Annotated in this window: 53 protein-coding genes, 2 tRNA genes and 1 other RNA gene (1 of these 56 cut by a window edge); 24 read left to right on the top strand and 32 right to left on the bottom strand. The window is 70.3% G+C overall.

What is annotated here, in order from left to right; genetic code table 11:
* Positions 1–345: the 3' portion of a VOC family protein gene (locus tag ABZT18_RS23495; protein WP_354994633.1), read on the top strand. 168 nt of this gene lie to the left of the window's left edge; 345 of the gene's 513 nt are visible here — the last part of the coding sequence; its start codon lies off the left edge, out of view; the stop codon is at positions 343–345.
* 65 nt (positions 346–410) lie between these two features.
* Here ABZT18_RS23495 and ABZT18_RS23490 read toward each other — a convergent pair whose 3' ends face one another.
* Positions 411–1,055 (bottom strand): class I SAM-dependent methyltransferase, encoded by a 645-nt coding sequence (locus ABZT18_RS23490; protein ID WP_354994634.1) that lies wholly within the window; start codon positions 1,053–1,055, stop codon positions 411–413.
* A 154-nt stretch (positions 1,056–1,209) separates the two neighbouring features.
* Here ABZT18_RS23490 and ABZT18_RS23485 point away from each other — a divergent pair, with 154 nt between their 5' ends.
* Positions 1,210–3,795 (top strand): AAA family ATPase, encoded by a 2,586-nt coding sequence (locus tag ABZT18_RS23485; RefSeq protein WP_354994635.1) that lies wholly within the window; start codon positions 1,210–1,212, stop codon positions 3,793–3,795.
* Positions 3,796–3,871: 76 nt separating this feature from the next.
* On the top strand, positions 3,872–4,696 hold the full coding sequence (locus ABZT18_RS23480) for a class I SAM-dependent methyltransferase (protein ID WP_354994636.1): 825 nt from the start codon (positions 3,872–3,874) through the stop codon (positions 4,694–4,696).
* Between the two features lie 6 nt (positions 4,697–4,702).
* On the opposite strand, the gene ABZT18_RS23475 is transcribed toward ABZT18_RS23480, so the two are convergent.
* Positions 4,703–5,176 (bottom strand): hypothetical protein, encoded by a 474-nt coding sequence (locus ABZT18_RS23475; protein ID WP_354994637.1) that lies wholly within the window; start codon positions 5,174–5,176, stop codon positions 4,703–4,705.
* A 151-nt stretch (positions 5,177–5,327) separates the two neighbouring features.
* Here ABZT18_RS23475 and ABZT18_RS23470 point away from each other — a divergent pair, with 151 nt between their 5' ends.
* A complete protein-coding gene (locus tag ABZT18_RS23470; RefSeq protein WP_354994638.1) occupies positions 5,328–6,617 on the top strand; it encodes an MFS transporter in 1,290 nt (429 codons plus the stop codon).
* 322 nt (positions 6,618–6,939) lie between these two features.
* On the opposite strand, the gene ABZT18_RS23465 is transcribed toward ABZT18_RS23470, so the two are convergent.
* Entirely contained in the window at positions 6,940–8,646 is a 1,707-nt protein-coding gene (locus ABZT18_RS23465; protein WP_354994639.1) for a bifunctional metallophosphatase/5'-nucleotidase, read from the bottom strand.
* A 282-nt stretch (positions 8,647–8,928) separates the two neighbouring features.
* On the opposite strand from ABZT18_RS23465, the gene ABZT18_RS23460 reads away from it, so the two are divergent.
* Complete coding sequence (locus ABZT18_RS23460) at positions 8,929–9,723, top strand: alpha/beta fold hydrolase (RefSeq protein WP_354994640.1); 795 nt, start codon at positions 8,929–8,931, stop codon at positions 9,721–9,723.
* Between the two features lie 75 nt (positions 9,724–9,798).
* Here ABZT18_RS23460 and ABZT18_RS23455 read toward each other — a convergent pair whose 3' ends face one another.
* Positions 9,799–10,578, bottom strand: coding sequence for a phosphodiesterase (locus ABZT18_RS23455; RefSeq protein ID WP_354994641.1), 780 nt, complete (start codon positions 10,576–10,578; stop codon positions 9,799–9,801).
* Positions 10,579–10,779: 201 nt separating this feature from the next.
* On the opposite strand from ABZT18_RS23455, the gene ABZT18_RS23450 reads away from it, so the two are divergent.
* A complete protein-coding gene (locus ABZT18_RS23450) occupies positions 10,780–12,189 on the top strand; it encodes a sensor domain-containing diguanylate cyclase (RefSeq protein ID WP_354994642.1) in 1,410 nt (469 codons plus the stop codon).
* Positions 12,190–12,346: 157 nt separating this feature from the next.
* Here the strand turns inward: ABZT18_RS23450 and ABZT18_RS23445 are convergent, their stop codons facing one another.
* Both ABZT18_RS23445 and ABZT18_RS23440 read right to left on the bottom strand, forming a co-directional pair.
* Positions 12,347–13,408, bottom strand: a complete 1,062-nt coding sequence (locus ABZT18_RS23445; protein ID WP_354994643.1) for an aspartate-semialdehyde dehydrogenase — start codon at positions 13,406–13,408, stop codon at positions 12,347–12,349.
* A gap of 5 nt (positions 13,409–13,413) precedes the next feature.
* Positions 13,414–14,679: an aspartate kinase gene (locus tag ABZT18_RS23440; RefSeq protein WP_354994644.1), complete on the bottom strand. Its 1,266-nt coding sequence runs from the start codon at positions 14,677–14,679 to the stop codon at positions 13,414–13,416.
* A gap of 258 nt (positions 14,680–14,937) precedes the next feature.
* Here ABZT18_RS23440 and ABZT18_RS23435 point away from each other — a divergent pair, with 258 nt between their 5' ends.
* Together ABZT18_RS23435 and ABZT18_RS23430 are read left to right on the top strand one after the other, a co-directional pair.
* A complete protein-coding gene (locus tag ABZT18_RS23435) occupies positions 14,938–15,726 on the top strand; it encodes a hypothetical protein (protein WP_354994645.1) in 789 nt (262 codons plus the stop codon).
* 83 nt (positions 15,727–15,809) lie between these two features.
* Positions 15,810–16,349 carry a nitroreductase family protein gene (locus ABZT18_RS23430; protein ID WP_354994646.1) on the top strand — a complete coding sequence of 180 codons (540 nt, stop codon included), beginning with the start codon at positions 15,810–15,812 and terminating at the stop codon, positions 16,347–16,349.
* 5 nt (positions 16,350–16,354) lie between these two features.
* Here the strand turns inward: ABZT18_RS23430 and ABZT18_RS23425 are convergent, their stop codons facing one another.
* Positions 16,355–17,341 carry a DUF5937 family protein gene (locus ABZT18_RS23425; protein ID WP_354994647.1) on the bottom strand — a complete coding sequence of 329 codons (987 nt, stop codon included), beginning with the start codon at positions 17,339–17,341 and terminating at the stop codon, positions 16,355–16,357.
* 77 nt (positions 17,342–17,418) lie between these two features.
* On the opposite strand from ABZT18_RS23425, the gene ABZT18_RS23420 reads away from it, so the two are divergent.
* Both ABZT18_RS23420 and leuA read left to right on the top strand, forming a co-directional pair.
* A complete protein-coding gene (locus ABZT18_RS23420) occupies positions 17,419–18,690 on the top strand; it encodes an MFS transporter (protein ID WP_354994648.1) in 1,272 nt (423 codons plus the stop codon).
* 237 nt (positions 18,691–18,927) lie between these two features.
* On the top strand, positions 18,928–20,679 hold the full coding sequence (leuA, locus tag ABZT18_RS23415) for a 2-isopropylmalate synthase (RefSeq protein ID WP_354994649.1): 1,752 nt from the start codon (positions 18,928–18,930) through the stop codon (positions 20,677–20,679).
* A 29-nt stretch (positions 20,680–20,708) separates the two neighbouring features.
* Here the strand turns inward: leuA and ABZT18_RS23410 are convergent, their stop codons facing one another.
* Positions 20,709–22,202 carry an MFS transporter gene (locus ABZT18_RS23410; protein WP_354994650.1) on the bottom strand — a complete coding sequence of 498 codons (1,494 nt, stop codon included), beginning with the start codon at positions 22,200–22,202 and terminating at the stop codon, positions 20,709–20,711.
* A 107-nt stretch (positions 22,203–22,309) separates the two neighbouring features.
* Here ABZT18_RS23410 and ABZT18_RS23405 point away from each other — a divergent pair, with 107 nt between their 5' ends.
* Positions 22,310–22,951, top strand: a complete 642-nt coding sequence (locus ABZT18_RS23405) for an HNH endonuclease family protein (RefSeq protein WP_354994651.1) — start codon at positions 22,310–22,312, stop codon at positions 22,949–22,951.
* Entirely contained in the window at positions 22,948–23,340 is a 393-nt protein-coding gene (locus ABZT18_RS23400; RefSeq protein WP_354994652.1) for a hypothetical protein, read from the top strand. The genes ABZT18_RS23405 and ABZT18_RS23400 overlap by 4 nt, the downstream gene beginning before the upstream one ends.
* Positions 23,341–23,404: 64 nt before the next feature.
* Here ABZT18_RS23400 and ABZT18_RS23395 read toward each other — a convergent pair whose 3' ends face one another.
* From ABZT18_RS23395 to ABZT18_RS23360, 8 genes are all read right to left on the bottom strand, one after another.
* Positions 23,405–24,505 carry an oligopeptide/dipeptide ABC transporter ATP-binding protein gene (locus ABZT18_RS23395; protein ID WP_354994653.1) on the bottom strand — a complete coding sequence of 367 codons (1,101 nt, stop codon included), beginning with the start codon at positions 24,503–24,505 and terminating at the stop codon, positions 23,405–23,407.
* Complete coding sequence (locus ABZT18_RS23390) at positions 24,502–25,488, bottom strand: ABC transporter ATP-binding protein (protein WP_354994654.1); 987 nt, start codon at positions 25,486–25,488, stop codon at positions 24,502–24,504. The genes ABZT18_RS23395 and ABZT18_RS23390 overlap by 4 nt, the downstream gene beginning before the upstream one ends.
* 112 nt (positions 25,489–25,600) lie before the next feature.
* Complete coding sequence (locus ABZT18_RS23385) at positions 25,601–26,560, bottom strand: ABC transporter permease (protein ID WP_354994699.1); 960 nt, start codon at positions 26,558–26,560, stop codon at positions 25,601–25,603.
* Between the two features lie 65 nt (positions 26,561–26,625).
* Complete coding sequence (locus tag ABZT18_RS23380) at positions 26,626–27,633, bottom strand: ABC transporter permease (RefSeq protein ID WP_354994655.1); 1,008 nt, start codon at positions 27,631–27,633, stop codon at positions 26,626–26,628.
* 98 nt (positions 27,634–27,731) lie between these two features.
* Positions 27,732–29,405: an ABC transporter substrate-binding protein gene (locus ABZT18_RS23375; RefSeq protein ID WP_354994656.1), complete on the bottom strand. Its 1,674-nt coding sequence runs from the start codon at positions 29,403–29,405 to the stop codon at positions 27,732–27,734.
* 243 nt (positions 29,406–29,648) lie between these two features.
* A complete protein-coding gene (gene recR, locus ABZT18_RS23370) occupies positions 29,649–30,242 on the bottom strand; it encodes a recombination mediator RecR (RefSeq protein ID WP_354994657.1) in 594 nt (197 codons plus the stop codon).
* Positions 30,243–30,250: 8 nt separating this feature from the next.
* The gene (locus tag ABZT18_RS23365) at positions 30,251–30,559 is read right to left on the bottom strand and encodes a YbaB/EbfC family nucleoid-associated protein (RefSeq protein WP_030489880.1); all 309 of its coding nucleotides are present in this window, start codon (positions 30,557–30,559) and stop codon (positions 30,251–30,253) included.
* Between the two features lie 143 nt (positions 30,560–30,702).
* Positions 30,703–31,959 (bottom strand): hypothetical protein, encoded by a 1,257-nt coding sequence (locus ABZT18_RS23360; protein ID WP_354994658.1) that lies wholly within the window; start codon positions 31,957–31,959, stop codon positions 30,703–30,705.
* Between the two features lie 133 nt (positions 31,960–32,092).
* Here ABZT18_RS23360 and ABZT18_RS23355 point away from each other — a divergent pair, with 133 nt between their 5' ends.
* Complete coding sequence (locus ABZT18_RS23355) at positions 32,093–32,833, top strand: DUF998 domain-containing protein (RefSeq protein ID WP_354994659.1); 741 nt, start codon at positions 32,093–32,095, stop codon at positions 32,831–32,833.
* Here the strand turns inward: ABZT18_RS23355 and ABZT18_RS23350 are convergent.
* Together ABZT18_RS23350 and ffs are read right to left on the bottom strand one after the other, a co-directional pair.
* On the bottom strand, positions 32,730–35,537 hold the full coding sequence (locus ABZT18_RS23350; protein ID WP_354994660.1) for a DNA polymerase III subunit gamma and tau: 2,808 nt from the start codon (positions 35,535–35,537) through the stop codon (positions 32,730–32,732). The two genes, ABZT18_RS23355 and ABZT18_RS23350, sit on opposite strands and share 104 nt — an antisense overlap.
* A 196-nt stretch (positions 35,538–35,733) precedes the next feature.
* An RNA gene (ffs, locus tag ABZT18_RS23345) (signal recognition particle sRNA small type) lies at positions 35,734–35,823 on the bottom strand.
* An 82-nt stretch (positions 35,824–35,905) separates the two neighbouring features.
* Here ffs and ABZT18_RS23340 point away from each other — a divergent pair.
* Positions 35,906–35,990: transfer RNA gene (locus tag ABZT18_RS23340), tRNA-Ser, on the top strand.
* 85 nt (positions 35,991–36,075) lie between these two features.
* Here ABZT18_RS23340 and ABZT18_RS23335 read toward each other — a convergent pair.
* From ABZT18_RS23335 to ABZT18_RS23300, 8 genes are all read right to left on the bottom strand, one after another.
* Positions 36,076–36,201: a hypothetical protein gene (locus ABZT18_RS23335; RefSeq protein ID WP_354994661.1), complete on the bottom strand. Its 126-nt coding sequence runs from the start codon at positions 36,199–36,201 to the stop codon at positions 36,076–36,078.
* Positions 36,202–36,361: 160 nt separating this feature from the next.
* Positions 36,362–36,832 (bottom strand): NUDIX hydrolase, encoded by a 471-nt coding sequence (locus tag ABZT18_RS23330; protein ID WP_354994700.1) that lies wholly within the window; start codon positions 36,830–36,832, stop codon positions 36,362–36,364.
* 82 nt (positions 36,833–36,914) lie between these two features.
* The gene (locus ABZT18_RS23325) at positions 36,915–38,333 is read right to left on the bottom strand and encodes a hypothetical protein (protein WP_354994662.1); all 1,419 of its coding nucleotides are present in this window, start codon (positions 38,331–38,333) and stop codon (positions 36,915–36,917) included.
* A gap of 735 nt (positions 38,334–39,068) precedes the next feature.
* The gene (locus ABZT18_RS23320) at positions 39,069–39,731 is read right to left on the bottom strand and encodes a pentapeptide repeat-containing protein (RefSeq protein ID WP_354994663.1); all 663 of its coding nucleotides are present in this window, start codon (positions 39,729–39,731) and stop codon (positions 39,069–39,071) included.
* Positions 39,724–40,434 carry a hypothetical protein gene (locus tag ABZT18_RS23315; protein WP_354994664.1) on the bottom strand — a complete coding sequence of 237 codons (711 nt, stop codon included), beginning with the start codon at positions 40,432–40,434 and terminating at the stop codon, positions 39,724–39,726. Before ABZT18_RS23315 ends, ABZT18_RS23320 begins: the two co-directional genes overlap by 8 nt.
* A 9-nt stretch (positions 40,435–40,443) precedes the next feature.
* Entirely contained in the window at positions 40,444–41,145 is a 702-nt protein-coding gene (locus tag ABZT18_RS23310; protein WP_354994665.1) for a WXG100 family type VII secretion target, read from the bottom strand.
* Complete coding sequence (locus ABZT18_RS23305; RefSeq protein WP_354994666.1) at positions 41,142–41,468, bottom strand: type VII secretion target; 327 nt, start codon at positions 41,466–41,468, stop codon at positions 41,142–41,144. The genes ABZT18_RS23310 and ABZT18_RS23305 overlap by 4 nt, the downstream gene beginning before the upstream one ends.
* A 5-nt stretch (positions 41,469–41,473) precedes the next feature.
* Positions 41,474–41,911 (bottom strand): YbaB/EbfC family nucleoid-associated protein, encoded by a 438-nt coding sequence (locus ABZT18_RS23300; RefSeq protein ID WP_354994667.1) that lies wholly within the window; start codon positions 41,909–41,911, stop codon positions 41,474–41,476.
* Positions 41,912–42,027: 116 nt separating this feature from the next.
* Here ABZT18_RS23300 and ABZT18_RS23295 point away from each other — a divergent pair, with 116 nt between their 5' ends.
* Both ABZT18_RS23295 and ABZT18_RS23290 read left to right on the top strand, forming a co-directional pair.
* The gene (locus ABZT18_RS23295; RefSeq protein WP_354994668.1) at positions 42,028–42,864 is read left to right on the top strand and encodes a class I SAM-dependent methyltransferase; all 837 of its coding nucleotides are present in this window, start codon (positions 42,028–42,030) and stop codon (positions 42,862–42,864) included.
* Positions 42,865–43,046: 182 nt separating this feature from the next.
* Positions 43,047–43,241 carry a DUF397 domain-containing protein gene (locus ABZT18_RS23290; protein ID WP_354994701.1) on the top strand — a complete coding sequence of 65 codons (195 nt, stop codon included), beginning with the start codon at positions 43,047–43,049 and terminating at the stop codon, positions 43,239–43,241.
* A gap of 134 nt (positions 43,242–43,375) precedes the next feature.
* On the opposite strand, the gene ABZT18_RS23285 is transcribed toward ABZT18_RS23290, so the two are convergent.
* Positions 43,376–44,056 carry a DUF1349 domain-containing protein gene (locus ABZT18_RS23285; protein ID WP_355252500.1) on the bottom strand — a complete coding sequence of 227 codons (681 nt, stop codon included), beginning with the start codon at positions 44,054–44,056 and terminating at the stop codon, positions 43,376–43,378.
* A gap of 201 nt (positions 44,057–44,257) precedes the next feature.
* Between ABZT18_RS23285 and ABZT18_RS23280 the strand changes: the two genes are divergently transcribed.
* Both ABZT18_RS23280 and ABZT18_RS23275 read left to right on the top strand, forming a co-directional pair.
* Positions 44,258–44,812 (top strand): hypothetical protein, encoded by a 555-nt coding sequence (locus ABZT18_RS23280; RefSeq protein WP_354994670.1) that lies wholly within the window; start codon positions 44,258–44,260, stop codon positions 44,810–44,812.
* Positions 44,813–44,904: 92 nt separating this feature from the next.
* Positions 44,905–45,399: a hypothetical protein gene (locus tag ABZT18_RS23275; RefSeq protein ID WP_354994702.1), complete on the top strand. Its 495-nt coding sequence runs from the start codon at positions 44,905–44,907 to the stop codon at positions 45,397–45,399.
* 14 nt (positions 45,400–45,413) lie between these two features.
* Here ABZT18_RS23275 and ABZT18_RS23270 read toward each other — a convergent pair whose 3' ends face one another.
* Together ABZT18_RS23270 and ABZT18_RS23265 are read right to left on the bottom strand one after the other, a co-directional pair.
* Entirely contained in the window at positions 45,414–46,976 is a 1,563-nt protein-coding gene (locus ABZT18_RS23270; RefSeq protein ID WP_354994671.1) for an alpha/beta hydrolase, read from the bottom strand.
* A gap of 41 nt (positions 46,977–47,017) precedes the next feature.
* Positions 47,018–48,178, bottom strand: coding sequence for a serine hydrolase domain-containing protein (locus tag ABZT18_RS23265; protein WP_354994672.1), 1,161 nt, complete (start codon positions 48,176–48,178; stop codon positions 47,018–47,020).
* 110 nt (positions 48,179–48,288) lie between these two features.
* Between ABZT18_RS23265 and ABZT18_RS23260 the strand changes: the two genes are divergently transcribed.
* A complete protein-coding gene (locus ABZT18_RS23260) occupies positions 48,289–49,509 on the top strand; it encodes a sensor domain-containing protein (RefSeq protein ID WP_354994673.1) in 1,221 nt (406 codons plus the stop codon).
* Positions 49,497–50,144 (top strand): response regulator transcription factor, encoded by a 648-nt coding sequence (locus ABZT18_RS23255; RefSeq protein WP_354994674.1) that lies wholly within the window; start codon positions 49,497–49,499, stop codon positions 50,142–50,144. Before ABZT18_RS23260 ends, ABZT18_RS23255 begins: the two co-directional genes overlap by 13 nt.
* A 53-nt stretch (positions 50,145–50,197) precedes the next feature.
* Here ABZT18_RS23255 and ABZT18_RS23250 read toward each other — a convergent pair whose 3' ends face one another.
* Complete coding sequence (locus ABZT18_RS23250) at positions 50,198–51,811, bottom strand: carboxylesterase family protein (protein WP_354994675.1); 1,614 nt, start codon at positions 51,809–51,811, stop codon at positions 50,198–50,200.
* A 182-nt stretch (positions 51,812–51,993) separates the two neighbouring features.
* Between ABZT18_RS23250 and ABZT18_RS23245 the strand changes: the two genes are divergently transcribed.
* Positions 51,994–52,929, top strand: a complete 936-nt coding sequence (locus ABZT18_RS23245) for a TetR/AcrR family transcriptional regulator C-terminal domain-containing protein (protein WP_354994676.1) — start codon at positions 51,994–51,996, stop codon at positions 52,927–52,929.
* Positions 52,930–52,945: 16 nt separating this feature from the next.
* Here ABZT18_RS23245 and ABZT18_RS23240 read toward each other — a convergent pair whose 3' ends face one another.
* On the bottom strand, positions 52,946–53,578 hold the full coding sequence (locus ABZT18_RS23240) for a TetR/AcrR family transcriptional regulator (RefSeq protein WP_354994677.1): 633 nt from the start codon (positions 53,576–53,578) through the stop codon (positions 52,946–52,948).
* 124 nt (positions 53,579–53,702) lie between these two features.
* Between ABZT18_RS23240 and ABZT18_RS23235 the strand changes: the two genes are divergently transcribed.
* Together ABZT18_RS23235 and ABZT18_RS23230 are read left to right on the top strand one after the other, a co-directional pair.
* Complete coding sequence (locus ABZT18_RS23235) at positions 53,703–54,620, top strand: TIGR03620 family F420-dependent LLM class oxidoreductase (protein WP_354994678.1); 918 nt, start codon at positions 53,703–53,705, stop codon at positions 54,618–54,620.
* Positions 54,621–54,679: 59 nt separating this feature from the next.
* A complete protein-coding gene (locus tag ABZT18_RS23230; RefSeq protein WP_354994679.1) occupies positions 54,680–55,429 on the top strand; it encodes an SDR family oxidoreductase in 750 nt (249 codons plus the stop codon).
* Positions 55,430–55,487: 58 nt separating this feature from the next.
* Here ABZT18_RS23230 and ABZT18_RS23225 read toward each other — a convergent pair.
* Positions 55,488–55,574 (bottom strand) — tRNA-Ser (locus tag ABZT18_RS23225).
* 75 nt (positions 55,575–55,649) lie between these two features.
* Between ABZT18_RS23225 and deoD the strand changes: the two genes are divergently transcribed.
* Positions 55,650–56,386, top strand: a 737-nt coding sequence (gene deoD, locus ABZT18_RS23220; RefSeq protein ID WP_355252497.1) for a purine-nucleoside phosphorylase, incomplete at its 3' end; no start/stop codon positions are given.

Genomic DNA, 56,386 nt, shown 5'->3' with positions numbered 1-56,386 from the left:
TTCACTATGCCCGGCCCCGACGGTGTCCCCGCGCTGGTTCATCTTCGCCGCTGGCGATACCAGGACATCCTGGTGCGCAGGGGAGTCGCGCCGGTTGGCGGTGAGTGGACCATCAGCTTCATGGCGATCGCCGAGCAGTTGGATGCGGTCGCCGAGCGCGCTCGGAGGCATGGCGGCGGCGACGTTGACGGACCAGCCGCAACGCCGTGGAACACTCGCGACCTGCGGCTGACCGACCCGGACGGGTACACGGTCGTCTTCACCGCCCGCCGCCCTGAAGGAGAGCGTGACGAACGCTTCAACGCGATGATGGAGCAGGAGGCCCGCCGCCAGCTCGGTGGCTGAAGACGGTGCCCGATCCGCCGGAGGCCACGGCTGCGGGGTCGACCAGATCATGGTGTCGAGGTCAGCTAGGGCCGTCTGCGTGCGAAGAGAAACGCCCCATGCCTGCTCTCATCCGGGCGGTGCAGCATCTGGGCCTCGACGGTGAACCCGGCGTCGTTGAGCCAGGCTGCGACCCGGTCGGGCGGGCGGCGGTGCACGTACACGTTCATCGGGTGACCGCCGTAGCCCTGCGTCTTCAACCGATGCTCGTCGCCGACGTGAAAGGCGAGCAGCACGATGCCATGGGGACGCAGTACCCGGTGGAAATGTGCCAGGACCGTGGGCACCTCGTCGTCGGGAATGTGGATGAGTGAGAACCAGGCCAGAATGCCGGCAACGGAGGAGTCGGCGAGGTCGAGATCCGTCATGGAGCCCACCTCGAACCGCAGTCCGGGATGGTCGCGCCGGGCGATGTCGATCATTGCGGGCGACAGATCGACACCGATGACGTCGACACCGAGGCCCTGGAGGTACGCGGTGATCCGTCCCGGTCCGCAACCGATGTCGGCGACGGGTCCGCCGCCGCTGCTCCGGGCCAGTTCGGCGAACAACGCCAGGACTGCCCGTTCGTACGGCGCATCAGAGAGTGCCTCACGCAGCAGGTCGGCGTAGCTCTCCGCCACCGTGTCGTAGGACGCCCGGGTGTCGGCGAGCCAGCCGTCAGCGCTCATCCCGGGCACAGTAGTGCAGTGATCAGCAGTGCGCCGGCCCGGCAGGAGTGACGCCTCGGCCGACGGGAGACCAGCACTTCTGGCAGCCAAAACGTGCGGATGCCGCCGTCGCGGCTGATGTTTGAGCGGCACCCGCTGACTAGCATCGACCTCGATGGAGCTGCTGGAGCGCGCGGACGCGCTCGCCACCCTGGACGGGCTGCTGGCCTCCCCCGGCGGTGCGATCGCGCTCGTCGCGGGTGAGGCGGGTGCCGGCAAGTCCGCCCTGGTCGGCGCGTTCGCCGCGACGACCAGGGCCAGGGTGCTCTGGGGCAGCTGCGACCCGTTGCTGACACCTCGGGCGCTCGGCCCGCTGCACGACGTCGCCCGCCAGGTGGGCGGGGTGCTCGCGGACCGACTGACCGCGCTGCACGCGGTGGCGGAGGCCGAACGGCGGGGTGCCGTGTTCGACGCGCTCCTCGACGAGCTGACCGATCTCCGGCCGGGCCGCCGGACGGTGCTGGTGGTGGAGGACGCGCACTGGGCGGACGGGGCAACCCTGGACCTGATCGCGTACCTGGGGAGGCGGCTGGCCCGTCGCCCGGCGCTGCTCGTGCTGACCCTGCGCGACGACGAGGTCGGGGCGGAGCATCCGCTGCACGCCGTACTCGCGGGCCTGCCCCGTCCGCTGGTCCGCCGCCTGCCGCTGCCGGCGCTGTCGACCGACGCGGTTGCGGCGCTGGCCCGCGCCGCCGGCCGCGCCCCGGACGGGTTGTACCAGGCCACCGGCGGCAACCCGTTGCTGGTCACCGAGGTGCTGGCCGCAGCCGGCTCGGGCGTGCCGCCGACCGTACGCGATCTGGTGCTGGCTCGGCTGGCCGCGCTGCCGGCGCCGGCCCGGGAGGTCGCGGCCCTGGTTTCGGTGGTCCCGTCCCGGGTCGAGCCGTACCTGCTGAACGATCACCCGCCGGCCGCCGTGCAGGAATGCCTGGACCGGGGCGTGCTGGTGTCGGTCGGCAACGCGGTGGCGTTCCGGCACGAGCTGCTGGGTCGGGCGGTACGCGAGTCGCTGTCCCCGGTGCGTCGGGTGGCGCTGCATGCCGCCGTACTGGCCCGGCTCACGCCACGCGCGGACGTGGACGCCGCCCGACTGGTGCACCACGCGCATCATGCCGACGATCCGGAGGCCGTGCTGCGCTGGGCGCCCGTGGCGGCCGAGCGGGCCAGCCGGGCGGGCGCCCACCGGCAGGCTGCGGACCACTACGCCGTCGCGCTCCCACACGCCGCTGACCTGCCCACACCACGCCGGGCGGAGCTGCTGGAGGCGTACGCGACGGCGGCGTACCTGGCCGGGCGGGCCGCGCAGGCGCTGGACGCCCGCTCGGACGCGCTGGTCCTGCGGGAGGCCGAGGGCGACCCGCTGCGGATCGGCGAGAACCTGCGCTGGGTGTCCCGGCTGTGCTGGTGGACCGGGGACAGCCCGGCAGCGCGGGCGGCGGGCACCCGAGCGGTCCAGGTGCTGGAGTCCACGCTTCCCGGCAGGCAGTTGGCGATGGCCTACAGCAACATGTCGCAGCTGCTCATGCTCGCCGACGACAACCTCCGGGCCATCGACTGGGGTGACCGGGCCCGGGAGCTGGCCCGCCGGCTCGGTGACGTGGAGACCGAGGCGCACGCCCTGGTCAACGTCGGCTCGGCGCGCCTCCAGGGCGGGGACGTCGCCGGCCTCATCGAGCTGGAAGGCGGGTACGGGCTGGCCGTCGCACACCACCTCGACGATCACGCGGCGCGCGCGCTGGTCAACATGGCCACCATGGCGGTGGAGTGGCATCGGGTCTCGCCGGCCGCCGAGGCCCTGGACCGGGCGCTACGGTTCACCACCAGCCGGGACCTCGACGGGTACGCCCGGCACCTGCTGGGCTACCGGGCCCGACTGCGGTTGGCCACCGGAGACTGGCCCGGCGCGCGCTCCGACGCCGAACGGGCCTTGGCTGGCACCGCGCAGCCCGGCGGGAGCCTCGTCCCGGCCCTGGTCGCGCTGGGTCGGCTCGGTGCCCGCCGAGACGAACCGACCACGCACCTGGACACGGCGGCGCGCTGGGCGGTGCAGAGCCGGGAACTCCAGTTCGTGGTGCCGGTCGCGGCGGCGTTGGCGGAACGGCACTGGCTGGCCGGCGAGCCAGGGCCGGCGGTCGCCGAACTGCGGCGTGCGTACCGGCTCGCGGTCGAGGCGTGCCAGCCCTGGTTCGCCGGGGAGCTGGCGTACTGGCTGTGGCGGGTCGGCGAGCCGGTCGGAGACACCGGCGCGCTGGCATCGCCGTACCGGCGGCTGATCGAGGGCGACTGGGCCGGTGCAGCCGAGGAGTGGCAGCAGCTCGGCTGCCCGTACTCCCGGGCGGAGGCGCTGGCCTGCGGCGACGACCCGGCGGCCGGCGAGGCGCTGCGGTTCCTGGACGGGCTGGGCGCGGTGGCCGTGGCCCGACGGGTCCGCGCCGACCTACGCGGACGCGGAATGGCCCGGGTGCCGAGGGGGCCGCGACCGGGGACGGCCGCGCACCCGACGGGCCTGACCCCCCGACAACGGGAGGTGCTCGCGCTGCTCGCCGACGGGCTGAGCAACGCCGAGATCGCCGCCCGGTTGTCGCTCTCCCCGCGAACCGTCGACCACCACGTGTCCGCGGTGCTGGGCAAGCTCGCGGTGCCCAGCCGGGGCCATGCGGCCGCCACGGCCCGCCGACAGGGGCTGCTACCGCCAACATAGGTGTTTCTGCCGATCCCCGAGGGCGCCGCCACACCTAGCGTCGATGGCACCACCAACCGTCCGAGGGGGACCACCGATGACTACCGCACTCGATCTCAGCGCCGTGAAGGCACGCCAGCAGGTGACCTGGGCAAGCGGCGACTACGGGGCGGTCGCCGCGCTCATCCACCCGATCTCCGAGGCGCTGGTGACCGCGGCCGACCTGTCGGCCGGCGCCCGCGTGCTGGACGTGGCGACCGGCTCCGGCAACGCCGCCATCGCCGCCGCCCGCTGCGGTTGCGTCGTGACCGGCGTCGACTACGTACCCGAACTGTTGGAACGGGGCCACGCGCGGGCTGCGGCGGAACGGCTCCCGGTCACCTTCGTGACCGGTGACGCGGAGCGCCTGGCGTACGCCGATGGCTCCTTCGACGCGGTGCTCTCCGTCGTCGGCGTGATGTTCGCGCCCGACCAGGAGCGGGCGGCGGCCGAGCTGGTCCGGGTCTGCCGGCCCGGTGGCACGGTGGCGCTGGCGTCGTGGACGCCGCAGGGGTTCATCGGCGACCTGTTCCGCACGGTGGGTCGGCACGTGCCGCCGCCGGCGGGCCTGCGCCCGCCGGTCCAGTGGGGCGACGAGGCCCGGGTCCGCGAGCTGCTCGGCACAGCCGTGGGTGAACTGCGGGCGGTACGCCGGGAGTTCGTCTTCCGCTTCGGCACTCCGGAGGAGTTCGCCGACTTCTTCCGGGCCAACTACGGACCGACGTTGAAGGCGTTCGAGGCGCTGCCCGAGGAGCGGCGACCGCAACTGCACGCCGACCTGGTGGAGCTGGCCCGTACGCACAACCGCGCCACCGATGCCACAGTCCGGATCCCGGCGGAGTACCTGGAGGTCGTGGCGCAGCGAATTCCCGACCCCGCCTGACGCGCGTCAGTCCTGTCGTTCGGTGCGCTCGATCTCGGCGAACGCGGCGGCCAGGTAGTCGTCCAACGACATGCTGGTCGCCGCCAACAGGTCGGCCACGAGCAGCGGGGCGTGCCGGGCCAGGGCGGACGCGTCCGGGCGCGACTCGTCACCCTCGGGGTCGTACACCCCCAGTGCGCCGGCCAGCAGGACCAGCACCACGTGCGGGTCCACGTCCGAACGCCACCGCGTCGCGTCCTGCACGCAACGGGTCAGCACCTGGCGGATGTCGTCGCCGGTCAGCCCGTCCGGATGGCTCTCCTCCAGCAGCAGCCGGACCACCGCGCCGAGCACCAGGCCGGAACGCTCGTCCGCGGCGAGCCCACCGACCGCGTCGTCGTACGCCTGACCGTCGCGTGCCTGGGCGGCGGCGACGGCCGCGGTGGCGGTCACCGCGATGGCGCGGGCGGTAGCGGGCAGGTGTCGCCAGGTGCCGGTCATCGGGCCAGCATCGCAGACCCGGCGGACACCGTCTGACCACCGTGGGGCCGAGTGGATCATCGTGGAATTGGTCACCCGCCGGTCTCGGCCGTAGCGGGGCACCGCCAAAAGGGTTCGCGCGGTGTCACACCTGACGAACAGAATGCCGGACATGCTGCGTCGTGCCCTGCCCCGCCGTTCGGAAGCTCGCCGGATCCTCATCGGCACCCTGCTGTCGGCGATGGGGCGCGGCATGACCCTGCCGTTCCTGTTCATCTACCTCACCGACGTACGCGGGCTCACCGACACCCGCGCCGGGCTGGTGATCGGCTGGTACGGCGCGGTCACCCTGGCCCTGTCCCCGCTGGGTGGGACGCTGATCGACCGGATCGGCGCCCGCCGCGTGGTGGTGCCCTGCCTGCTGATCGAGGCGGTCGGCACCGGCTCACTCGCGCTGGTGAACTCGACCGGGTCAGCCCTGCTGGTGATGACGGTGATCGCCATCGGCAGCTCGGCGATCTGGTCCGGGCAGAACACGATCCTCGCGTCGCTGACCGACGACGACGAACGGCAACGCGTCTTCGGGCTGAACTTCGCCCTGCTCAACCTCGGCATCGGCATCGGTGGCATGACCTCCGGCGCGATCGTCGACACCGCCCGGCCCGGCACTTTCCAGGCGATCTATCTGCTGGACGCGGTGACCTATCTGCTGCCGGCGCTGATCCTGCTCACGCTGCCCGGCGTCGGCCACCGGCTCGGCAACCGTCGAGGCGTCGACGAGCCGTCGCCAGGCGGCTACCTGACCGTGCTCCGCGACCGCCCGTTCCGTCGGCTGGTGATCTTCGGGCTGATCCTCACCACCTGCGGGTACGCGCAGATCGAGGTGGGCTTCGCCGCGTACGCGGTGCGGGTGGTCGAGGTGAACCCCCGGGTGGTGGCGTGGGCGCTCGCGGCCAACACCGTGATGATCGTGCTCGCGCAGCTCCTGGTGATCCGCCGGATCGAGGGGCGTAGCCGTACCCGGGCACTGGCCGTGGTGGGCGCGGTGTTCGCCGCCGCCTGGTTGGTCCTCGGCGCGGCCGGCCTGGTCAGCGGGGAAAACGCCCTGATGGCCGCCCTCTGCGTAGTGGCCTGCTCGGCGATCTTCGGCTTCGGCGAGACGATGCTGTCGCCGGTGATGCCCGCGCTGACCAACGCGCTGGCCACGGACGAACTACGCGGCCGGTACAACGCGATGAGTTCGATGATCTTCGGGATCAGCGGCGTGATCGGCCCGGTGACCGCCGGGCCGCTGCTCGGCGCCGCCAACGGCAAGGTCTGGGTGGCGACGGTGGTCGGCGGCTGCCTGGTCGCCTCGCTGGTCGCGCTCTCCCTGCGCAGACTGCTCAGCGCCGAACAGGACGGCCGCGTAACGACTACCCCGGCGTCCCCCGCCCCGGCTCCGGCCCCCACCCCCGCCTGACGTCGCGACACCCATACCCCGCCGCCCGCACCCCGCCGTCGCCCGCGCCCGTCGCCCGTCGCCCGCGCCCGTCGCCCGCGCAAGATCGTGCTCGATCCTGGATGTAGTGGCCTCGGCCGGGCTTCCATGCCACTACTTCCTGGTTCGAGCACGATCTTGCGCAGGCGGGCGCGCGGCGCGAGCGCGGACACGGGGCGCGGGGTCCGGGGCGCTGCGCGGGGTCCGGGTCGCGTTGGCGGCCGCAGGTGAGGAACAGCAGTGCCCTGGGACGGGTCGGGCCCCGGAGCGGATGCTCCGGGGCCCGACGTCGCGGGGTCGGCCGTCAGGCGACGGGGACCTCGGCGGTGGTGCGGATCCGGTCCAGCGTCGGTGCGGAGACCGGCGACTGGGCGGTCAGGTACGCCACGAACGCGTCCAGGTCGATCTGCGCGGTGACCAGGTTCGTCCCGCCGGTGAGGGCGCTGAACCCGTCGCCGCCGCCGGCCAGGAAGTTGTTCACCGTCACCCGGTAGGTGGCGGCGGTGTCGACCGTGGTGCCGCCGAGGGTGAGGCTGCCCCGGACCACTCGGGTGCCGGCACACGGGTCGGCCGTGGGGGCCGTGGTGCCGTTCGGGTCGACCACGTAGCCCACGGTCGCCGACGGGTACAGCGTTCGGCCGGTGACGAACTGCTGCTCCAGGACGCAGTAGAGCTGCGCTCCGGTCAGGTCCAGCGTCACCAGGTTGTTGGCGAACGGCTGCACCGTGAACGCCTCCTCGTAGGTGACCGGACCGGCGTCGAGGTCGGCCCGGACCCCGCCCGGGTTCATGAAGGCGGCGACGGCACCCTGCTCGTCGTCGGTGGCGGCGAGCTGCGCGTCGGCGATCAGGTTGCCCAGCGGGGACTCACCCAGACTCGTACCGAAGAGGGTTTCCTGGCTTCGGGTGATGGCCTGGGTGGTCTCGCCGACCTGGCGGCCGGCGACCGGGCCGAGCACGGTCTTGTACCGGTTGATCAACGCGGTCTGCTTCGGGTCCTTGGCCACGTCGCGAGTGACCACGACGTTCTCCGCGCTGGCGGAGAGCACGTCCCCGGTCCGACGGTCGATCTTGAGGTCGATGTCGGTGACCAGGCGACCGAACGAGCTGGCACTGGTGACCAGCTTGCCGTTGATGTCGCAGTTGTACGCCTGGTGGGTGTGCCCGCTGACCACCACGTCGATCGACGGGTCCATCCGGTTGGTGATGTCCACGATGGGCCCGGTCATGCCGACGCAGTCGTTGATGCCACCGGTCGCCGCCTGGGTGCCACCCTCGTGCAGCAGAACGACGATCGTCTCCACGCCCTGGCGGCGCAGCTCGCGGGCGTACCGGTTGGCGGTGACCGCCTCGTCGGCGAAGCTCAGGCCGGCGACGCCCTGCTGGCTGACGATCTCCGGGGTGCCCTCCAGGGTCATCCCGATGAAGCCGACCTTGACGCCCTGCACCTTGTGGATCGCGTACGGCGCCATCAGCGGCTTGCCGGTCGCGGTCTTGAAGGCGTTCGCGGACAGGTACTTGAAGCCGGCGCCCCGGTACGGGGTGCCGTCGGCGCAGCCGTCGACCGGGTGGCAGCCGCCGTTCTGGATCCGCAGCAGCTCGGCGGCGCCCTCGTCGAACTCGTGGTTGCCGACGCTGGCGTAGTCCAGGCCGGCCATGCTCAGCGCCTCGATGGTCGGCTCGTCGTGGAACGCGGCGGAGAGCAGCGGCGACGCGCCGATCAGGTCACCGGCGGCGACCGTGATGGTGTTCTTCTTCTTGGCTGCGGCGCGCAACTCGGCCAGGTGGGTGGCCAGAAACTCGACGCCGCCCGCGGTCTGCCCGGCGATGGTGCCGCTGGACCCGCTCGGCGGTTCGAGGTTGCCATGGAAGTCGTTGAGGGCCAGCAGGGTGACGTCGACCGGCTTCGGTCGCGCGTCGGCTTGCTCAGGGTTGGTGGCGACCGCGCCGAGCGCGGCCACCGCGAGCGCGGTCAGGCCGACAGCGGCCCGACGCATCCCGGGTATGGACATGGAACTCCTTGTGAGAATCGGCGCGTGCGGTGCCCGGACGGTGGGTCGACCGGGCCGCCGACCGACGCCGTCGGAAGGGTCGATCGCGGATGGCGGCGATTGGGGATGACCGCCTGCCCCGACAGCCTCTCATCCGGACGCCGACCGGTCGACCCAGGCAGCACATCAGAGCTGCGGGTACGCCCGAACCGGGATCGACCGGCGTTTGGTGCCGTCCGCCGGACATGGTCGGACCCAGGGTCTAGAAAGGACGGGACAGCCAGCGCGGACGGAGGCGGCATCGTGAGCGGAACGACACCGATGGTGGAGCAGGTGCGATCGGCGGATGGCACGCCCATCGCGTTCGAACGGTCCGGGGCCGGGCCCGCGATCATTCTGGTCGGCGGCGCGTTCAACGACCGCAACACGACCCGCGCGCTCGGTGCGGCATTGGCACCGGATTTCACCGTGATCGGCTACGACCGCCGGGGGCGGGGCCACAGCGGCGACACCGCACAGTACGAGATCGGCCGGGAAATCGACGACCTGGCCGCCGTGATCGCTGCGGCAGGTGGCGCCGCGGCGCTCTACGGGATCTCCTCCGGCGCGGTCCTGGCCGCCCTCGCCACCGCACAGGGCCTACCGGTGACCGGGTTGGTCCTGTTCGAGCCGCCGTTTCAGGTTGGCACGCACGTGGGCGTCCGGAAGGACATCACCGCGCAGCTCATCGAGCTGATCGCCGTGGACGACCGGGACGGCGCGGTGGAGACCTTCCTCAGCGCCTCGGTGGGGCTGCCGGCCGAGGCGGTCGCCGGGATGAAGGCGCAACCGATGTGGGGCTCACTGACCGCGATCGCGCACACCCTGCCGTACGACGCGATCGTGACCGCGGGAGGGCGACTGCCCACCGACCTGGCGGCGATCACCGCGCCGACCCTCGCGGTGGACAGCACCGGCAGTCCACAGTGGCTGCGGGACGGGAGCCGGGCCGCAGCCGAAGCGGTTCCGGGCGGCCGGTCCATCAGCCTCGACGGTGGCTACCACGAGGTGCCGCCGGCGACGCTCGCTCCCGCGCTGCGCGAGTTCCTGCTCGGCTGACGGCCGCTGGCCGGCCGCCTCACCGCCGGTTCGCAACGGGCGTGAGTAGGCACCCGCACCACAGGACGGGCGCTCTCAGAAGCCGCAGGTCTGGCCGGCGGAGTGGCTGACCTGCACGGTGTGTGTCACGCAGCCGCCCGCCTCGACCAGGTGCAGCAGGAAGGCGGTTGGCTCGTCGACCCAGCCGATCTGCTCGTCGGCACTCATGGTGAGCGTGCTCTGCTTCCAGGTGCTGGGTGCCACGGTGAGGACCGTGCCGGCGTACGCCGAGATGACCGGGCGGTGCAGGTGGCCGGCGGCGACCCGGACGACGTGCCGGTGCCGACCGATCACCTCGGCGAGCGCGTCCCCGTCGGTGAGCCGGACGGAATCGGCCGCCGGGATGCCGACCGCGACCGGCGGGTGGTGCAGGCAGACCACGGCGGGCACCTCGGGCCGCCCGGCCAGCACCCCGTCGAGCCAGCCGAGCTGCTCCTCGCCGAGCTGCCCGCTGCTGCTGCCGGGGACGAGCGAGTCGAGCACCACGACCGTCGCCGCCTCGTGGTCGACGTGGTAGTAGGCGGAGAAGCCTCCCCCGAGCCACGGCGTGCCCCCGAATGCGTCGAGCAGCGACTCCCGGTCGTCATGGTTGCCGGGGACCAGGTGCACCGGCAGCGGAAACCGGCCGATCAGCTCGCGCAGCGCGGCGTACTCGTCGGGCCTCCCGTGGTCGACCAGGTCGCCGGTGATCACCACGCAGTCCGGTCGGGGTAGCAACGCCAGCACCCGGCCGAGCGCGCGGTGCAGCCCGGCGGCCGGTTCGGCGGCGAGCAGGCCGGTGGTCAGGTGCGGGTCACTGAGCTGGGCGATGAGCATGGGCTCGCCTCCTCGGCGCCGGGAGCTCCACGCTATCGCCGGGCGCAGCACCACGGAGGGCTCGCCGCCCACAGGCTGCGTCCACAGCCTGTGGATAGCACGTGTGTACGAAGCTCGGTCGACCCTGTTCCGCCGTGAGTACGCTTGATCGCGTGACTCGGAGTCGGCCGAGCCCCCTCCCCTACCTGGAACGACGTGCGAGTGGATCATCAGCTAGTCATCCGTGACGTCACCGTCCGCCTACCCATGGCGTCGAGCGCGCTGGAGGCCTGTCGATGGACGGTCACCGCGCTGTCCCACCACACCCCGGCGACCATCTCCGTGCTGCTCGCCGTCCATGACCGCCTGCGCTGCGTAGCGGCGACCGGGGCCTGGCAGGTCTTCGCCACCGTGCCGGCACGGACCGGCATCGTCGGCAGGGTGTACGCCAGCGGCACCCCCGCCGTCGTCCCGGACGTCACCGTCGACCCGGACTACCTCCCGGTACGCCCGGACGTGATCGCCGAGCTGTGCGTACCGGTGCTGGACCCGGCGGGCCGGGCGATCGGCGTACTCGACCTGCAGTGGAGTGAGCCGATCGACCTTGAGCCGTGGCGGGAGACCGCGCAGCGGCTGGCCGACCGGCTCGGCGGCCGGATCGCCGCCCTCGGTGGCCCACCGGAGGAGAGCCGCAGCGAGAAACTGCTCCGGCACACTGCCGCACTCTCCTCCGCGCCGACCGAGGGGGAGGTGATGGGTGTGGCGGCCTGCGCCGCCCGGGAGGTCTCCACGCTCTCCACCGCGGTGCTGCTGATCGCCGACCAGCTCGGCCCGCCCCCGGTGGCGCCAAGCGACCTGGAAACCCGGATCCGCGCCGAGCTGACCGAGGCGGGTCCGGCCGCGCTGAACCAGATGATCGACAGGGCACACCGGTACGGCGCCGGTTACACGCTGGGCGAGGCGGGGCACCCCCCGACGGAGGACTACCGACCGCTGACCCGGGCGGGCGTGCGCACGCTGGTCGCCGTCCCGGTCGGGCCGCCGGACGCCGGCGGGGTGCTGCTGGTCGCCGACGAACGTGCACTGCATCCGGACCCGACCACGATCAGCCTGATGGAGTTGCTCGCCGGGCAGGCCTGGACGAGCCTGGACCGGCTACGCACGCTGTCCCGGCTGCGGGAGCAGGCCAGCTCCGACCCGCTGACCGGGTTGCGGCACACCGGCCCCTTCGGGCAGCGGATCGCGGCCGCCACCCCGGGGCGTACGGCCCTGCTGGCGATCGACGTGGACGGCTTCAAGACCGTCAACGACACGTACGGCCACCAGGCCGGCGACCGGGTGCTGGTCCGGTTGGCACGGGCGTTGGAGGGGGCGCTGCGGCACGGCGACGAGCTGTACCGGATCGGCGGCGACGAGTTCGTGGCGGTGATCGAGGTGAGTCGCCCCGAGGAGGCGGTCCGGATCGCCGAGCGGCTGACCGAGGCGGCTCGGCGCATCGGCCGCACGATCAGCGTGGGCGTCGCGCTACCCCGCCCCGGCGAGTCCCCCGATCGCACCCTCCGCAGAGCCGACCAGGCCCTGTACGCCGTAAAACGCCAAGGCCGAGACGGCGTACACCTCTCCGCCGCGTAACCCCGCCCCCACCCCCCACCCCCCACGCCCCGCGCGCCCCGCGCGCCCCGCGCGCGCCCCCACCCCCAGCTCTCGTCGATCTAGGGCATATTGCTGCGGCAGGAGATCAACTCACGACGATATGCCCTAGATCAACGTGGCCTACGGGCGCGGGGGGTTACGGGGTTTTTAGCTCTTTGGCTAGGAGTTCGGCGATCTGGGCCGTGTTGAGGGCGGCGCCCTTGCGGAGGTTGTCGCCGGTGACGAAGAAGTCGAGTGCGCGGGGGTCGTCCAGGGCACGGCGGATCCGGCCGACCCAGGACGGGTCGGTGCCGACCGCGTCGATGGGCATCGGGAACTCCCCCGCCGCCGGATCGTCGACCAGGATCACCCCGGGTGCGTTGCGCAGCGCCTCACGGGCCCCCTCTGCGTCCACCTCGGTGCCGAAGACCGCGTGCACGGCCACCGAGTGGCCGGTGACCACCGGCACCCGGACGCAGGTGGCGGACACCTTGAGGTCGGGCAGGCCGAGGATCTTCCGCGACTCGTTGCGGATCTTCATCTCCTCCGATGACCAGCCAGCGTCGGCCGGGGAGCCGGCCCAGGGCACCACGTTGAGCGCCAGCGGCGCCGGGAACGGGCCCAGGTCGTCGCCGACCGCCTGTCGTACGTCACCGGTCCGCGAGCCGAGCGCCCGATCCCCGGCGACCTTGGCGAGCTGGTCGTGCAGGATGTCCACGCCGGCTTTGCCGGACCCGGAAACCGCCTGGTACGAGGCGAGCACCAGCTCCCGCAGGCCGTACTCGCGGTGCAGTGGCGCGACCGCGACGATCATCGCGAGGGTGGTGCAGTTGGCGTTCGCGATGATGCCCCGGGGGCGGTTGCGAACCTGCTCGGGGTTGATCTCCGGAACGACCAACGGGACGTCCCGGTCCATCCGGAAGGCCCCGGAGTTGTCGACCGCGATCGCGCCTCGGTCGACGGCGATCGGCGCCCACTCGGCGGAGACCTCGTCGGGTACGTCGAACATCGCCACGTGGACCCCGTCGAACGCCTCGGGGGTCAGCGCCTGGACGACGAGTTCCTCGCCCCGGCAGCGCACCTTGCGCCCGACCGAGCGCTCGGAGGCGAGCAGCCGGATCTCGCCCCAGACGTTGCGGCGCCCGGTGAGCAGCTCACACATCACGGTGCCGACGGCACCGGTCGCTCCGACCACGGCGAGGGTGGGCAGCGCCGTCATCGGCGCTACCTACCCGTCCCCGCGTAGACCACGGCTTCGGTGTCGCCGCCCAGCTCGAACGCGTCGTGGATGGCGCGGACGGCGGCGTCGAGGTCGGTGTCCCGGCAGACCACGGAGACCCGGATCTCGGAGGTGGAGATCATCTCGATGTTGACCCCGGCCGCGCCGAGAGCGGCGAAGAAGCCGGCGGCCACGCCGGGGTGCGAGCGCATGCCGGCACCGATCAGCGAGACCTTGCCGACGTGGTCGTCGTAGAGCAGGCCCTTGAACTTGACCGACTCCTGGATCTTGCTGAGCGCGGCCATCGCGGTCGGGCCGTCGGTCTTGGGCAGGGTGAACGAGATGTCCGTCCGGCCGGTGCCCTCGGTGGAGACGTTCTGCACGATCATGTCCAGGTTGATCTCGGCGCCGGCGACGGTGTCGAAGATCCGCGCGGCGGCGCCCGGCTCGTCGGGCACCCCGACGATCGTGATTTTGGCCTCGCTGCGGTCGTGCGCGACCCCGGTGATCAGTGCCTGCTCCACGGAAAGGTCCTCCATCGATCCGGTGACCATCGTGCCGGTGTTGGTCGAGTATGACGAACGGACGTGGATCGGCAACCCCGCCCGGCGGGCGTACTCCACGCTACGCAGGTGCAGCACCTTCGCGCCGCAGGCGGCCAGCTCCAGCGTCTCCTCGTAGGTGATCTGCTTGATGTGCCGGGCGTTGGGCACGATCCGCGGGTCGGCGGTGAAGATGCCGTCCACGTCGGTGTAGATCTCGCAGACGTCGGCGTGCAGGGCGGCGGCGAGCGCCACGGCGGTGGTGTCCGAACCACCCCGGCCCAGCGTGGTGACGTCCTTGGTGTCCTGCGAGACGCCCTGGAAGCCGGCCACGATGACCACCGAGCCCTCGTCGAGCGCGCCCTTGAGCCGCCCGGGGGTGACGTCGATGATCCGTGCGCGGCCGTGCACCGAGGTGGTGATCACGCCAGCCTGCGAGCCGGTGAACGAGCGGGCTTCGTACCCCAGGTTGTGGATGGCCATGGCCAGCAGCGCCATGGAGATCCGCTCCCCGGCGGTGAGCAGCATGTCCAGCTCGCGGCCCGGCGGCAGCGGGCTGACCTGATTGGCCAGATCGAGCAGCTCGTCGGTGGTGTCCCCCATCGCGGAGACCACCACCACCACGTCGTCGCCGGCCTTGCGGGCGGCGACGATGCGCTCGGCCACCCGCTTGATCCGCTCGGCGTTGGCGACGGAGGACCCGCCGTACTTCTGCACCACGAGTGCCACGACGGTGCACTCCCTCCCAGCGACCCTGAGCGTGCCGACGCCGCCGGAACCGGGGCCGGCGGCGCGTGTCAGACCCCTTGAGGGTATCCGGCGGGTAACGACGCCGGGTCAGGTGATCCCACCATCCGGCCCGCGAGAGGCCAGCCGGGCCGGTCCCACCAGGTCGAAGGGGTACGCGGGGACGGCCCTTCCGACACGCCGGGACGAGCCGGTACGCGCCGGCCCCCACCAACCGCTCGCACCCACCAGAATGGGCCGGTGCCCGTCCTCATCCGCCCGGCCGGCCGCGTGCTCGGGCCGCTCGTGTTCGCCCTGTCAGCTTTCCTGGTCGCCTGCACCAGTGAGCAGCCTCCGGCCCCGCCGCCCGCCGATCCGGGGCCGGTCGAGGTGGATGCCGCGCGGGACGAGCTGGCCGCCCTGGCCGCGGCTGCCCAGGACCGCCACATGGTGACGCAGTACGTGTACAGCCGGGCGGGTCAACCGGACCGCACCATCGTGTTCACCAGCGCGAACGACGGCAGTTGGCGGGTCGACGTGCCGGGTGGCGCGTTGGGTGGCACCGCCGACGTCTCGATGGCTGCCACGACGGACGGGCTGTTCCAGTGCGCCCTGCCGTCGGCCGGTCGACCGGAGGCGGCGAGCTGCGTACGCCTCGGTGAGCGCGACGACGCGATCCCACGCCGGTCGGACCCCCGGGTCCAGCATCCGCTCACCGACTGGCTGGATGTGCTCACCGACCGACGGGCACCGTTGGCGGTGGCCCCGGCCAGCCCGCCTGAGGGCCTCACCGGCACCTGCTACTCGGTGGACTCCACCTCGGCGTCGCTCAACGCCCCGCTGGATGTGGGCATCTACTGCTACGACCGGGACGGCACGCCGACCGGCGTCCGGACCGGAGCCGGGACGTTGAGGTTGGCCGCCCCGCCCGGCCCGGCGCCGGCCACCGTGCAGCTCGCTGGCCCGGTGGTGGTCGACCGGGACCCGCTCGACACCGCGGCGCCACCGTCCCCTGATCCGTCGGACAGCCCGGGCGCGGGAACGCCCTGATCTTCGTCCCGTTGCGGGTGCTCTTGCCCACATTTGGCGGGGCCGCCCTGAGCCGCGAATCACCCATACAGGACGATTCCCCTATGGCCGATCTCACCCCACTCCTCGCCTACCGCTGGAGCCCGCTGGCGTTCGACCCCACCGCGGAGCTGAGCGCCGCGGAGGCGGCCTCCCTGTTGGAGGCGGCCCGCTGGGCACCGTCGCTGGGCAACCGCCAACCGTGGCGATTCACCCTCGGTCACCGTGACGACGAGACCTGGAAGCGGATCCTGGTCAACCTGCCCGAGCACGACCAGCGCTGGGCACACCGCGCCGCCGCACTGCTGCTCGCCGCACACATCGACATCGACGCCGCCTCGGCCGACGGAGTCGCGTACGACCTGGGCCAGGCGGTCGCCCACCTCACCGTGCAGGCCACTGCGCTCGGGCTGCACGTACGGCAGGTGCTGACCGTGGACCGCGCCGGGCTCGCCGTTGACCTGCACCTTCCCACCGACGTGCGGCCGTACGCGGTGATCGCCGTCGGGCAGCTCGGCGACCCGCTCAGCCTGCCGGCCGACCTCGTCGCCGAGGAGACCGGCCTGCGCTGCCGCCGCCCCCTGGCCGAACTCCTTCTCGCCTGATCGGGTCACCCGCCCCGGCTGGCCCCGAGCAGAACCTTCGCGGCGTCGGTGTTGCGATAGAGGACGTGCCGACCCTGGCGGGACCGGGAGACGAGGCCCGCGGCGTGCAGCGCGGCCAGGTGCTGGGAGACGTTTCCGGCGGACATCCCGGTGAGTCGGGCCAGGTCGGTGGTGGTCGCCGCAGTGCCGAGCAGGTGCAGCAGCGCGGCCCGGCCGGGGCCGATCACCCGTGTCAGCGGGTCGCCGGGCGGCGTCGCGGTCGCCTCCCAGAGCGTCCCGACGGCCCGGACCGGGTACGCCCCGGCCGGCAGCGAATCCTCCAGCAGGTTCCACAGCACGTGCCGCTCAGTGAACACCGTCGGGTTCAGCGCCAGCCCACGACCGCGGAGGTCGAAGTCCCGCTCGAACGTGTCGTCGCTGATCACCCGGTCGCCATGCCAGCGCAGGCTCGGGTGGAGCTGCTCGAAGAACCGACCGGCGCCGCTCTCGGCGAGTTGGGTGGCCCGGTACGCCACGTCGGCGTCGAGCAGCGCCCGCATCCGCGGCCAGTCCGGGGCGATCGCCTCGTCGTACCAGACCCGCACCGCGTCGACGACCTGCGGCAGCAGCCCGCCGGGGTCGGCGAGCAGCGCCTGCCCGAACGGGCTCAGCGGTCGTTGCGAGGTGGTAGCCAGCAGGTCCTGGACCACCACGGCCGGCGGCGTCGCGGCGATCTGGTCGAGCTGCTCGGCCATCTCCACGTTCGGTCGGGCAGCCGGGGTGAGGAAGTCGGGCAGCCAGCGACCCGGCACGACCAACCCCACCAGAGGTCGGACCCGATCGGCCACCTCGGGACGACGCAACGTCACCCGGGCCCGGTCGATCCAGGGCAGGTGCACGGCGTAGCGGATCGGGTTGGCCAGCGCCCACATGCTCATGACCGTCTCGTTGGCCGGCGACACGGCGAGCCGCACTCCCGCCACGTCGGCCAGACTGAACCGCAACTCGGACACGCGCACCCCCGACGCAGGATTCGATCCAGCCTAAAAGAGTCGCCCAATGCCATGGGGGCACGGTTCACTCACCGGCCATGGGGGCCAGAGAAACCATCCGCACCGCCGTCCGAAACGTCGTACCGCCGGCCGGGTTGACCCGCGCGCTGGCCGTGCAGGCCATGGTCGGCGCCGTCGGCAGCGGCCTGTTCCACGCCGGCAGCGCCGTCTTCTTCACCCGGGCGCTGGGGCTCAGCGCCGCCCAGGTCGGGCTGGGCCTGTCCATCGCGGCAGGAGTGTCGCTGCTCGGCACGGTGCCGCTGGGCGGGCTCACCGACCGGTACGGGCCGCAGCGGGTCTGGGTGGTCGGGCTGGTGCTGAACGCGGCGCTCTTCGCGACGTACCCGTTCGTGGGCGGCTTCGCGAGCTTCCTCGCCGTGGTGGTGGCGCTGGCGGCGGTGGACGCGTCGACCGGCGTGGCCAGGCAGGTCTACTCGATCAACGCGCTCCCCCCGGCCGAACGGGTCACGGCGATGGCGTACCAGCGTTCGTCGTTGAACGTCGGCTTCGGGCTGGGTGCGGTGATCAGCGGCCTGGTGCTGGCGGTGGACACGATCGAGGCGTACCGGGGAATGGTCTGGTTCATCTCGGCGGTCTTCCTGGTCACGGCGCTCTTCGTACGACGACTGCCCCCACTACCGCAGGTGACCCGACCGGTGGAGCCGATGGGTCGGCTCGCCGTACTGCGGGACCGGCCGTTCATGGCGGTGTCCCTGCTGTCCGGGCTGCTCACCTCGCACGGGGTGCTCTACCTGACGGTCATGCCGCTCTGGATCCTCACCCACACCGACGCCCCGAAGACGGTGATCGCCGGGCTGGTGCTGCTCAACACGGTCCTGATCGTGCTGCTCCAGGTACGCGTCAGCCGGGGTGCCGACACCGCCGCGGGCGCGGCGCGGGCCTCCCGCCGTGGGGGCCTGCTGATCGCCCTGTCCTGTCTGGTCCTGCCGATCTCCGGGGTCACCCGGGGCCCGCTCACCGTGGTGGTGCTGGTGGCCGCCGCGACGGTGCTGATCCTGGCCGAGCTGATCGAGTCGGCGGGCACCTGGGGGCTCACCGCCACCCTTCCGCCGGACGATCAGCGCGGCGCGTACGTGGGGGCGCTGCGGCTCGGCGAGCAGGTGCAGTACCTGATCGCCCCGGCGGGGCTGACCGCGCTCGGTGTGACCACCGGCGGGTGGGGCTGGTACCCGACGGCGGCGATCTTCGTCCTGGTCGGGCTGGCGATCGTGCCCGTGGTGGCCTGGGCCGAACGGACGCCACGGCTGGGTGCCGCAGCCCAGGAGCAGACCATGACTCCGGTCCCATAGTCCGGACCTACCTACCCACCCCCCGTTCCATCACGTAGGGTGACCTGGTCATGTGGCAGGCGCTCCTTCTCCTTAGCCGCCGCGACGAGGCCTGACCGGCCGGCACCTCGTCGCGGAGTTGCATCGCGCCGTCCAGCACATCCGAACTTCTTCTCGGCACCGCCGCGCACCGTCGCCCGGCAGCTCGCCGACACCTTCCGATCTGCTGACGCCACATGTTCCAGGGAGCACTCTGAGATGGCTCAACCTGTCACCGACGCCGAGACCGATCCGATCGCCCGGCAGCGCCCGAGCCGGATGCCGTACCACCGCTACCAGCCCTACCAGGAGCCGTTCCGGGTCGACCTGCACGACCGCACCTGGCCCACCCGGCACGTCGACGCCGCCCCACGCTGGTGCGCGGTGGATCTCCGCGACGGCAACCAGGCGCTGATCGACCCGATGTCGCCCGAGCGCAAGCGCCGGATGTTCCAGCTGCTGGTCCAGATGGGCTACAAGGAGATCGAGGTCGGCTTCCCGTCGGCCAGCCAGACCGACTTCGACTTCGTCCGGCAGCTCATCGAACAGGACATGATCCCGGACGACGTCACCATCCAGGTGCTGACCCAGTGCCGGGAGCACCTGATCGACCGGACGTTCGAGTCGCTGCGCGGTGCGAAGCGCGCGATCGTGCACTTCTACAACTCGACCTCCACACTCCAGCGGCGGGTCGTCTTCGGCCTCGACCGGGACGGCATCGCCGACATCGCCACCACCGGCGCGCGGCTCTGCCAGAAGTACGCGGAGATCCACACCCCGGACACCGACATCTACTACGAGTACTCGCCGGAGTCGTACACGGGCACCGAGCTGGAGTACGCGCTGGAGGTCTGCTCCCGGGTGATCGACGTGATCGACCCGACGCCCGACCGGCCGCTGATCATCAACCTGCCGGCCACCGTCGAGATGGCCACGCCCAACGTGTACGCCGACTCGATCGAGTGGATGCACCGGCACCTGCCCCGCCGGGACAGCCTGGTGCTGAGCCTGCACCCGCACAACGACCGGGGCACCGGGGTGGCCGCCGCCGAGCTGGGCCTGCTCGCGGGCGCGGACCGCATCGAGGGCTGCCTGTTCGGCAACGGCGAGCGCACCGGCAACGTGGACCTGGTGACACTGGGGCTCAACCTGTTCTCCCAGGGCATCGACCCGATGATCGACTTCTCGAACATCGACGAGGTCCGGCGGGCCGTCGAGTACTGCAACCAACTGCCGGTGCACGAGCGCCACCCGTACGCGGGCGACCTGGTCTACACCGCCTTCTCCGGCTCCCACCAGGACGCCATCAAGAAGGGCTTCGACGCCCTCGCCGCCGACGCGAAGGCGGCCGGCGTACCGGTGGACGAGCAGACCTGGGCCGTTCCGTACCTGCCGATCGACCCGAAGGACCTGGGCCGCACCTACGAGGCGGTCATCCGGGTCAACTCGCAGTCCGGCAAGGGCGGCGTCGCGTACATCATGAAGAGCGAGCACCAACTGGACCTGCCGCGCCGGCTCCAGATCGAGTTCTCCGGTGTCGTGCAGCAGGTCACCGATCACGACGGTGGCGAGGTCGACCCGGGCACCATGTGGGAGATCTTCGCGACGCACTACCTGCTCGACCACCAGCCCGACCCGGCGGTCCGGCTGGCCAGCTACACGATCGGCACCACCGACGGCAAGGTCGAGATCGAGGCCCGCGTCGGCGTGGGCGCCGAGCAGCGCTCGCTCGCCGCGGTCGGCAACGGCCCGATCGACGCGTACGTCAACGCACTCCAGTCGGTCGGGGTGGGCGTCCGGGTGCTCGACTACCACGAGCACGCGCTCTCCTCCGGCGGGGACGCGCAGGCCGCCGCGTACGTGGAGTGCGAGGTGGACGGGCGGACGGTCTGGGGTGTCGGCACCGACGCCAACATCGTCACCGCCTCGATCAAGGCGGTCACCAGCGCCGTCAACCGCGCCCGCCGCTGACCTACGCACCGCACCCCCGAAGTGGTTCCCTACTTCGGGGGTGTGGCGGCGGGCAGTGAGTGGCAGGGCTGTGACGGCGGGGCTTCCCGGGGCGGTCGGTGGACCAGCACGAGGGCCAGCACCGCGCCGGCCACGAGCAGCCCGGCGCACCATTCCATCGCGCCCCGGAACGCGTCGGTCAGCTCCGCCTTCTGCTCGTACCCGCCGCCGGAGAGGCCGACCAGCAGCGGCAGCGCAGCCACCGCGAGCAGACCGCCGGCGCGGGACGCGGCGTTGTTGAAGCCGCTGGCCACCCCGGAGAACCGGTCCTGCACCGCGGCCAGCACCGAGGCGGTCAGCGGCGCCACGACCAGGGTCAGCCCGATGCCGAAGAGCAGCACCCCGGGCAGCACGTCCCGCCAGTACGACGCGCCCGGGCCGACGCCGCGCAGCAGCAGCAGACCGACAGCGGCCACCACCGGCCCGACGGTCAACGGCAGCCGCGGACCGATCCGCGCCGACAGCGCGCCCGCGCGGGCCGACCCGATCAACAGCAGCAGGGTCATCGGCAGCAACGCGATGCCGGTGCGAAAGGCCGACCACTCGACCACGTTCTGCAGGTAGACGGCGAAGAAGAAGGTGAAGCCACCGAGCGCCGCGTAGACGACCACGGTGAAGATGTTGAGCACCGAGAAGAGCCGGCTGCCGAACAGCCCGGTGGGCAGCATCGCGGCGTCGCCACGCCGCCGTTCCAGCAGGACGAAGGACACCGCGGACAGCACCCCGACCAGCGCCGCGATCAGCACCGGCGCCGAGTCGTAGCCGCGCGCCGGCGCGTCGATCAGGGCGTACGTGACGCCGGCGAGCGCGAGCGCCCCGAGCAGGGCTCCTCCGATGTCGAACCGGCGTCGGGTCCGACCCGGCCCTTCGGTTCGGGAGGCGCTCTCGTCCCGACTCTCCGGCACCCAGCGCATCGTGGCCAGCACCACCAGCACGGCGATCGGCAGGTTGAGGAAGAAGATCCAGCGCCAGGACAGCGCGTCGATGAGCCAACCCCCGATGAACGGGCCCAGCGCGGTGGACACCCCGGACAGCCCGGCCCAGGCGCCGATCGCCCGACCCCGATCGTCCGGGTGAAAACTGGCCTGGAGCACGGACAGCGAACCGGGGGTGAGCAGCGCGCCGCCCGCGCCCTGCAGGAACCGGGCCGCGATCAGCCAACCGGTGCCCTGGGCCAGCCCGCACAGCACGGAGGCGGCGGTGAACCAGACCACGCCGATGAGGAAGATGCGTCGCCGACCGAAGCGGTCCCCGAGTGCGCCGCCGAGCAGCACGAACGCCGCCAACATCAGCAGGTAGCCGTTGATGGTCCACTGGAGATCGGACACGTTCGCGCCGAGGTTCTGCCCGAGCTTCGGCAGCGCCACGTTGACGACCGTGCTGTCCAGGAAGACCATGCCGGAGGCGAGTACGGCGGCGAGCAGCGTCCCCCGGCCGGCGGCGGTGCCCATCCGGAGGGCAGACGCCGGTACGGGTGCGGTCATCCCACCAATCTGCCCTGCATCATGTGGGAGACGCCACGAATTGCCAAAACCATCCCCGGGTACTGTGCGCAATCGCCGGGAGACCGCAAGCTGGAGAGGTGTCGTCTGTGCGTACCAGATCAGGACCGCGAGTGGCGGTGGCCGCGTTCGCCGCGGCGCTGGCGCTCGGCGTGGCCGGTTGCGTCCCGCAGGACGAGCCGGACACTCCGCCGCCGAGTGACGGCGGCAACGCCGTGGAGCAGTTGGGCCAACTCACCGTCGCCGCCGCCGGCTCGATGAAGGGCTACAGCCGCGACCACTTCCCGCACTGGCGGGACACTGGCAAGAACTGCGATGTGCGGGACAGCATTTTGCAGCGCGACGGCAAGGACGTGAAACTCTCCGGCTGCAACGTGGTCGGCGGTCGCTGGGAGAGCGTCTACGACGGTCGCAGCGCCACCGATCCCTCCGACGTGGACATCGATCACATGGTGCCGTTGGCCAACGCGTGGCGCTCCGGTGCCGACGAGTGGGACGATGCGAAGCGGGGGGACTTCGCCAACGACACCACCCGCCCGCAGCTCTTCGCGGTTTCGGCGTCCTCCAACCGGTCAAAGGGTGACCAGGACCCGTCTCAGTGGAAGCCGGCGAACCGGTCGTACTGGTGCCAGTACGCCGAGAACTGGGTGACGGTCAAGCACTACTGGCGGCTGACGGTGACCAGTGCGGAGAAAGCCGCCCTGGCGGACATGTTGGGGGGCTGCTCATGAGCGAAGAAGCCGCGACGGGCGCCGGGGCGACCGGTGACACCGGCCCGGCCACTGCCGGCATGACCGCGGACGGCACGGCCGAGACCCCGGCCGCCGTTCCGGGGGCCGGCATGGTCGCGGATTCGGGCGGCGCGGGTGGCGCGCAGAGCCGCACCACCGACATCGTGCCCGGTCCTGGCGGCGTGATGACCGATGAGGTTGGCGTCGTCACCGGCGACCTGACCCTGCGCACCGAGTACGCGGACGGCAAGGTCACCCTGCGGGTGCAGTACAAGGACGCGGACGAGTGGTACGCGGTGACCGGCGCGTCGGTCGCGCTGGCCGACCCGGCCGGTCTGGACGCGGTGCACGGTGTCGCGGTGGGCCTGCTGAACCGCCCCGAGGGCTGACCCGCAGGCCGGAGCCCGTCGAGCGGTCAGGGGCCGTCCTGTGACAGGACGGCCCCTGCCGACGTTACGGGGTCGGGATCAACTCTCCCGGCGGGTCGATCGGGCCGGTGCCCTCGGTCGGGCGGACCAGCTCCACCTCAACCTCGTGCGGCCGGATCCGGCCGGCGGCGATGTCCTCGGCGAAGTGGCAGGCGACCCGGTGCCCGCCGACCACGTCGCGTAGCGCCGGCCGCTCGTCCGCGCAGCGGGTCTGCTGCGCCCACGGACACCGGGTGTGGAAGCGGCACCCCGGCGGCGGGTTGGTCGGCGAGGGCAGGTCGCCAGCGAGCAGGATCCGCTCCCGGCGGTCCTCCACCAGCGGGTCCGGCACCGGCACCGCGGACATCAACGCCCGGGTGTACGGGTGCATCGGCTCGCGGTACAGGTCGTCGCTGGACGCCTCCTCGACCAGCCCACCGAGGTACATCACACCCACCGTGTCGGCGATGTGCCGGACCACCGCCAGGTCGTGGGCGATGATCAGGTACGTCAGGCCGCGCTCGTTCTGCAGGTCCTCCAAGAGGTTGAGCACCTGAGCCTGGATCGACACGTCCAGCGCGGAGACCGGCTCGTCGGCGACGATCAGCTCCGGATTGAGCACCAGCGCTCGGGCGATGCCGATCCGCTGACGCTGGCCGCCGGAGAACTCGTGCGGGTATTTGCCCAGCGCCGACGAGGGCAGACCAACCGCCTCCAGCGTCTCGCGCAGCCGCCGGTTCGTCTCGGCCTTGTCGCCGGCAAGCCCGTGGGCCTTGAGCCCCTCCACCAGCAGCGACTCCACCGACTGTCGGGGGTCGAGGCTGGAGAGCGGATCCTGGAAGATCATCTGCATCCGGCGACGGGCCTGCCGCATCGCCTCGCCCTTGAGCGAGCGGACGTCGATGCCGTCGAAGATGATTTCGCCGTCGGTGGGTTCGACCAGCCGTAGCAGGCCACGGCCCAGCGTCGACTTGCCGCACCCCGACTCGCCGACCAGGCCGTACGTCTCGCCCTTGCGGATGCTCAGCGACACGCCGTCCACCGCGTAGACGTACCCGACGGTGCGGTCGAAGAGCAGGCCACTCTTGATCGGGAAGTGGACCTTGATGTCACGCAGTTCGACCAGAGGTCCGGTCTGTTCGGTCATCGGACCGCCACCTCCTCGGGGACGGGGTTGTTGCAGCGGAGGTCGCCGCCGGTAGCGGTGGGTTCGAGCGGCGGAGGCCCTTCGAGGCAGGCATCCACGACGTTGTCGCAGCGCGGCGCGAACGCGCACCCCTCGACCCACGGGATGTTGTCGGAGACCGACCCACGGATCGCGTGCAGCCGCTCGCCCCGTGGCGAGTCGAGCCGAGGCACCGAGTTGAGCAGCCCGTGCGTGTACGGGTGCCGGGCGTGCGCGAACAGATCGTGCCGTCGCGCCCGCTCGACCACCTTGCCGCCGTAGAGCACGTTGACCGTGTCGCAGAGCCCGGCCACCACACCCAGATCGTGCGTGATCATGACGAGCGCGGTCCCGGTCTCGTCCACCAACTGCTTGAGCAGAGCGAGGATCTGCGCCTGGATGGTCACGTCGAGCGCGGTGGTCGGCTCGTCGGCGATCAGCAGCCGGGGCTTGCACGCCAGCGCGATGGCGATCAGCGCGCGCTGGCGCATTCCGCCCGAGATCTGGTGCGGGTACTCCGTGAGCCGCCGCTGCGGGTCGGGAATTCCGACCGCGTCGAGCAGCTCCCGCGCCTCCCGCAGCGCCTGCTTACGGTCACGGCCCTGGTGGCGCTCCAGCACCTCGGCGACCTGGATCCCGATCGGAATGACCGGATTCAGTGAGGAGAGCGGGTCCTGGAAGATCATGCTGATCTCCCGACCGCGCCGGTCGCGCATGTCGTCCGGCCGCAGCTTCAGCAGGTCGGTGCCCTCGAAGAGCACCTCCCCGGTGACCTTGTTGCCGCGCTTGGGCAGCAGGCCCATGATGGCGAGGCTGGTCACGCTCTTGCCGCAGCCGGACTCGCCGACCAGGCCGACCGTCTGCCCCGGCTCCACCGTAAAGCTGACCTTGTCGACGGCGGTGAAGGGCCGCTCGCCGCGTCGCTGGAAAACCACGTTCAGGTCACGGACGTCGAGCAGGCTCATCGCGTCACTTCCTCACTGCTTTGGTCCTTCGCTCGCGACTGCGGGGCTCGCAAGCTCACTCCTCGCGCTCGCCCGAGGCAGGGTCCGACCGTGCTGGTTGCGCGCACCGTCGTCACCGCCGGTTCTTCGGGTCGATCGCCTCGCGCATCGCCTCACCCAGCAGGGTGAAGCCGAGCGCGACCACGATGATCGCGAGCGCCGGGTAGTACGCCAACTCCGGGCGGACCTCGAAATAGCGCTGACCGTCCACGCCGAGCATCAGGCCCCACTCGGCCCGGTTGATATCCGGGTCACCGAGGCCCAGGAAGGAGAGCGCCGCAGCGTCCAGGATGGCCACCGCGAAGGTCAGGGTGGCCTGCACGATCACCGCGGTCAGCGAGTTGGGCAACATGTGCCGCAGCACGATGTTGCGCTCCTTCACACCGAGCGCGCGGGCGGCGAGCACGTGGTCGCTCTCCCGCTGAGCCAGCATCGAGCCGCGCAGCAGCCGGGCGAAGATCGGCACGTTCACGATGGCCACCGCGAAGATGACCGTCCACTGGGTCGACCGGCTGGCCATCGCGACCAGGGTGATCGCGAGCAGCAGGCTCGGCAGGGCCAGCATCACGTCGGTGAGACGCATCAGAACCACGTCGACCCAGCCGCCGAACGCACCGGCGATCGCGCCGATCAGCACGCCGAGCGCGAGACCGATGAGGGTGGCGAGCACGCCGACGAAGAGCGTCTGTCGCGCGCCGTAGATCATGCGGGACAGGAAGTCCCGGCCGAGCGGATCGCCGCCGAACGGGAACGCACTGCTGGCACCCGGAATGGTGTCCACGGTGAGGTTCTTCGTCAGCTCCTCGAAGCGCTGCGCCGGGTCGTGTGGCGCGATCAGCGGAGCGAAGATCGCCACCAGGATGAACAGCCCCACGATGCCGGCCCCGACGATGGCGACCGGGTTGCGCCGCAGCCGGCGCACCGCGTCCCGGACGAGGCTCACCCCGCCCCGATCGGCCGCACTCGCCTGTGCCAGCTCGTCCAGCCGTGCCTTCTTGCGGTCGCCGAGCAGGCCGATGCTGCGCTCGCTCATACCGGGGCGTGGTTTGTCGTCCCCGGGGCGTGGAGCCGGCGTGCCGGCCTGGGTGATCGGGTCACTCATCGCACACGCACCCTCGGGTCGATGAAGGCGTAGGAGAGGTCGACCAGCAGGTTGACCATCACGAAGACCAACGCGGCCAGCAGGATGATCGCCTGGAGCACCGGGTAGTCCCGGCCGCCGCTGATCGAGTCGGTGATCAGCGTGCCGATGCCGCCCCAGTTGTAGACCTTCTCGGTGAGCACCGCGCCGGAGAGCAGCGCGCCGGTCTGCAGCCCGATGGTGGTGACCACCGGCAGCAACGCGTTGCGCATGATGTGCCGACCTCGGATGGTGCGGTGCCGCAGGCCCTTCGCCTCGGCGGTCCGCACGTAGTCCTCGTTGAGGACGTCGAGCACGCTGGCCCGGGTGATCCGCACGATCACGGCCAGAGGGATGGTGGCGAGCGTGATCGCCGGCAGGATCAGATGCCACAGCGCGTCCGCGCTGGCGTCGAACTCCCGGGTGAGCAGGCCGTCGAGCACGAAGAAGCCGGTGATGTTGGTGTTTTCCAGACCGGTGGTGAGCCGCCCGGAAGGCGGGAACCAGTGGATGTTCTGCGTGAAGACGTCCTTGAGCAGGTAGCCCAGGAAGAAGATCGGGATCGAGATACCGAGCAGCGTGCCAGCGATGGTGAGGTTGTCCGGCCACCGTCCACGCCAGCGGGCGGCGAGATAGCCGAGCGGCACCCCGAGGCCGACAGCGATGATCATCGCGGCGAGGGCCAGCTCGATGGTGGCCGGGAAGGCGCGGCTGATGACCTCGGTGACCGGGTCACCGGTCCGAATCGAGTTACCGAAGTCGCCGGTCAGCACCCGTTGCATGAACTTGCCGTACTGCACCATGATCGGCTGGTCGTAGCCGAGCGCCTTAATCAACAGCGCGCGACGCTCGGGCGTGGCCCGCTCGCCGAGCAGCGCCTCGACCGGCCCACCGGGCAGGTTCCGCAGCCAGATGAAGATCAGCGCCGACAACGCTATAAGGGTCACCACCAGCTGCAGCAGCCGGCGGACTATGACTCGCAACATCTCTCACACACCAGACTCTCGATGATCGCGGAATCGGCCCGGACCGGGAAGGAGCCCCGGACCGGGCCGATCACGCCTACGGCATCAGCCGACGGACGTCACTTGCTGACGCTGACCGTGTTGAACCGCTCGTCGGTCAGCGGGCTGGCCACCAGGCCCTTGACATCCTTGGTGACGACGATCGCCGGCGGCGCGTGCCAGACCGGCACAGCCGGCAGCCACTTCGCGGCGATGTCCCGGTTGACCTGCTCCCAGGCCGCCTTCTTGCCCGCCTCGTCGACGGTGGCGTCGGCCTTCTCGATGGCGTCGAACATCTCGCTCATCGACTGGTCGCCGAACTCGGCCTTGGCGCGACCGAAGAACGTGCCGACGAAGTTGCCCGGGTCGTTGTAGTCACCGGTCCAGCCGAGGATGTGCAGGTCGTGCTTGCCGAACTGCTGCACGTCGTCCTTGAAGCCACCGTTCCACGGGCGAGGCACACCGTTGACCTTGATGCCCACGGCCTGCAGGTCGTTGGCGAGGACGGTGAAGATCTCCTGCGGGTTCGGCATGTACGGCCGGGAGACGTCCGGCGGGTAGTAGAAGTTCAGCGTCAGACCCTCGGCGCCGGCCTCCTTGAGCAGCTGCTTGGCCTTGTCCGGGTTGTACTCGTACTTCTGCACGTCCGGGGCGTAGCCGAGCACGGTGTCCGGCAGGAACTCGTCGGCGACCTTGGCGCCACCCGGGCCCTTGGTCTGCACCAGCTGCTGACGGTTGAGCGCGTAGGCGATCGCCTGACGCACCCGCAGGTCCTTCAGCTTCGGGTTCTTCTGGTTGATGCCCAGGTAGAGGATGTTGAAGGCCGGACGGTTGACGACCTGGAAGCCCTCACTCTCGAGCGCCTTGCGGTCGGCCGGGGCCGGGAAGTCGATGCCCTGGACGGTGCCGGCACGGAGCTCCTGCTTGCGGGTGCTCTCGTCCTTGATGACCTTGATGATCATCTTGTCCACCTTGGCCTTGTCGCCAAAGTAGTCCGGGTTGCGGTTCAGGGTGATCTCGTTCTTGGCCTTGTCCCAGCCACCGAAGGTGAACGGGCCGGTGCCGACCGGGTTGGTGGTGGCGAAGGCGCTGTACTCGAACGAGTCGCCGTTCTGCTTCACCGTGTCGGAGTCGTACTTCTTCAGGGCTTCCGGGCTGGCGATCGAGAGCGACGTCAGCGCGAAGGCACCCGGGAAGGCACCCTTGTACTTGTTCAGGGTCAGGACGGCGGTCCCGTCGTCCTTGGCCTCGCACTTGTTGTAGATCGACTCGCCGGCGCCCTCGGCCTCGTTCTTCGCGAACCCGCCGAAGGTGTCCATGTAGTAGATCATCTGGGACTGGGCGGCAGCGCCCTTCATGTTGTACCAACGGTCGAAGTTGAAGCAGACCGCAGCGGCGTTGAACGGCGTACCGTCGTGGAACTTCACGCCCTGGCGGAGCTTGAACGTCCAGACCTTGCCGGCCGGGTCGTGCTCCCAGCTCTCGGCCAGACCGCCCTGAAGGTCGGCGGTACCCGGCTTGTGGCTCACCAGGGTGTCGAACATCTGCCGGACTGGCCGGAACGACTCACCGTCATCGTTGAAGATGGGATCGAAGTTCTTCGGGTCACCGGCACCCGCGAAGATGAAGGTGCCGCCAGTCTTGGCCTCGCCACTGTCACCGTCGCGCTCGCTCTCCGCGCAGCCGGCCGCGCCGACCGCCAGAGCGGCAACGGCCGCGATGGCCACAGCCGTTTTAAGCCTTCTCGCCTGCATCTCTCACCTCTGTCATGCGCATGACCACCCGAGTTGTGGCTCGGTCCGTGTGCGGGAGGCTATGACATGTCACACGTGAAGCGGAACGGGCGTTAGGCAATCGCTATCAAGCCGACACCTTGCGCCGGGGTCTGACAGTCGACGGCACGGCGAATGCATAGGGCGACACATCGATCCACACGGGGTCGGATGCCGCGACGGGGTGGCACCGTCGATGACGGCACCACCCCCGCAGGTACGTGCTCAGACCGCCCGGCGGCCCTCGAAGGCCCGGCCCAGGGTGATCTCGTCGGCGTACTCCAGGTCGCCACCGACCGGCAGCCCGCTGGCCAGCCGGGTCACCGCGATGCCCATCGGCTTCACCATGAGCGCCAGGTAGGTGGCAGTCGCCTCGCCCTCGGTGTTCGGGTCGGTGGCCAGGATCAGCTCACGCACCGTGCCCTGGCCGAGCCGGATCATCAGCTCCCGGATGCGCAGATTGTCCGGACCGATCCCCTCCAGCGGATTGATCGCCCCGCCCAGCACGTGGTACCGGCCGCGGAACTCACCGGTCCGCTCGACGGCCACCACGTCCTTGGGTTCCTCCACCACACACAGCACCTCGTCGGTGCGGCGCTGGTCGCGGCAGATCCGGCACTGCTCGGACTCGGCCACGTTGTAACAGGTCGTGCAGAACCGCACCAGCTCCTTGACCTTGCGCAGCGCGCCGGCCAGCCGGTTGACGTCGGCCGGATCCGCCGACAGCACATGGAACGCGATCCGCTGAGCGCTCTTCGGACCCACGCCCGGCAGACGACCCAGCTCGTCGATCAGATCCTGGATGGCACCTTCGTACATCTGCCGGCTCAGAAACCGGGCAGGCCGAGGCCGCCCATGCCGCCGGCAACCGGGCCCATCTTGCGCTCGGTCAGCTCCCGTGCCGCCTCGGCGGCGTTGTGCACGGCCGCGACGACCAGGTCCTCCAGCGTCTCCACGTCATCCGCGTCGACGGCCTTCGGGTCGATCTTGATGGCCTTGAGCTCACCGGAGCCGGAGACGGTCGCAGTGACCAGCCCGCCACCTGCGGTGCCGGTCAGCTCGGCCTCGGCCAGCTCGGCCTGAGCGGCGGCGATCTGCTGCTGCATCTTCTGCGCCTGCTTCAGCATCTGCTGCATGTTCGGCTGTCCACCTGGGCGCACGGATGGCTCCTTCTCGCACTCGTCTGCTCGGCCGCCGCCCAGCCTAACCGCTGGGACCGACCCTGCCCCCGCCCGGTGCGTCCGCCCGCGCCGAACGTGCCGGGCGAGGGCAGAGCGGCTCAGATCCGGTCGTACTGCTCCCGTACCAGCGACTCGACAGCGGTGACGGTGTCCGACGATCCGCCGACCGCGCTGACGACCACCACAATCTCGTCCTGCCTGGCGACCGCCCAGACGCCTCCTTGGTCGTCAGCGACGAAGGCCATCGCGCCCGGAACGTCGTCGATCTCCACCACCTCGCCGGGACTTTCCTGCTGGAGATCGACGTAGGACCGCTCAAAATGGTTGGCCGACCCAACCGAGCTGAACTGGACCAGGGTGATCGTCACGGAGGTGGCATCGCGGCGGGTCCACGCCGTGCCGGCGGCGTGCAGCACCTCGTCGCGTACCTGCGCGGCGAGCAGCAGCGTCCCAGCATCGAAGACCGGCAGGATCCGACCGAAGTCGACCTGGTCGTCGACGGCGGCCGGATCGGCGGGCTTCGAGTCGGACGGAGCCGCAACCACCAGCGCACCGAGATCGGGGTGCAGGTCGACGGCCGGATGAGCCGCGTACCAGATCACCGTGACGAAAACCGCTGCGGCGACGGCACCCGCCACCACGCCGGCCACCGGCCCCGGACGCCGCCACCACGGCGCCGTGGCCGGCCGCGCGCCCAGGCGCGGACTCTGCCAGACGAACGATGTCGTATCCGCCGAAGCCTGCGGGTCACCCACGGCGGATTCATCGACGCGTGCCACCTCCTGGTGCGGCGGTGCGGTCGAGACCGCTTCCGGTGCTGGTGGCGCGGCGGGGCCGGCCGGCGTTGGGGCCATCGGCAGGGTCGAGACGGCGCCGGCCAGCAGCAGCATCCCAAAGAGCGCGAGCCACAGGCCGCCGAGGAAGTTCGTGCTGGGGTAGTCGTCAATCGCAAAACCGCTGGCGTCGACGGCCGCACCGCCGGGCAGGAGGTTGGCGACCGCCAGCACCACGCTGAGCAGCGCGGCGGCCAACCGTACGGCGGGACGCCACGGCGGCCGCACCCAGGCAACCACGAGCATCGCCAGCAGGAGCGCCCACCCGACGTACAGCACCGGCCAGAAGCCTGCGAGGTCGGTCAACGCGTACGTCCGCACTTCGGTCCAGGTGGTCCGGCCGACCAGCCTGTCCATCGAGTCCTGACCCTCGTGTACCGCCACCCATGGCATCGATCGCGCCTGAGCCAGGGCCACCAGACCGACGACCGTCATCGCCGCCGCCTTGGCGTGTCGGCGGCCGAACCTGACGGTGCCGGCGGAGTCCGACGTGCTCCGCTCCGGACTCGAGGTGATCTTCACGGCGCACATCCTGACAGCGCCCCAAACACTCGTCCACCCCGTTCGGAATCCGTGAAGGGTACGGCTACCACTACCCGCAACGGACCGTCTGCGGGTAGTGCGCCAGGCGCCGCCGAACTGGTCTGCTCGTGGCATGAACCTCAACCGCACCGGCCGGGTCGGCGCGCTCTGCTGGGTGGCGGCCGTACCGATCTTCCTGGTCGCCAGCCTGGTCACCGGGCTGCGCTGGCGACAGCCGACCTACAGCTGGGCCACCCAGAACATCAGCGACCTCGGCAACGTCCACTGCGGGATGTGGGACACCAGCCGGCCCCGCTACGTCTGCTCGCCCTGGCACCCGTTGATGAACGGAGCGATGCTGACCACCGCCGTGCTGCTCGCCGCCGGGCTCCTGCTCACCTGGCGGATCCTCGGTCGGGGCGGCGTGGTTCGGTCGGCCCAGTCGCTCCTGCTGTTGGCCACCGGCGGGTACGCCCTGGCGGCCATCTACCCGGCGGACGTCGACGAGAACCTGCACGTCCTCGGCGCATTCCTGATCATGGGACTGGGCAACGTCGGCCTGCTCCTCGCGGGCTTCGCACCGGGCACCACGATGCTGGGCCAGCGGCGACGACTCACCCTCACCGCAGGGCTCATCGCTCTGGTCGGGACTGTGCTGTTCTTCGCCCAGCAGGGCGTCGGGATCGGGGTGGGCGGCATGGAACGGGTCGCCGTGCTGCCCTTCCCACTCTGGGCCTGCTGCCTCGGTGTCCTGCTCGCCGAGAGACCAGCTAGCGGGCGTCGACCTCGTCGATCTTCTCGGCGCCGAACGTCTCGCGGAGCAGCCGTACCGCCTGCTCCTCGCTGGACTCCCTTGCGGTCTTTTCGTCGATGACCTCGTCCAGCGGCTCGTCGCCCGGGTCGAACCCCTCGTAGGTCGGGGTGGCCGCCGGCGCCGCACCAGCCGGCCGACCACCGCGCACCGGGCCGTCGAAGTCCGGGTCGTAGGGCGGCTCGCCGGCCCATTCGGCGTCCGCGGTGGGCCGGGTCGCCGCTGCGGTACGCGGACCGCGCCCCGCCGCCGCAGCGCGGGCCGCGGCGATGGCACTGCTCACCGGCGCACCACCGGCTGTCGCCGGCTGCCGGGCCGCAGGTGTCGGGTTACCCGCCCGTCCGTCCGGTTTAGCGGTCGCCGCGCCAGAGCCACCTGAGCCGCCACCGTTCAGTCCCGCGCCGCCGCCGTTCACCACGCCGGGGCCGCCGTCGCTCGATCCGGTGCGGGCCGCGTCGGTGCCGTTCACGCTGCTCGGTGCAGGTGCCGAGCTGGAGCCGCCCGAGGCGGGGGCGCGGTCGTCCACGGCAGCGCCGCCCGGCCGGGCGGCTTCCGGCCAGTCCTCGCCATCCGTCGCCTGGGCGGCGGGAGCGTTGCCGCCGGGGCGAGCAGCCTCCGGCCAGTCGTCCTCGTCGTCCGCTGACGACGCAGCGGGCTGAGTAGTCGTCGAGCCCGCAGCAGTGGCCGTGGTCGGCGGAGTTGGAGACGCGTTGGTCGAGATGGGCGACGCGCTCGCCGGGGCTGGCCGGGCATCCGCCGGGGCGGACCGGGCATCCGCCGGGGCGGACCGGGCATCCGCCGGAGTAGGCGGCGCGGCAGCCGCAACGGGCGGCGCGGCAACGGGCGGCGCGGCAACGGGCGGCGCGGCGGGCTGCGAGCGCTGCGGGCCGGACAGCGACACGCCACCGCGCTCGCCGGCCACCTCGCAGCGGATCTGCCAGCGCCCGCCCAACTCCTCGTAGAGCGCGTCGGTGAGCACCGCCGCATGGTCGGCCATCATCTTGGCCAGCACGGTCGACTTGACCGTCAGCACCAGCATGTCGCCGTCGAGTTCACGTACCACCGCGTCACGCATCAGGGCGGCGATCCGCTTGTTGGTCCGGTTGACCTTGCCGACCACGTCGGGCCAGGCGCGGCGGACCGCGACCGCGTCCAGCGCCGCGGCCGGCGCACCCGGGCGGGGAGGCTCTGGTGTGGCCGGGTCGGGGAGCACCGCCGACGGCGGCACCACGCGACGCGGGGCCGGCGAGCCAGCGCTCGGTCCGGCGGGCGAGACGGGTACGGCCCGATCAGCGGGAGCCGACCCTGCGGCGGTCGACGCACCGGGTGACACCGGGATCGGCGAGTCCGCGGCCGAGGGGTGCGCGGCCGGTACACCCGACGCCGGAGCGTTCGGGACCTGAGCAGCCGAAGCCGGAGCGCCCGGGGCCCCAGCGTGCTGGGTCGGGGACGTCGCCGGGTCGACCGCCCACGGCGGTGCCGAGGTCGGGGCGTTGACGGGTGCCGGGGTGGCGGCAGCCGGAACCGGGGTGGCGTGCTGTGGGCGTACCCCCGGGTTGGTGGCCGGCGCGGAGCCGGCGGCGACCGACGGCGCGTCGGTGCCGCTCAGGGTGAGCCGGCGTTCCATCCGCTCAAGGCGCTGGAGCAGGCCGCCGGTGGAGTCGTCCGCGCCGGGCAGCAGCATCCGGGCGCAGATCAGCTCCAGCAGCAGGCGGGGCGCGGTGGTGCCGCGCATCTCCACCAGACCGTCGTGCACGATGTCGGCGCAGCGGGAGAGCGTGCCGGGGCCGAGTTGTGCGGCCTGGGCGGCCATCCGTTCGATCTGGTCGGCGGGGCCGTCGATCAGGCCCTTCGCGGCGGCGTCCGGCACCTGCTGGAGCACGATCAGGTCGCGCAGCCGCTCCAGCAGATCCGACGCGAATCGGCGCGGGTCGTGCCCGGCCTCGGCCACCCGGTCGACGGTGGCGTACGCGGCGGCGCCGTCCCCGGCGGCCAGCGCGTCGCACATCTCGTCGATCAATGCGGCGTCGGTGACCCCGAGCAGCGCGGCGGCACGGGCGTAGCTGACCCCTTCCGGGCCGGCGCCAGCGATGAGCTGGTCGAGCACCGAGAGGCTGTCCCGGGCGCTGCCGCCACCGGCGCGGACCACCAGCGGGAAGACCGCCGGCTCGACGGCGACGCCCTCAGCCTGGGTGAGTTGCTCCAGGTACGGGCGGAGCACCTTCGGCGGGATCAGCCGGAACGGGTAGTGGTGGGTCCGCGACCTGATCGTGCCGAGGACCTTCTCCGGCTCGGTGGTGGCGAAGATGAACTTGACGTACTCCGGAGGCTCCTCGACCAGCTTGAGCAGGGCGTTGAAGCCCTGGGTCGAGACCATGTGCGCCTCGTCGATCACGTAGATCTTGAAGCGGCTGCTGGCCGGCGCGAAGAAGGCACGCTCGCGCAGCTCGCGGGCGTCGTCGACACCGCCGTGGCTGGCCGCGTCGATCTCGATCACGTCGATCGAGCCGGTGCCGTCGGTGGCCAGCGAGCGGCAGGACACACACTTGCCGCACGGCTCGGGGGTGGGGCCCTGCTCACAGTTGAGCGAGCGGGCCAGGATCCGGGCGCTGGAGGTCTTGCCGCAGCCGCGCGGGCCGGAGAAGAGGTAGGCGTGGTTGAGCCGCCCGCTGCGCAGCGCCTGCGACAGCGGCTCGGTCACGTGCTCCTGACCGATGACCTCAGCGAAGGTACGCGGCCGGTACTTGCGGTAGAGCGCCAGCGTCACTCGTCCCGCCTCCTCTCGACCGAGCCATTCTGCGCCGGTCGAGCGCGGGTGACCACCCACCCCGCCGCCTTGACGCTGGGTTGCCGCGCTTGGTTTGCCGCGCTTGATCGACTCCATGTCGGCGACATGGCGGTATCCAGGGTCCGGGACAGCCCCACATCGGCGACTTGGAGTGGATCGAGAGCCCCGGAGACAAAAAGGCCTCCCGTGCACCCGGCAGAGCTCGCTTATCCTTGCTGCCTTCCGGCCCTGGGGAGGTTCACGAGATACCGCCGCACGGGAGGTGCCGCCAAGCCTACCCGACCGCCCGTCGATCTTCAGGGGGTGGTGGGGTGGCCCGGCCGACGGGGGCCTGTATCCTGGCTCGCGGAGGATTCGCCTAGAGGCCTAGGGCGCACGCTTGGAAAGCGTGTTGGGTTTACACCCTCACGAGTTCGAATCTCGTATCCTCCGCTCGCCTGAGCACGAACGACAGGGCCGGCCCCACTGGGACCGGCCCTGAGTCGTCTCTACGGTCGCTCTCGTCTGAGTCGTCGTCTCACTTGCCCTGTTCCGGCCGGTCTGGCGGCGGTCCGTCGCTGCTCTCCCCCGGCCCGCGCGGCGGGTCGCCCCAGAGAAGTCCGCCGAGCTGCTGGGCGATGTCACGGCGTACCTGGTCGGTCATGTGCGGAACCATCTGTGCCCATGATCCACGGGCGCAGATCCGGCACAACTGACACCGACAAGGGCTGTCAACCGCTGTAAGGCAACGCCAGAGCCGGCCCAGGGGTTCAGGGTTCAAGTCTCTGAAGAGCGCACTATCGCCAATGCATAAATTGAAGGCGTCAAGATACCCCTGTGAGGTGACCCTTCAATGTAGCGAGAAGGGCGGCCGACAGAGTGAACGCATCAGGTATAAGTCCAGACGAAATCTCGCTACGCAGTTCGTGCGTTGTAATCCAGCGCATGCCATGAACCTCATCAGTGTCGACCGGCCTTGTCGGCATGCGGGAATAGCGGGCCAGAAAGGCGTGCACCTTTGAGGCGAGTAAACCCGAGTTCGGGGCGACCTCACCAAGTGAAACCAGCTCGTCCGGCGCCGCACCGAGCTCTTCGATCAGTTCATCCAGCGCGCTAGCACGGACATCGTGAACCTTGCCAAAGCCGCGCGGTATGCCCCACTCCCACTCGCCCAGCGAATACCGGAAGGTTCTGACTAACCCCACGCGGTTATTCCACAGAGGCAGCACGGCGACTCCCGGCCGCCCTCGTGACTCAACTACGCGTAGGTACGTTCCTCGTTCTCCATTAGGCATCGAGACTTCATCGTCATAAACTTCTATAAAGCGATTGGCGTACACGCGCCTCTCCTGCAGACGGACGATAGGAACCCGATGCTTATCCAACTGGTCCTCCGATTTCGTCTTGCCACGACGCCGTGCCTTCTGATACCGATGACTCCCACCTCATGTCCGAGCGCTCTTTGAGCAGAGGGCGTAGGCGAGAGTCTGATTGAGAGATCAGCCACTCCGCCCCTATTGCCACCGCCGCACCAGTGAACGCGGCCAAGATCGCTGTGATTGCGCCAGGGCTTGACCCGGATATGAGATTTTGGACGCTATCACCCGACATTGCAACGACCGCAGTGGGCAAAGACCCGGCTACGGCGATTGTCGTCAGTTTCCGTCCTCCCAGGTTGCTCACAAAGACCTGCTCTTTGTGCCGTCGAAGAAGTACGTCTAGCCGATCGTTTGGCGCAGGCAGGTCGCGTAACTCCTCCCACAAGGCGGGCAGAGAAGCCCAAGTAATCCAGTTATTTCGGGAGGGATCGCGAGAAAGAGCAATTAGCTTTTGGACAGGGACCTCGTCGCCTTGGAGACCATCGGCGGCAACAAGTGCATCATCCAGGGTGGGAATGTCAACCTCGCCACCCGTACTCAACAAAGACTCCGACAGTACTTTGGAATGCGCGAAGTGGACCTGCGAACGAGCATGGGCTACCGCTTCGGATGCCTCGGGGTGACGCTTTCCGTAAATATCAAGGAGATGGGTCCATGCGCTGCGGGTATTCAGGTCGAGGCCACCCTGACTCGTCGCCTCTGTTTCCGCCGCTCCCGCCGCAGACGCCGAGCCTTCTTTCTGAACATGGCTCAACAGCCATTGCACCAGATCGTCCGCGTCCATCCGGCGCGACCGGAGAGCGTACATCAATCGTACGACGAGGTCGCGGTACCTATTTTGGGCGGTCGGTACGGTGAGAGTCGGTTTACCCGCGCCCTGAATGGCCTTGTCAAAATTCAACAGCCCCTTGATGCGGCTCGAAACGGCCGGGTCTACTAGACCATCCACATCCCTAATAAGGGAGGGATCTGTCGCTTGTCGGCCCGTTAGGCAATTCGCTAGCTCGATCCTGAGGGGGTAGTCGGCGTTGATTTCGGGCCAACCTGAGAGGATGAAGTTCTCATTTCTCATCAAGGCAGACGCGAAGGCGTTGGTTAAGGTGAACCGATTAGGGGCTTCGAGTAGTGACGGGCGATGGAACCTGACTTGCACTACGTTGCGTCTTACAAGATTCAGGAAGCCTAGTGCGTCCTCTCCGTTGTCGGATAAGAGCTTGAGGAGGTAAGCGTTGTCAAAAGCTTGCGACTGCGTAAGAACGGGCCTTGTGTTTCCGACAAGAAGGCCCAACATGACCGTCCCCGCAGCGTTCACCGTGTTCTGCGCCAACTGAGCGAGGCTCACGGATTTTACGTCGAAACGGGTAGTGTCGAGTGTCGAGTAGAAGTCCGCTTGCCGAAAGACCGGTTGTTGGGCCATTCAAACTCACCCCCCGAGCGTCCCGCTATTTCGCGATGGCATCCGCGGCATATCGCTTAAACCCAAAAAGCGCCGTAAAGCCCGATGCCCGTAGTTTGGTAGTTCGGCGCGCGACGATTGCCCCGGTTCGATGGCGCCACCACATTCACTGGGCTCGGACATAATGATCACTGTCCCGGTCGGCGGTCATGGGAGCAAGCGAGCGGTGCATGAAGGAACCGAACGTTCCACTGCCTCTTGCCGTAACGGCTGATCAATCGCTGCTTCGTGCCAATCCGGTGCTCGTGTTCACCTGGCTGTCCAGTGGTGGCTCCGCGGGTACTCATAGATGACGTCATCATTCGGCCCGCCGCCGCGGACGTCGACGTGCTCGACCAGCCGTTCCTCGGTCTCGCCGGCACCGGCCCGTCGTGGACTTACGTCTGGGCACCCGGCTCGTGCTGCCCTGACTGACCCTGCTGGGCAGCCTTCTAGATCAGGATGATCGGCCGCCGTCCTGCCCTCGTCTCACTTGTCGTCTCGTTCGTGAACGTGCGGGGGCGACTGTAGACGAACGGCCGGTCGAGTTGACCTAGGTGGCGAACCGGCCCGATCGAGCGCGTATGGGGCCGAGCAGAAAGCGTGTTGGGTTTACACCCTCACGAGTTCGAATCTCGTATCCTCCGCTCGCCTAAGCAGCACGAACGACAGGGCCGGCCCCACTGGGACCGGCCCTGAGTCGTCTGCACGGTGGCGTCAGCCCACGACCTGGACGCTCTCGGCGCCCTGCGCCGAGAGCCACGCCTCAAGTTCGGCGCCACCGAGGGACCGGGTCGCGTCCTTGTCGACGAAGACCGGGCCGACGACGGCCCCCTTCGCACCTTCGAACTGGCAGCCGTGCATTTTCGCGCCACTCAGCACCGCGGGCATGCTCGCGCCGCCCAGCGTGCACCACCGCAGGCTCGCGAATTCCAGATTGGCGTCGCGCAGATCGGTTTTGTAGAGCTTGGCAGAGTTGAGAATGGCGTGGCTGAGATCGGCTCCTGCCAGAACGGCATCGTCGAGCTGCACCGAGAACAGCCGCGCCGAGCGGAACAGCGCTTTCCTGGCCGAACTGCCGACCATTTCCGCCTTGGCCAGGTCGGCGAAGGAGAAATCGGAGCCCTGCATCTCGGCGTTATTCAGGTTGGCGTCGCCGAGGTTGGCCTCCTCGAACCGGACGCCGACCAGATGAGAATTGGCAAGATAGGCGCCAAGCAGGTCGAGACGGCTGAGATCGGCACCACGAAAATCGAGAAAATCACCCGACAGGTACGTCGTGCCTGGTGCAGCGGCCAACCATTCCTCAAGCGCTTCCCGGGCGTCCGGGTTGTCCGGCCAGCGGATCACGTCGGCGCCGCTTCGCTTGTATCTACTCATTGTCGAACACCACCTTGCCGTCCCACTCCGGTCGATCAGCGACCCGCGTCCTGAGGTCGGCCAACGCACTCGGCGACAGGCTCCTGGTGTTGAGAATGACGTTCTGCCCACCAGCCACCTCGTCGGCAAGTTTCTGCTCGAACTCGTCGCCATCGTACCGGCCCTTCATACCCTCGGGCATCGGCTCACCGGCCCGCCGCCCTGCCGGGAACAAATCATTGGGCGACTTGACGTCCCAGTTCTCACCATTGGAGTCGAAGAATTCTCCCTGATCCTTCTGGAATGCCGGATCCGAGTTGTCGAGCTCGGCCCGGCGAATCGGCCCCGGGATCTTGCCATCCGCCTCTGCCGCGAGCCCGACCTCGGCCTCGATCCGGGACTTCGCGCTGATGTTGCCGTTGTGCGCCGGGTCGGCGGCGAGTTCCTCCACCCGGCGGTCGTACTCGGGGGTGCCGGGCTGGGGGCTCTGGTATCCGTCGTCGCCGCCGGAGGGGCGGCCCGGAGACGTGCTGGAATCCCCACCGGGGCGACCCAGTCGCGCCTCCTCGGCGGTTACCTCCTGAGCCCTGCCGACGTTCTCGGGAACCTCGCTGGAACTGCGACGTCGCTGGCCCGGAACGCCGCCGTCGCCATCACCGTCACCCGGGCGCGACGGCGTGCCGCCGTCGCCGTGCCCGCCGGGGGGTGTCTTGGGTTTCGCCATCGTCGAGGGCTAGCCGTTCAGCAGCTTGGAGAGGTTGGTCAGGCTGGAGATCAGTGCGGCGACGTACGTGAGGATGCGTCCGGCCCACTTGACCACGGCCGCCACGATCTGCGCGGCGATCAGCGGGATCGTGATGACGAAGATCGCCTCCACGGCCCACACGATCACGCGCGCCACCAGGTCGGCAATGAGATCGCGGACGACATCACGGGTGAACGCCACCAGGTTCCCTGCCGCCTGGGTGGCCGCGGCCATCGCAGCGGAGATACCGCTCAGCCCGTCGATCGCCGTCACGTTGTGTGCCATCACGCCCTGGTACGCCGTGGCCGCCTTGCCCTGCCAACTCGGCAGGTCCGCACCGAGGGATGACCTCAGATCGGTGGCCATGCTCTCCAACTCGGCGGCCATGTTGTCCCAGGTGGCAGCGTGCGAAGCGACCACGTCCGGCATGCCGGTGAGCTCGTCGAGGACCTGGCGCAACGGCTCGAAATACTCCATCGCCCAGCCCAGCCCGTTGGCGAGCAGGGCGCTGAGGGGATCCAGCACCGTCGCGACGGCCTCGACGCCGAACGCCGCACCGGCCAGGAGATCGTCGACCCAGCCCTCGCTGTGGATAGCGTCGACCAGACCTTGGAAGCTGTCGGCCGCGGCCGCGCCGGTCCACGGCTTGTGGGTCGACTGCACGCCGGCGATCAGCGACGCCTCGCTCATGACACCGCGTCCAACTGGCTGCCGACCTTGCGGATCGTGGTGTCGGCGTCGCCGTCGGCGCTGTCGTAGTTGTCGGCGGTCGTCCCCAACCCTTTGACCACCAGGGACAGGTTCTCCTCGACATAGGTGATCAACTCATCCTGGCGGTTGTGTCGACCTTCCAGGATGCCCGAGATCCACCCACACAACAGCCCGTACGCCGCGTCGTCCTGGGCGATGTGGGCACTGGCGTTCTTGACCGCGCTGAAGCGGGCGCGCAACGCTTCGATGTTGCGCGCGTGCTGGCGGATCTGTTCGGCGTCGACCTCGAACCCGTCGCTCACCTAGCTCACCATCGGCCGTGCTGCTCGTCCGGCACGTCCACCGCGGGATCGGCATCACGCAACTGCTGCCCGACACGCTCGGCGATGGCGCGTGCCGCCGCCGACTCGGTCCCCAGCGTGTCGCCGATGATCTCCTGAGAACGATCCGCGAGCTGCCGCTTGGCAACACCGATCGTGCTCATGATCGCTCTGGCAACGACGTCGGGTGCGACCCGTTGAATCCGCTGAGTCAGCCGCAGATCGACCAACGCGCCCACGGAGTCGACAGTGACCTCCACCAGCCCGTTGTCGTCGGCAAGCGTCACCCGCAATTCCTGGATCCGGTCGCTCATCGCATCGGTGGCGGCCGACAACTGGTCGAGACGGCCTTTCCAATCCGCCAGCCGCTCCATGGCGCCGCCCGGGTCCAGCAGGCCTCCGGTGGGTGGAACGTTGGCTGCCATGCGTCCCCTCGGTCGCTCAAGGTGATCATGCTTAGCTGAGGGAGATTAACATGTGCCGACCGTCCACCAGAGACTTCGCGGTTGTCCCCGCACGATCCTGTGGTCTCATCGAGACCATGGCGGACACAACGTGGGAGTGGGACGAGACGTTGTACGCGGGCAGCGCCGGCCATTACAGCGTCGGTCGCCGGCCCTACCCGCCCAGCCTCGCCGACGCGATCGCCACCGCACTCGACCTCGACGGCACCGGCCGGCTCCTCGACGTCGGGTGTGGGCCCGGATCCTTGACGCTGTTGCTCGCGCCCCTGTTCGAGGTGGCGGTGGGCGTCGACGCTGACCAGGACATGCTGGTCGAGGCGCGGCGCAGAGCAGCCGAGTTCGGAGCGACCAACGTCGAGTGGCAGCACCTACGCGCCGAGGCCCTGCCCGCCGACCTGGGCACATTCCGGGTGGCCGCGTTCGCCCAGTCGTTCCACTGGATGGATCGACCGCACGTGGCCCGGCGCGTCCGCGACATGCTCGCGCCCGACGGGGCCTGGGTCCAGGTCCACGCCAACACTCACCAGGGTGTGGCCGACGACGCCCCACTGCCGTACCCCCGGCCGCCCTGGCGGCAGATCGACGACCTGGTCGCCTCCTATCTGGGACCGGTCCGCCGGGCCGGGCAGGGATGGTTGCCCGCCGGCCTACCCACCGGCGAAGAGGTGGTCATGCGGGACGCCGGCTTTACCGGTCCCATCAGAGTCGAGGTCGACGGAGGCATGATCGAGGAGCGCTCTGTGGACGAGATCGCCTCGGCGGTTTTCTCCCTGTCCAGCTCGGCTCCGCATTTGTTCGCCGACCGACTCCCCGTCTTCGAGGCGGATCTGCGCGGCCTCTTGTCCGCCACGGCACGAGAAGGCCGCTTCGCCGAGCGGCGACGCGAGGTCGCCGTCGTGATCTGGCGGCCCTGACCTTTCATCAGCCGCGAGCGCGGGCCCAGGAGAGGAAGCGCTATCTCGACAATCAACTCCAGGGACAAGTGGCTAGCGACCCCGAGGACATCGCGGCCATGATGGCGGCATGGGAGAACGTGCGCGGCGAGGCGCTGTCCCACTGGCAGTCGGTCGATCTCTATCACGGAAGTGGCGGAGACATGGAGCTGAACGGCGCCCGGTGGCGCAAGAGCAGCCACAGCAGCGGCAACGGCGGCGCATGTGTCGAGGTCGCCGACAACCTCCCCAACGTCGTCGTCGGCGTACGGGATTCCAAGGACCCGAGCGGCCCGGCGCTGACCTTCGCGCCCGCAGCCTGGCGCGCGTTCGTCACCCAGCTCGCCGGGCGGGACTGACCGAGACCCGTAGATCGACGCCGGCCAGCTCGGAATCCGTCGTACACATGTTCTATCCACAGGCTGTGGACGGCGGAGGTCCGGTGGGTCATCAGCCCGCCGGTGGTCGCGCCAGCGCCTGGAGATCGTCGTTGTCAGGAGCCGTCGCGGAGGTCGGCGAGGCGTGCGGGTCGGAAGTGGATCTCGTCAAACGTCGCGCTGCACCCCTCGCCGGTCGGTGACTGGCCCGCGAAGCCGATCCGGTCACGCGACGTCTCGCCATCGAAACCGAACACGCGGATCAACTGCCAGGTCCTGCCGTCGAGTGAGGCGTGGTAGGCGTAGACCCGGCCGATTCGCGAGACCCGCAGCCACACCGACCGGTCGGCTACGACGAAGGCGTTCGCGTCATCGGCAACACCCCGGCAGATGACGGACACAATCATGGGCTCACCCTCAGGCGAGAACTCGAAGCACAACTTGCCCCAGCACCGCTCGTCGCGCCAGACCAGGAGCACCCCGGCGTCGAAGGTCGCGCCGAAGGCCACGGTGACCCGGGCGCTGAACTGGAAGTCGCCCTCCGGCGGCAGGTCGCCGAGCAGCGTCGCCGCGTTGAGGATGGGCTCCGGGCTCGGCGCGGTGTTCTCGCCCGCGGTGCTGTCGCCCGCGGTGCTGTCGCCCGCGGTGACGGAGCCGCCGCTTGGGTCGATGAAGATGTCCGTTCGCGGTTGCGCCGACACCGTCACGGAGCCGGTCTCCTCATCGACCCGCCAGAGCCCCGGGGACGAGGGCGCGAGCGGAGACGGCATTCCGGGGACGGTCAGTCGATCAGCCATGCAGGCGACGGTACAACCGGTCCCGGCAGGGAACCGAACCACGGCTGGGCGATGACGCCCCGCTACCCGTGCCCGTCCGCTGAGCAGGACTGGGCAGTCCCGCCACCGCTCGACGGGTACGGTCCGGGGATCGACGCCGGCGACCCCGGGATCCCGTCGTACACATGTTCTATCCACAGGCTGTGGACGACGGAGGGTTCGATGGGTTACCAGCTCAGCGCGGTGGTCGCTGACGCCGAGCTGCTCCGCGAGCAGGCGGTCGAGCTGGATCACGCGGTCCTCGGTGAGCTGCGCCAGGATTTCGCGCTGCTGCCGGTCACCCCGCAGTTGGTGGTGGAGCTGACCGGGTCGCTGCCGGATTTCGCGACGGACGACCGGAGTGCCGAGCATCCGTTCGGCCTGGTGTTGTCGCCGCCGCTGGTCGAGTTGCTGGCCCGGTGGTCAGAGCTGGGGCCGGTGGCGTACCTGGAGGCGGAGTTCGGCGGTGGGGCCGGCTACCAGTCGGCGGCGGTGTGGCTGGGTGGGGCGCTGTCCTGGGGTCCACACTTCGACGACGTGTTGGACGCGCCGCGCGAGCAGTGGCCGATCAACACGGCGCTGACCCGGCTCGGTGTCGAGCCGGGATCGTGGATCGACCCGTTCGCCGAACTGGGGTTACACCTGGAGCGGAACACCGACGGTTGGCTGGCGCACGGGCGACGTCGACTCAGCGCCGATTACTGGGATGAGCTGGTCGAGCAGTGGGAAAACCAGTAATCCGGCGACCGGCAGCAACCTGAGGGCTCCCGTCCCGTTGTGGAGTGGGGGATTCCATGAAATTGCGACAATTTGCGTTTATTGCCATGCTGATGACGGCTGCCTCGATCGCTGGCAGCGGCGTACCGCCAACCGGGCCAATCCCGGACGGCCGGCCCGCCGGCAGCGTGGAGATCATCGACCTGAACGGCCTGCGCAACATCGAGTTCGGTGCCACCGAGGACGAGCTGACCCGCCGGGGCATCCTGCGTACCGACCTGGACGCCTGCGGGCCGATGCTCGCCGGCCACGACACGACCAGCCCGGTCTTCGTGGAGGACAAACTGGTGCTGCTCTGGGTCGGGGACCCGATGCGGACACCGGAGGGCATAACGACGGGCTCACCCGTCGACCAGGTCTGGGCCCGCTATCCGCAGGTCACGCGACTTCATGCTCCACAGGGGACACACCGCCTCGACGGGCTGCTCGCCCGCAGCGGCGACCGCGCGTACCTCTTCCTGCACGACGGGCGCACCGTCCGAAAAACCATCGCCGGGTACGCCGACTGGGCCCGCCGCCTATTCGACGAGGGTGCGGGCCCGTGCTGACCGGCGCAGACTGATCAAGGGGATTTGGTGCCGACGCAGTCGAGGTCGTTGGCCGGCAACTTCCCGTCGGCGAGATAGGCGATGACCACACCGTCCACGCACCCGTTGCCGTAGTTGCCGAAGACACCATGGATTCGAGCATCGTGCAGGGTGAGCAGCCGAGAGCCGGTGAGCGCCCGGTGCATTGCCTGGCCGGACCTGTAGATCGTGCGGGTGTCCCCGGTGGACTGCACGATCAGGGCGGGCACAGCGTTCTGCAGCACGATCGGCCGCTCCCGTGGCTGCTGCGGCCAGAACGCGCACGGGCTGATCGCCCTGGTGAACTCCCCGAACCGGGGCTCACTGGTCCGATGCTGACGGATATCCCGCCAGTAGTCCCCTGGATCGCGGGGCACCGGCACATCCCCACAGAGGATCGCGGCCTGCACGCTGCCCGTTGGCGACTCGGCACCGGTCAGCAGAAACGACAGCGTGTCGGCCAATGACGCGGTGGGTGTCGCCGAGCCCGACGTCGCGGCCTGCCGAAGCACCTGGACCGTCTCGGCGAGGTCGGCCTGGGTCTCCTCCCGGTCGTCGCTGAGCCGGTTGAGCAGCAGGTACGGCAGCGACTGCCGGTCGACCCGGTAGGAGCCCACCCGCAGCGGGCGGCGGGTCGCGGCGGCGAAGATCCCGTCCACGACGGCCAGCACCTGCTGGCCGGAGCTGCCCAGGCCGTACCGGTCATGGTGGCGAGCCGCCCAGTCCGCCCAGTCGCGCAGTGCTATTTCGTTCGCGGGCCCGGCCTCGCGCAGCACCCTCGCGCCGTAGCTCGCCGGGTCCACCGCGCTGTCCAGGACGACCCGATCCGCGCGCTCTGGGAACATCTGGGTGTAGACCGCACCGAGGTATGTGCCGTAGGAGTAGCCGAGGTAGGACAGCTTCTGCTCGCCGAGCACGGCCCGGAGGAGGTCCATGTCACGGGCCGTGTTTCGGGTGGTGACGTGCGGCAGGACACTCGCATTCCGCCGGGCACACCGGACCGCCAGATCCCGTTCGAACGTGGTCAGCCGGTCGAATGTGGCCTGGTCCGGCCCGGCCGAGCGGGTCCAGGTGCCGGTCGGCCAGCCGCAGTTCAGTGGGGTGCTGCGACCGACGAACCGGGGATCCAACCCGACCAGGTCGAACCTCGCCCCGACGTCGCCCATCCACTGTCGTATCGGCAGGACATCCGACATCGCCGGCGCACCGGGACCGCCGGTGTTCAGCAGCAGGACGCCGACCCGGCGCGTGGTGTCGGTCGCCGCCAGCCGGGACAGCGCGAGGGTGATGGTGCTGCCACCCGGGCGGGCGTAATCCAGCGGCACGGTCAGCTCGGTGCAGGTCGCGCCAGCCCGGTCCAGCTCCGCACCGGCCTGGTCGGCCGCACCCCGCTGACAGGTGTGCCAGTGCAGGCGTTGTCGCTCGTAGCTGCTCAGGCCGTCGGCATCGACCCGCGCCGAGCCGGCGACGGCGGCGCTCCCGACGCTGACGGTGACTCCAACGGCGGTCAGCACCGCCATCGTCCTCATCGCGCTGGTGATCCCACCATTCCAGGTCATCTTCGTCTCCTTTGTCGTCGGTGAGTGCGTCCGGCGGTGGCTCACCGGGCCTCACACAGGGCGGTGTGCAGGGTCGTGGACATCGCCAGCCAGCTCTCGTACGACGCCGGTTCGTCGTTCACGACGAGTTGTGCGCGTCGACCGTCGGCGGTGACACCGCCCAGAGTGCGGAAGCCCGGAGTCGTCCCACCGTGCCCCCAGTACAGGGCTCCGTCACAGCCGGCCAGCGGCGTCGAGATGATCCCGAGCCCATATCGGGCACCGGGCCAGAGCCGGTCCGGATCGGTCGGCACGGTCCGGGTCATCTCGGCGAGGCGGATCGGGTCCAGCAGTTGACCGCCGAGCAGCGCGGCGAAGAACCGGTTCTGGTCGGCGAGGGTCGAGACCAGCGCCCCACCAGCCCCGCCGAACGACATGTTGAACTCGGTGACATCTCGCCGCTGTTCGGCCGCGCTCAACGCGTAGCCGCGCGGATGAGCCCCCCGGATCCGCACCGAGTCGCCGGGCCAGTAGGTATCGCCCAGGCCCAACCGCCCGATGATCCGCCGAGAGATTTCCACGCCGATGTCGCGGCCGGTGACCCGCTCGACGATCAGGCCGGCGAGGACGTAGTTGGTGGTCGAGTAGTGCCAGCTCGTGTCGGGTGGCGGCTGGGCCAACGCCATCGCGACCAGCTCCGTCGGCGGAAAGTGCCGATATCGCCATCGGTCCACCCGGTCCCAGTCCAGCGCATCGACGTGGTCAGGCAGGCCACTCGTGTGCCGCAGCAGATCGCGGACGGTGATCCGCCGGCCGTCGTACCCGTCGCCTCGGACCAGGCCCGGCAGGTATCTCTCGATGGGGGCGTCCAGGCCGAGACGGCCCTCGGCGACGAGTTGCAGCACCACTGTCGCGGTGAACGTCTTGGTCGAGCTGCCGATCCTGATCCGTTCGTCGACCCGGATCGGTCGGCCCGTTCGTAGGTCAGCCCGGCCGCTGGCGTCGGACCAACGGCCGCAACTGGGTCCGTACACCTCGATGGCCGCGCCGACCAGCCGGTGGGTGGCGGTCAGATCGTGCAGCGCGGCCGTCGTCGCTGGCAGGCTGGAGCACGCGGGCCCGGGTGGGCGGGCGGCGGCCGGCGCTGTCGCGCCGCCGAGGGTGAGCATGACAATCCCCGCGAGCGCGCCGAAACGCCGCCTTCGTCGTGTCGGTGTTCTCATTCCAACGACGCTAGGGACGGCCGGGCGGACCCACGAGGGAGCAGAGACCCCGATCAATGGTGTGGCTGGCTACACTGCCCCCGCCGCCATCGCGGACGGAGAATATGACGATGCGGCGGGCATGGTTGGCGACGACGTACCTGGTGACCGGCGGGGCCACCGCGGTCGCGTCGGCGGTCGCGATCGGCGCGCTGGCTGGGGCACTTGGGTTGAGCCTCGTCCTGGTCGGCGTCGCGCTGCTGCCCTCAGCCGTGCGCGTCCTCGGGTCGCTCGCCGAATTGGAGCGACGCCGCGCCGACCGGCTGCTGGTCACGCCGGTAACGGCCATGCCTCGGGCACCGGCTGGATCCCCGGCTGCCCGACTGTGTGCCGCCGCGGGTGATCCGGCCACCTACCGGAGTGCCGCCTGGCTGACCGTGCACGCCATCGCCGGGGTTCCGCTCGCGGCCGGGGTGCTGCTGCTCTGGCTACTCGCGCTGGGTGGGCTGATCGTGCCGCTGATGTGGTGGGCCGTGCCGGTCGAGGCGCCGCTCACCTTCGTCGTCCCGATCACGAGCTGGGTCGAGGCCCTGCTGGTGCCACCCCTGCTCGCGCTCGCCGCGCTGACGCTCCTCCGGTGGGTCGTCCCGGCCTTCGCCGTGGCGTACGCGCTGGCCGCGCGGGCGTCGTTCGCGCCGTCGCCTCTGAGCCGGTTGGAGCGCCGGGTCACGGAACTCACCGCCACCCGGGCCGGCGCACTCGACGCCCACGCGGCCGAGCTGCGGCGGATCGAGCGCGACCTGCACGATGGCACCCAGGCACGGTTGGTGGCGATCGCCATCCACCTCGGCGTCGCTCAGAGTCAACGGGCCACCGACCCGGCGCTGGCGGACCAGCTGATAGACCGGGCGCGGACGAGCGTCGAGGCCGCGCTGACCGAGCTGCGCGCTGTGGTGCGGGGCATCTACCCGCCGATTCTCGCCGACCGAGGGCTGCCAGGTGCGGTGCACGCGCTCGCCGCCGACTGTCCGGTGCCGCTCACGGTCCGGGTCACCCCGCTGCAACGACTACCGGCCGCGCTGGAGAGCGCCGCCTACTTCGTCGTTGCGGAGGCGCTGGCCAACATCGCCCGACACAGTAGGGCGACCGGTGGTGACCTGCGGGTGGAGCACCGGGCGGGCCAACTGGTGGTCAACGTGACCGACGACGGCGTCGGCGGCGCGCAGTCATCGACCGGCACCGGCCTGACTGGCATCCGGCGCCGGGTCGCCGCGCTGGACGGCAGGGTCGAGCTGAGCAGCCCGATCGGCGGTCCGACGGTGCTGCGGGTGGAGTTGCCGTGCGCGTCCTGATCGCCGAAGACAACGTCCTGCTCCAGGAAGGGCTCAACCTGCTGCTCAGCACCGCCGGCTTCGAGGTGACGGCTGCGGTGGACGCACCGGACGACATCATTGCGGCGATTGACCGGCAGCGACCGGACGTCGCCATCTTGGACATCCGACTGCCGCCGACGTTCCGCGATGAAGGGCTGCGGACCGCGTTGACCGCCCGCCGACAACACCCGGGGCTGCCGGTGCTGCTGCTGTCCCAGTACGTGGAGCGTGCCTACGCAACCGAACTGCTCGCCGACGGGCGAGGTGCCGTCGGTTACCTACTCAAGGACCGGGTGTCCCGGGTCGGGGAGTTCCTCGACGCGTTGCGTCGGGTCGCCGCTGGCGGCACCGTGCTGGACCCGCAGGTCGTGGCTCAACTCGTCGCCGCCCGGCGCAGCCCGCTTGCCAACCTCACCCCACGCGAACGCGAGGTGCTCGCGCTGATGGCCGGAGGCAGCACCAACACGGGCATCGCCGCCCAACTCGTGATCACCGAGCGCGCGGTGAGCAAGCACATCGGAAACATCTTCACCAAGCTCGACCTTCCGCCCGACACCGACGTGCACCGCCGGGTCGCCGCCGTGCTCACCTTCCTGAACGACCCGAGCCGGTGAGCGGGCCGGTCCACCGAGGGCCGACCCACTCGTCGCCCGCGCAGACGACGGCATCAGCGACGGAACGACCGCCAGAAGTCGTACGAGTGGGCCGCCGCGAAATCCGTCGTACCCGTTCCTCCGCCACCGGCGAACACCCGCACGTACGGAGCGTCGCTGCGCAGTCGGGGCCAGCCCGCCCGACCCGTCCGGGCGAAGTCGCTCCAGGTGCGGACCATGTCGTCGGAGAGCCGCCGCTGGGTCGGCGTGAGCGTCTCGGCGTAGTTGACCGTGAACAGGTACGGCAGTTCAGCGCAGTGGTATGCGCCGGTGCGGAAGGTCGGCTCGGGCCCCTCGGTGAAGAACGGCGCATCCTCGTCGGCGAACTCGTACACGAACGTCGGCACCCGCCGAGCGAACGCCAAGGCGGCGGAGTAGACCGGCTCGGCGTAGTCGTGATCGGTCAGCACGGCACCCAACGTCTCGCTGGCGGAGTGCCGGTGCTCGCGCGGGTAGCGGGCCAGCACCTCCTCCGCCCGGTCGCCGAACATGGCACGTACCTGCTCGCGGTACTGGTCATCAGTGAGCGGGCACGACTCGGGCTCCTGCCCCGGCTCCGGCGGCTGCGGGCAGTTCAACCCACTGCGTTCCATGCCCCACACCAGGAGCCGGGACTCGTCCCGGTTCATCCCGGTCAACACCGGCACCGGATGCAGTCGCCCGGTGGCCAGCGCGTCTGCCGGGTCCACCGGCAGGGGTTGGCCGTCGACGACCGGGCCGAGGTCGACACCGGCACCCGGATAGCCGGCCGTCTCGATGAGCCGGGCGGGGTCACGCCCGCGCAGGCAGGCGACGACAGTGCCCGGATCGGTGCAGCCGACCCCACGGGCAAACTCCTCGGCCGCCTCGACCGCCTCAGTCCGGGACTGAATTGGATTGGCGCACGAGTTGCTCTGGATGATCACCCGATGGAACAGGCCGGCCGACGCCGGCGCGGCGAGCTGTGCGCAGACGCTGGTCGCCCCGGCGGACTGGCCGAACAGGGTGACGTTGCCCGGGTCACCGCCGAAGGCCGCCGCGTTGCGCCGCACCCAGCGCAGCGCCGCCTGCTGATCCTGCAACCCGAAGTTGCCAGTAGACCCGCCCGGACCAGCGAGCGCCGGATGCGCCAGGAAGCCGAGCGCGCCGAGCCGGTAGTTCACCGTGACGACGATGACGTCGCCACCGGCCGCCAGCCGCTGCCCGCCGTACCCGTCACCACTACCGAACCGGAAGTCCCCGCCGTGCAGCCACACCATCACCGGTCGGGGCGTTCGAGCGGCGGTGCGTGGGGTGGTGACGTTCAGGTGGAGGCAGTCCTCGGACTCCGAGGGCCGGTCCATCGGTAGCCCCTGAAGTTGGGCGCAGGCGGCACCCGGCTGGGTCGCGTCGCGGATGCCGGTCCAGACCGGGCCCGGTTGCGGCGGGGCCCAGCGCAGCGCGCCCAGCGGCGGACGCGCGTACGGGATGCCCTGGAACGACCGGTGGTCCGCCGAGACGGTGCCGCGCACCGCGCCCTGGTCGGTCCGGACGACGGCCGCGCTCCGCCGGTCGGCGGCCGCCGCGGCCGGGCCGACGACCATCGCTGGCGCAAGGAGCGCGACGGCGCCTAACGCGAAGACCCACCGGGGGTACGGGTTCCTGGCCATGATTTTTCCCCTTTCGTCGAAACCGGTACGGCGTACGCACCGGGCTGGGGCGAGCATGCCGACCTGGCAACCAATCGGCCAGGGAGCTCTAGTACGCCTTACCAGCAGACCTACGAGCATCGAGGGGACGGCGATTGGCGCTCTAGTGCGCTACGGTCACTTCACGACCGGCGGGAGGCCCCGTGACGGAGATCGACGAGTCCACTCCCCCATATCTGCGCATCGTCGGGGAGTTGCGGCAGCGCATCACCGCAGGCGAGTTGAGTCCCGGCGACCGGGTGCCGTCCACCCGGCAGATCGTCCGGGAGTGGGGGGTCGCCATGGCGACCGCCAGCCGTGCCCTCACCGTGCTTCGGCAGGAGGACCTGGTCCGCGCGGTGCCTGGTGTCGGCATGATGGTGACCGGCTCGGAGCCGACCACGCCCGGTCGGGGCGCACGGGCCGACGGCCGGCGAGGGCCCGCCCGAGGGGTGACCCGCGACCAGGTGGTGCGGACCGCCACGGAGATCGCCGACGCCGAGGGGTTGGCGGCGCTGAGCATGAGGCGCATAGCGACCGAGTTGAACGTGCCGACCATGTCGCTGTACCGGCAGATTCGCGGCAAGGAGCAGCTTCTGCTGCTGATGGCGGACGCGGCCTTCGCCGCGCATCGGCTGCCCCACACGTTCCCGCCAGGATGGCGAGCCCAACTGGAGTTGCTCTGCCAACTTCAGTGGTCGATCTACCGGCGGCATCCCTGGCTGGCTCAGGTCATCTCGCTGACCCGCCCGCTGATGGCACCGCACGCAGTCGCGCACACGGAGTGGGCTCTGCGCGCCCTCGCCGGGCATGGCCTGGACGAGCACACCCAGCTGCACCTGGTGGTCGCGCTGGCCAACCACGTTCGCGGCACGGCGGTAAACCTGCAGCAGGGGGCCGAGGCGGAACAGGACACCGGCCTCACCGACGACGAGTGGATGGCGACCCAGGCCGACCTGCTGACCGCGCTGTTCGTGGCCGGCGAGTTTCCACACATGGCCCGGCTCGCCCGGTCGGCCATCGACCTCAACGTCGACAGCCTGTTCGAATTCGGCCTGCAACGGCTGCTCGACGGGGTGACGGAGCTCCTCAAACGGTGATCGCCCGTCGCCGGACTCACGCCGTGTGGGTGGCCTGCTCGGGCAGCCGTGCCCCGGACGCGGCGGCGAAACCGGCAAGCGCGATCTCTGCCGCCTGTTGCAGGTCGCCCCTGCTGACCCCCGCGGCCGCGTGCACCGACTGCCCTTCGGTGACGATCATGACGAAGCGGGCGAGCGCGGCCGGGTCGGCGTGCGCGGGTAGGTCGCCTTCGGCGACGGCGCGGGCGAACCGGTCGGCAAGGGCGCCTTCGCCGGCCAGGCGGCTGGCGGCGAGGAACCCGGCGATCGGCGCGTTGTCGGTGGAGCAGGCGGTGCCGCCCTGGATCGACAGGCAACCAGCCGGACGGTCGGGCCGGGTCACGGCGAGCACGTTCTCGCGCAACAGGGTGGCGACGACCTCGTACGCGGTCGGCTGGGCGAATGCGTCCCGCGCGTACCCCATGTCCTGTTCGGTGTAGCGGGCCACGACCTTGCGGAAGAGCTCCTCCTTGCCGCCGTACGCGGCGTAGAGGCTGGGTTTGTTGATCCCCATCGCGGCGGTGAGGTCACTCACCGATGCGCCCTCGTACCCCTGACGCCAGAACACCTCCACCGCGCGTTCCAGCGCCTCGTCGGCGTCGAAACCCCGTGGTCGCCCTCGCTGCGGCACGGCCCACCACCTCCCACGATCCATGCTACCCGTGACGCAACCGGTCGGTACAGAAATTTGCGGGCCAGGTCAGGGGTTGCTATGGTCATATCAGTACCGCTCGGTACACAATTTGGAGGACGGCGTGACGACTCGACTGAACACCTCGCTGCCCGCGGTCGGGCTCTGGAGCATGGAGCTGCGGGGCGCCGCCAACCCGACCGTTCGGGAAGCGGCGACCGAACTTGACGAGCGGGGCTTCCGGGCACTGTGGGTGCCCGGCCTGGACGGCGGCGGGGCCGTCGACGACGTCGGGCACCTACTGACGGCCGCACCGCACGCCACGGTCGCGCTGGGAGTGCTGGCGATCTGGGGCCAGGACCCGGTTGCCCTGGGTGACCGGCTGGCCGCGCTGGACGCCGCGCACGGGCCCCGGGCGGTTCTCGGCTTCGGGGTGAGCAACGCCCACTCCGCCGCCCAGGCGGGCCAGGACTACGGCCGACCGGTGGAGTCGATGGACCGCTGGCTGGACGCCCTGGACAGCGCGCCCCAGCCGGTCCCTGTCGAGCGGCGCATCCTCGGCGCGCTCGGGCCGAGGATGGCGGACCTGGCAGCCGATCGAACAGCCGGCTGGCATCCATTTCTCGTCACTCCGGACTACACGGCGACCCAGCGAAAGCGCGTCGGGGCACAGCCGCTGGTCGCGCCGCACCTGGCTGTCGTCCTCGACGAGGACCCGGACCGGGCGCGCGCCGCCGCCCGGGCGGGAATCGGGATGTTCATCGGCTTCCCCACGTACCGGGCCAACCTGGCACGCCTCGGATTCACCGACGACGACCTGGTCCCCGGCGGCAGCGACCGCCTGATCGACGCCCTGGTCGCCTGGGGCGACCTGGACGCGGTGGCGACGCGCATCCGGGAGCACCTGGACGCGGGCGCGGACCACGTCGCCCTCCACGTGCTGCGGCCCGACGACCCGGATCGGCCGGCGCTGCCCCTGCCGCAGTGGCGCGAGTTGGCCACTCTCCTGCCGAGCTTCGCCACCACCCCCGCCACCCATTGACCACCGGCCAACACGACAACCGGCCGGACCAACCGCACCCCAACCTGAGGAGATCCATCGTGGGACAGCTTGACGGCAAGACCGCCCTCATCACCGGAGGCACCACGGGCATCGGCCTGGCCGCCGCCCGCCGCTTCGCCGCCGAAGGCGCGTACGTCTTCATCACGGGCCGGCGCAAGGGTCCGCTGGACGAGGCAGTGACCAGCATCGGCGCCAACGCCACCGGCGTCGCCAGCGACGTCAGCAACCTCGACGACCTGGACCGGGTCATGCGGGCGATCGAGGCCCGGGGCGCAGGGCTGGACGTGGTGTTCGCCAACGCCGGCGGCGGGGAGTTCCTTCCGCTCGGCTCGATCACGGTCGAGCACATCGCGAACACCTTCGACACCAACGTCCGCGGCACCCTCTTCACCGTGCAGAAGGCCCTGCCCCTGCTCAACGAGGGCGCCTCAATCGTGCTGTCCGGCTCGACGGCCGCGGTCAACGGCACCCCAGCCTTCAGCGTCTACTCCGCCTCCAAGGCCGCCGTCCGCTCGTTCGGCCGCGCCTGGGCCGCCGAACTGGTCGGCCGGAACATCCGGGTCAACACCCTGATCCCCGGCCCAACCAAAACCCCGGGCGTCGCGGGCCTGGCGCCCAGCCCCGAGGAGGCCCCCGGGCTGCTGCAGGCCATCGCCTCGGGTGTGCCCATGCGCCGGATGGCCCATCCGGACGAGATCGCCAACGCCGCGCTCTTCCTCGCCTCGGACCAGAGCAGCTTCATGACCGGCGGCGAGCTCTTCGTCGACGGCGGCCAGCAGCAGCTCTGAAAGCGAAAACGCCCGGCCGATCCTCGCGGATCGACCGGGCGTTTCTGCATTTCAAGAGCGGTGGCGGAGGGATTTGAACCCTCGGAGGGCGTTAACCCTCACACGCTTTCGAGGCGTGCTCCTTAGGCCGCTCGGACACGCCACCGCCGACGAGGGTACAGGACCGCCGGTTCCGACGCCGAACCGGTATCACCCGAGCCGGCCTGGCAGGATCTTTGCCATGAGTACGCACATCGGCGCGAAGCCGGGCGAGATCGCCGAGCGGGTCCTGATGCCGGGCGACCCCCTGCGGGCCAAGTGGATCGCAGAGACCTACCTCGAGGGCGCCACCTGTTACTCGACGGTCCGGGGCATGCTGGGCTTCACCGGCCGCTGGAACGGCGTCGAGGTTTCCGTCCAGGGCTCCGGCATGGGCATGCCGTCGGCCTCCATCTACGCCCACGAGCTGATCAACGAGTACGGCGTGAAGACGCTGATCCGGGTCGGCTCCTGTGGCGCCCTGAGCACCGACCTCCAACTGCGCGACGTGGTGGCCGCGATCGGGTCGTCCACCGACTCGAACATGAACCGGATGCGCTTCGACGGTCTGATCGACTACGCCCCGGTGGCCGACTTCGGGCTGCTGCGTACATCGGTCGAGGTGGCTGAGCGGCGCGGCATCACCATGCACGTCGGGCCGATCCTGGCGGCGGACGCCTTCTACACCGACCGGCCGGACCTCTACGACACGCTCGCCGACTACGGGGTGCTGGCGGTGGAGATGGAGTCGGCGGCGCTCTACACGATCGCCGCCCGGTTCAAGGCCCGCGCGCTGACCGTGCTGACCGTCAGCGACCACATCAAGACCGGCGAGAAGACCACCTCGGAGGAACGGGAGCAGACCTTCAGCCAGATGGTCGAGAGCTGGTGCTGGCCACCGGGTCGTACGCGTTCGTGCCGCCGGTGCCCGGCGTGGAG

The organism is Micromonospora sp. NPDC005291 (assembly GCF_040607415.1).
GTDB lineage: Bacteria > Actinomycetota > Actinomycetes > Mycobacteriales > Micromonosporaceae > Micromonospora.
This window is presented reverse-complemented; position numbering and strand designations above follow the sequence as displayed.

Coding starts and splice junctions, on each gene's coding strand:
- ABZT18_RS23300 (WP_354994667.1), bottom strand. CDS start 41,911: ATGGCAGCCAACGTTCCACCCACCGGAGGCCTGCTGGACCCGGGCGGC.
- ABZT18_RS23375 (WP_354994656.1), bottom strand. CDS start 29,405: ATGCAGGCGAGAAGGCTTAAAACGGCTGTGGCCATCGCGGCCGTTGCC.
- ABZT18_RS23475 (WP_354994637.1), bottom strand. CDS start 5,176: ATGACCGGCACCTGGCGACACCTGCCCGCTACCGCCCGCGCCATCGCG.
- ABZT18_RS23280 (WP_354994670.1), top strand. CDS start 44,258: ATGGGTTACCAGCTCAGCGCGGTGGTCGCTGACGCCGAGCTGCTCCGC.
- ABZT18_RS23365 (WP_030489880.1), bottom strand. CDS start 30,559: ATGCAGCAGATGCTGAAGCAGGCGCAGAAGATGCAGCAGCAGATCGCC.
- ABZT18_RS23285 (WP_355252500.1), bottom strand. CDS start 44,056: ATGGCTGATCGACTGACCGTCCCCGGAATGCCGTCTCCGCTCGCGCCC.
- ABZT18_RS23445 (WP_354994643.1), bottom strand. CDS start 13,408: ATGACGGCGCTGCCCACCCTCGCCGTGGTCGGAGCGACCGGTGCCGTC.
- ABZT18_RS23430 (WP_354994646.1), top strand. CDS start 15,810: ATGGCCGATCTCACCCCACTCCTCGCCTACCGCTGGAGCCCGCTGGCG.
- ABZT18_RS23420 (WP_354994648.1), top strand. CDS start 17,419: ATGGGGGCCAGAGAAACCATCCGCACCGCCGTCCGAAACGTCGTACCG.
- ABZT18_RS23490 (WP_354994634.1), bottom strand. CDS start 1,055: ATGAGCGCTGACGGCTGGCTCGCCGACACCCGGGCGTCCTACGACACG.
- ABZT18_RS23250 (WP_354994675.1), bottom strand. CDS start 51,811: ATGGCCAGGAACCCGTACCCCCGGTGGGTCTTCGCGTTAGGCGCCGTC.
- ABZT18_RS23385 (WP_354994699.1), bottom strand. CDS start 26,560: ATGAGCGAGCGCAGCATCGGCCTGCTCGGCGACCGCAAGAAGGCACGG.
- leuA (WP_354994649.1), top strand. CDS start 18,928: ATGGCTCAACCTGTCACCGACGCCGAGACCGATCCGATCGCCCGGCAG.
- ABZT18_RS23315 (WP_354994664.1), bottom strand. CDS start 40,434: ATGGCGAAACCCAAGACACCCCCCGGCGGGCACGGCGACGGCGGCACG.
- ABZT18_RS23400 (WP_354994652.1), top strand. CDS start 22,948: ATGAGCGAAGAAGCCGCGACGGGCGCCGGGGCGACCGGTGACACCGGC.
- ABZT18_RS23320 (WP_354994663.1), bottom strand. CDS start 39,731: ATGAGTAGATACAAGCGAAGCGGCGCCGACGTGATCCGCTGGCCGGAC.
- ABZT18_RS23480 (WP_354994636.1), top strand. CDS start 3,872: ATGACTACCGCACTCGATCTCAGCGCCGTGAAGGCACGCCAGCAGGTG.
- ABZT18_RS23395 (WP_354994653.1), bottom strand. CDS start 24,505: ATGACCGAACAGACCGGACCTCTGGTCGAACTGCGTGACATCAAGGTC.
- ABZT18_RS23465 (WP_354994639.1), bottom strand. CDS start 8,646: ATGTCCATACCCGGGATGCGTCGGGCCGCTGTCGGCCTGACCGCGCTC.
- ABZT18_RS23310 (WP_354994665.1), bottom strand. CDS start 41,145: ATGAGCGAGGCGTCGCTGATCGCCGGCGTGCAGTCGACCCACAAGCCG.
- ABZT18_RS23260 (WP_354994673.1), top strand. CDS start 48,289: ATGCGGCGGGCATGGTTGGCGACGACGTACCTGGTGACCGGCGGGGCC.
- recR (WP_354994657.1), bottom strand. CDS start 30,242: ATGTACGAAGGTGCCATCCAGGATCTGATCGACGAGCTGGGTCGTCTG.
- ABZT18_RS23295 (WP_354994668.1), top strand. CDS start 42,028: ATGGCGGACACAACGTGGGAGTGGGACGAGACGTTGTACGCGGGCAGC.
- ABZT18_RS23290 (WP_354994701.1), top strand. CDS start 43,047: ATGGAGCTGAACGGCGCCCGGTGGCGCAAGAGCAGCCACAGCAGCGGC.
- ABZT18_RS23455 (WP_354994641.1), bottom strand. CDS start 10,578: ATGCTCATCGCCCAGCTCAGTGACCCGCACCTGACCACCGGCCTGCTC.
- ABZT18_RS23335 (WP_354994661.1), bottom strand. CDS start 36,201: ATGACCGACCAGGTACGCCGTGACATCGCCCAGCAGCTCGGCGGACTT.
- ABZT18_RS23470 (WP_354994638.1), top strand. CDS start 5,328: ATGCTGCGTCGTGCCCTGCCCCGCCGTTCGGAAGCTCGCCGGATCCTC.
- ABZT18_RS23355 (WP_354994659.1), top strand. CDS start 32,093: ATGAACCTCAACCGCACCGGCCGGGTCGGCGCGCTCTGCTGGGTGGCG.
- ABZT18_RS23410 (WP_354994650.1), bottom strand. CDS start 22,202: ATGACCGCACCCGTACCGGCGTCTGCCCTCCGGATGGGCACCGCCGCC.
- ABZT18_RS23325 (WP_354994662.1), bottom strand. CDS start 38,333: ATGGCCCAACAACCGGTCTTTCGGCAAGCGGACTTCTACTCGACACTC.
- ABZT18_RS23380 (WP_354994655.1), bottom strand. CDS start 27,633: ATGTTGCGAGTCATAGTCCGCCGGCTGCTGCAGCTGGTGGTGACCCTT.
- ABZT18_RS23390 (WP_354994654.1), bottom strand. CDS start 25,488: ATGAGCCTGCTCGACGTCCGTGACCTGAACGTGGTTTTCCAGCGACGC.
- ABZT18_RS23485 (WP_354994635.1), top strand. CDS start 1,210: ATGGAGCTGCTGGAGCGCGCGGACGCGCTCGCCACCCTGGACGGGCTG.
- ABZT18_RS23330 (WP_354994700.1), bottom strand. CDS start 36,832: ATGCCTAATGGAGAACGAGGAACGTACCTACGCGTAGTTGAGTCACGA.
- ABZT18_RS23270 (WP_354994671.1), bottom strand. CDS start 46,976: ATGACCTGGAATGGTGGGATCACCAGCGCGATGAGGACGATGGCGGTG.
- ABZT18_RS23275 (WP_354994702.1), top strand. CDS start 44,905: ATGACGGCTGCCTCGATCGCTGGCAGCGGCGTACCGCCAACCGGGCCA.
- ABZT18_RS23265 (WP_354994672.1), bottom strand. CDS start 48,178: ATGAGAACACCGACACGACGAAGGCGGCGTTTCGGCGCGCTCGCGGGG.